The sequence below is a fragment of the Streptomyces sp. NBC_01341 genome (genome assembly GCF_035946055.1).
Lineage (GTDB): Bacteria > Actinomycetota > Actinomycetes > Streptomycetales > Streptomycetaceae > Streptomyces.
The window spans coordinates 5204590-5260911 of the sequence record NZ_CP108364.1 but is presented as its reverse complement, the minus strand read 5'-3'; the positions used below and the strand labels follow the sequence as shown (position 1 = coordinate 5260911).

Here is a 56322-nt window from a genome sequence, read left to right as displayed (position 1 = left end):
CCCTCCCGCGCCCGCGTGCGCGCCGCAGGACCGTGTTCGCCGCCGCGGGCCTCGCCTGCGCGTGCCTGACCGTCTCGGGATGCGGGGGTGACGGCGGGCCGGCGCCCGGCGCGGACCCCTCGGCGGCGCGCTCCTCCGACCCGGTCACCCCGGAGCCGTCGCCGGCCTCCGGCAAGCCCCTTCCCCGCGGGCCGCTCACCGGCCGCACCGTGGTGATCGACCCGGGCCACAACCCCGGGAACCGCGACCACACGCGGGAGATCAACAGCAGGGTGGCCATCGGCACGGGGCGCAAGGAGTGCGACACCACGGGCACGGCCACCGACGCGGGGTACGCCGAGGCGCGGTTCACCCTGGACGTCTCGCGCCGCCTGCGCACGCTGCTGGAGAAGCGGGGCGCGAAGGTGGTGCTCACCCAGGACGGCGACCGCCCCTACGGACCGTGCATCGACGAGCGGGCCCGGATCGGCAACGGGGCCGGGGCCGACGCGGTCGTGTCGGTGCACGCGGACGGTTCGGCGCACGGCAACCGCGGCTTCCACGTCATCCTGCCCGCCGCCGTGCGCGGAGGGGGCGCGGACACCTCGGGGATCGTCGTCCCGTCCCGTGAACTGGGCGAGCGGATCGCCGGGAATTTCGCACGCGTTACCGGAAGTGCCCCCTCCAATTACATCGGCGGGGATACCGGACTGGACACGCGCAAGGATCTCGGCGGCCTGAATCTGTCGACCGTGCCCAAAGTGTTCATCGAATGCGGCAATATGCGTGATCCTGACGACGCCGCTCTGCTCACCAGCGCGGACTGGCGTCAGAAGGCGGCTCTCGGCATTGCCGAGGGCGTCGGCAGCTTTCTGAAGAGGTAGTTCTGCGGTGATGGTGGCGACATTGGGGGGATAGCCGGTCCGAGGTCCGGGCAGCCTCACCACGCACCCGGGCAGACGATACATTCATCCGTACGATGGGGGCCGCCCCCGAGCTTCGCGCCGTTCCCGCGGCATCGACGACCGCCCGACGAGACGACCGACTAAGGACCTTCACGTGAATATCCGCTCCCTCTCCCGAGGCGACGGCGTGGTGATCGGAGCAGCGGTCGTGCTGTTCATCGCCTCTTTCCTCGACCTCTCCGGCTTCGACTGCCCCTCGGGCGTGGACTGTTCCGGCTACAGCGCGAACGCCTGGGACTCGCTCTCCCTGCTGATGGGCATCTTCCTGGCCGGCGTCATCGGCGCCGCGCTGCTGATCGTCAGCCGCGCCGTGCCGGGCCGCAAGGTCGCCGGTTTCGAACTCGGCCAGTTCGGCGCCGCGTTCACCGTCTTCTCCTTGTGGACGGCGTTCTGGACGATCATCGACGTCCCCGACGCGGGCGCCGGCCTGATCCTCGGGCTGCTCGCCACCCTCGTGCTGGCCGGCGCCGCTGTCGCCACCCCGTTGGTCCCCGCCCTCAAGGGGCCGCTCATGGGCGCTCCCCGTCCGGCGGCGCAGGGCGTCCAGCCGACCTACGGCCAGCAGCCGGCCCAGGGGTACGGATACCCGGGCCAGCAGCAGTTCGGCGGCCAGCCCGGCCAGCCGCAGCCGTACGGCGCGCAGCAGGCGCAGCCCGGGCAGCCGGAGCAGCAGCACGCGGCTCCGCAGGCCCCCCAGGGCGGTGGGGCACCGGCCGCCGACTTCACGCCGTTCTGGTTCGCGGTGCCGGTCGCACGTCCGCTGTACGGCGAGGACGGCTCCCCCAACCCGATCGCGGAACTCGCCCCCGGCACCTGGTACCTCGCGGTCGAGCAGCGCGGTCCCGGGCTCATCGCCCAGACGCAGGACGGCCGTCGTGGCCTGCTGCAGGACACCACGGGCATCCAGCGCGGCTGATCCGTCGCGAGCAGAGTGGCCCCCGCCGTCCGGCGGGGGCCACTGCCGTTCCCGGACCGGTGGCGGCCCCCGGGGATGCGGCGTCCTCAGCCGAAGGACGACCTCTCCAGCCAGAAGTCCAGCAGGCCCCGGTCGCCCAGCACCTCCAGCCCGCCCTCGTCCGGCTTCCGCCTGCGGTTGAACGCGAGCATCAGCCCGGTCAGCGGGCCCCGGAGGGCCACCGTCGCCTTCGCGTGGGCGTGCCGCCAGGTGAACCCGTCCTCGCCGAACTCGATCAGCCACTCCGCGTCCGGAGCGTCCGTCGCGTGCAGGTGCAAGGACCGCCCGCCGCCCCGGAGTTCGGCCGCTTCGGGGTCTCCCCCGGCCTGGGCGAACGCGACGATCTCCAGCCATTCGGTGATCGTGTCGGCGGCCAGGTCCGGCGCCACCTCGAAGTCCCGGCCCACGGCCGCCGCGGCGTCCGCCCGGTGGACGGTGGTCTCGTGGGCCATGCGGCGGGCCCAGAAAGCGGTGCGGCGTTCCCACGCCCAGGTCCACACCTCCGTGTCCGGGCCGGCCTCCCGCAGGGCATCGACGGTCGCGGCGGCGCCCTCGGCGAGCCAGGCGTCCAGTGCGGCCGCACCTTCGGTCGCCGGGCCCTCGCTGCCGGGGACCGCGTCGTCCGGGATCTCCGCGGCAGCACGGGTGCGCACGATCTCACCGGCCCAGCGGTGCGCGCCGCCGACGTGGACGACCAGCTCGCGCAGGTTCCAGTCGGGGCAGGTGGGGACCCGCGAGGTCAGGTCCGCGTCCTTGACGAGATCCCTCAACAGGTCGGTCTGGGCCAGGATCTCGTCGCAGTAGCGCGCATGCGCAAGAGGGGTCATGCCCGCACCCTAAGGGCTGCCCCGAGCAGCTTCAGCCGGTTTTCCGGCCGGTCGTCATCCGGTCAGCTGGGAGGTGGACGGCACCTTGTCCGTCACCTCGGCGCCCGCGCTCTTCCCGGCGTCCTTGACGCTGTTGATGACGTCCTCGACGGCGCCGACGTCACCGGCGCCCGCCTCCCCCTTGCCGAACTTGGCGGCCAGGCCTTCCAGGGACGCGATGCCCGCGGTGAGCGGCGCGACGGCCTTGGACAGGAGCGGGTCGCCCTTGGCGTTGCCCGCGGCGGCCTTGAGCCGGTTGAACGCGAAGGCGCTCGCGAGGCCCGCCTTGACCAACGCGAACTTCCTTCCGTGCGCGCCCTTCTTGAACGTGCCCGCCCGGTAGGGCTTGACGATCCACTGGTACGCCGCTCCGGCCGCGAGCCCGGCGTTGGCGACGAACTTCGTCTTCGCGTACTTCTGTGCCTGCGCCGACGTCGTGGGGCTCGCACCCGTGGAGTTGCCGGCGCTCGCGCTGCTGCTACTGCTGCCGGAGTCGTCCCCGCCGCAGGCGGTGGTCGCCGCGAGCACGGTGCAGCAGAGCAGCACCGAGACGACGAGGCTGCGGAGAGGGGCGGTACGGGGCACGGTGAGCCTCCCTGGCCGGCGCTTCACGGTGAGTGACGCGTCTCGGCACTCACGGCCAGGCTCACCCGTGCGCGAACGGCCCGCCACCCGGTGCCCGCCGTACGGGTTTCACCCACGGTGGAGCGGCAATCAGGAGTTCATGTCAACTAGACGAGGCTCAGGAAGCAGCACCGCCGCGCGGGTCATAGCCATCATCGCGGACATCATGGCGTTCATCCTCATCCTGTGGATCCTGATGTACCTGCTCGACGCCAACCGGGGCAACGAGCTGGTGCAGTTCGTCCACGACTCGGCCAACTGGCTGGCCGGCTGGTCGTACGACCTGTTCACCTTCGACAAGGCCTGGGCGCGTGTCGTCGCCGGTTACGGTCTGGCCGCCGTCGTCTACCTCTTCATCGGGCACGCCGTGGCGGGCCGGGTCCGCCGCTGACCCGCGGTCGACGGCCCTGGCTTCTTGTCCGGACCGAGCACCGCTCGGTCCGGACAAGAAGCCAGGGCTCGTGCCGCCAATGGGACAGCCCTCAGCGACAGCAGTCCGGCTCGAGTCCCGAGGGCAGGCGTTCGCCGCCGAAGACGGCGGTGGTCGCCTCGTCGCCACCGAGCGCGGCGACCGCGAGCAGCAGCGAACCGGCCGTCCAAGTGGTGAGCTCCTCCGGCCAGACGGCCTTCTCGCCCTCGAAGACGTATCCGGTCCAGTACAGCCCGCCCTCGGCGCGCAGATGCTGGACGGACTGCAGGATCTCCAGCGCCCGGTCGGACTCCCCCGTCACCCAGAGGGCCAGCGCGAGTTCGCAGCTCTCCCCGCCGGTCACCCAGGGGTTGGGCAGCACGCAGCGCACTCCGAGTCCGGGGACGACGAAGCGGTCCCAGCCCTCCTGGATCCTCCGCGTCGCCTCGGTACCGGTGACCGCGCCGCCGAGGACCGGGTAGTACCAGTCCATCGAGTAGCGGCTCTTGTCCAGGAAGCGCTCGGGGTGGTTGCGGATCGCGTGGCCGAGTGCCCCGGCCGCCAACTCCCAGTCGGGCTGCGGTTCCTCACGCTGCTCGGCCAGGGCCAGCGCGCAGCGCAGCGCCTGGTGGACGGAGGAGGAACCGGTGAGCAGGGCGTCGGTGACGGGGGTGCCGTCCGCCTCGCGCTTCCAGCCGATCTGTCCGCCGGGCTGCTGGAGCCCCAGCACGAACTCGGTCGCCGCGTAGACCGTCGGCCACATCCGGTCGGCGAAGGCGTCGTCGCCGGTGGCCAGGTAGTGGTGCCAGACGCCGACGGCCACGTAGGCGCAGAAGTTGCTCTCGCGCCCGAGGTCGGTGGGCCGCTCCGGATCGCCGTCCTGGTACGCGGCGTACCAGGAGCCGTCCTCGTTCTGGTTGCGGGCCAGCCACTCGTAGGCCCGGGCGGCGGCCTCGTGCTCGCCCGCCGCGTCGAGGGCCATGGCGGCCTCGGTGTGGTCCCAGGGGTCGAGGTGGTGGCCGCGGAACCAGGGCAGCGCCCCGTCCTCCCGTTGCACGGCGAGCAGCGCGGTCACCGTCTCGGCGGCCTGTGCGGCGGTGAGGACGCCCGGCAGGACCAGGTGTTCGGTCTGCTCGGGTGTGCTCACGCCTCGGCCCTGGGAAGGTGCGGCTTGGTCGCGTAGGCCACGAAGCTCTTCCCGACGACCGGGTTGAGCAGCTGCTCGGCGACCCGGGTGGCCAGGGGCTTCTTCATGATGTCCCACACCAGGAGCTTGTGATAGGCGCGCACCGGCAGCGCCTTCTCGTTGTCCACGCCGAACGCGCACTTCAGCCACCAGTAGGGGCTGTGCAGGGCGTGGGCGTGGTGGGTGCCGTAGGGCTTGAGTCCGGCCTCGCGGATGCGGCCGAGCAGCTGGTCGGCCTTGTAGATCCGGATGTGGCCGCCCTCGACCTCGTGGTACGCGTCGGAGAGCGCCCAGCAGACCTTCTCGGGGCCGTAACGGGGCACGGTGACGGCGATCCTGCCGCCGGGCTTCAGCACGCGGACCATCTCGGCCAGCACGCCCTTGTCGTCGGGGATGTGCTCCATGACCTCGGAGATGATCACCACGTCGAAGGACTCGTCGGGGAAGGGCAGGTTGAGCGCGTCGCCCTCCATCGCGGTCGCGGTCGCGCCCTCGGGCGCCTCCCCGGCCTCCTTCATCGCGGCGAACCACTTCGCGACCTCGCGGATCTCCTCGGCGTTCCGGTCGAGGGCCACCACCTGGGCTCCGCGCCGGTAGCACTCGAAGGCGTGCCGGCCGGCGCCGCAGCCCAGATCGAGCACCCGGTCGCCGGCGGCGAGTGGGAAGCGGGTGAAGTCGACGGTCAGCACGGGGGCCTGCCTTCGATGTCGGAGGTACGGGTTCCGGGAGCAGCGGGGGCGATCACCTGCGGGCTCCCCGGGCGGCGATCGACTGACGGTACAGGTCGACGGTGCCGAGAGCGGCGCGGGCCCAGGTGAAGCGGGCCAGCACCCGGGCGCGGCCCGCCTGGCCGAGGCGGGCGCGGAGTTCGCGGTCGCCGAGGAGCCGGCCGAGCGCCGCGGCGAGGGCGCCGGCGTCGCCGGGCGGCACGGCGAGGCAGGTCTCCCCGTCGGGTCCCGTGACCTCGGGGATCGCACCGCCGGTGGTGGCCACCAGCGGGGTGCCGGTGGCCATGGCCTCGGCCGCGGGAAGGGAGAAGCCCTCGTACAGCGAGGGGACGCAGGCGACCTCGGCGCTGCGGACGAGGTCGACGAGTTCGGCGTCGCTGATGCCCTTGACGAACTCCACGGCGTCCCTCAGCCCGTAGCGCTCGATGGCCTGGGCGACGGGGCCGTCCTCGGCCCGCTTGCCGACGACCACGAGGTGCGCCGCGGGGTTCTCGGTGCGGAGCTTGGCGAGTGCCTCGACGAGGTGCACGAGGCCCTTCAGCGGGACGTCGGCGCTGGAGGTGGTGACGATCCGTCCGGGGATCTCGGCGACCGAGGGGTCGGGGGACCAGAGGTCGGTGTCGGCCCCGATGTGCACGACGTGGACGCGGTCCCGGCGCACTCCGAGGTGCTCGACGATCTCCTGCTGGGAGGAGCCGGAGACGGTGAGGACGGACGGCAGGCGGCGGGCGACGCGCTTCTGCATGCGCGTGAAGGCGTACCAGCGGCGCACGGAGACGCGCCGTCGCCTGGATCCGGCGGCGTCCAGGTCGAGTTGCCGGTCCACGGTGATGGGGTGGTGGATCGTGGTGACGAGGGGGGCGCCGAGGTCGCCCAGCAGGCCGTAGCCGAGCGTCTGGTTGTCGTGCACGACGTCGAAGTCGCCTCGTCTGGCGAGGAGATGGCGGCGCGCCCGCAGGCTGAAGGTCAGGGGCTCCGGGAAGCCGCCGGTCCACATGGTGGCGACCTCGGCGGCGTCGATCCAGTCCCGGTACTCGCCGCGTCCGGGGGTGCGGAACGGGTCGGGCTGGCGGTAGAGGTCCAGGCTCGGCAGTTCGGTGAGCGGGACGCCCTCGTCGAGTACGGGGTAGGGCTGGGCACCGATCACTTCGACGCTGTGGCCGAGCCGGGCGAGTTCGCGGCCGAGGTGGCGGACGTAGACGCCCTGGCCGCCGCAGAAGGGGTTGCCCTTGTAGGTCAGGAGTGCGATGCGCAACGGCCGGTCACCGTCGGTACCCGATACGCCACCGCCCGCGAAGGGGCCTGTCTCTATGGCCTCAGCGGTCACACTCGGCCCCCTTCTCACTGCGTTTTCGCCGGAGCGTAACCGGTCGCGCTAATCTAGAACAAGTTTCAGACTCGTTCGTTCAACACCCACCGAATCTACCGGCAGGTAGCGTCTGCGTGACGGCCGGATCAGGTGATTCACGCCACGACGGACGCCCTGGCCGGCCCCGTGCGCCCGGAGACCGGCGGCCGGCCGGACAGGTAACCGGTTCTCCCTTCTTGGACGGGGCAGATGACAGCGGAAGCCAGGCCTGCAGCGAGTCCCCTGACGGCACGCCAGGAGGCCCGCCGCCGCCGCATCCTCCAGGCCGGCGCCCAGCTGGCCGGGCGGGGCGGCTTCGAGGCGGTGCAGATGCGCGAGGTCGCCGACGCCGCCGGGGTCGCCCTCGGCACGCTCTACCGCTACTTCCCCTCCAAGGTCCATCTTCTGGTCGCGGTGATGCACGACCAGCTCCAGCAGTTGCAGATCACCCTGCGCAGGCGCCCGCCGGCGGGCGACGACGCCGGCCGGCGGGTCGCCGAGACCCTGATGCGCGCCTTCCGCGCGCTCCAGCGCGATCCGCACCTGGCCGACGCCATGGTGCGGGCGCTCACCTTCGCCGACCGCGGGGTGAGCCCCGAGGTGGACGCGGTGTCCCGGCTCACCACGGCGATCGTGCTGGATGCCATGGGGATCGACGACCCGACGCAGGAGCAGTTGTCCGTGGTCCGCGTCATCGGGCACACCTGGCATTCGGCACTGATCACCTGGCTCTCGGGGCGTGAGTCGATCGCCCAGGTGAGGCGGGACATCGAGACGGTGTGCGGGCTGATCGGCCGGACGGCCGACGCCCGCTGAGGCGTGCCCATGTGCGGCACGCACACCGGCACCCGCCGAGGTGAGGTGCCCTGCACCATATCGACGGCGCCCCGGTGTTCGTACGGTTCGGCCGACATCACCCGAACCACGCCGAGGAGCCGGTCACCATGCGTCGCAGAGCCGTAGGCACCGTCCAGAGAAGCACCCTGACCACGGCCGCGCTCTGCGCCGCGGGTCTGCTGATGGTGGGCTGCACCGCCGCCGGGCAGGCGGGCAGCGGGTCCGAGTCCGGCAAGGACGGCGACGGCAGTGTGAAGGTGGGCCTCGTCTACTCCCGCACGGGACTGCTCGCCGCGTACGGGAAGCAGTACCGCGCCGGCTTCATGGCGGGCCTCGACTACGCCACGAAGGGCACCGGCAAGGCGGGCGGCCACACGATCGAGGTCACCGAGCAGGACGACGCGGGAGACCCCGGCAAGGCGGTGTCCGCCGCGAAGAACCTGATCGGCAAGGGCTACAAGGTGCTGGCGGGCACCACCGACTCCGGTGTGGCCCTCCAGATGGCCCCGCTCGCCGCCCAGAACAAGGTGCTCTACGTCAACGGCCCCGCCGCCACGGACGCCCTGACCGGGGTCAACGACTACACCTTCCGCTCGGGCCGGCAGTCCTACCAGGACATCCTCACCGCGGGCACCATGCTCGGGGACCCCAAGGGCAAGAAGGTCACCGTCCTCGCGCAGGACTCCACCTTCGGACAGGCCAACGTCGCAGCCGTCAAGGCGGTCCTCGGCGCCCGGGGGGCGACGGTCGGGTCGGTCCTGGCCCCGCCCAGCGCCACCGACCTGACCCCCTTCGCCCGGCAGGTCAAGGCCGGCGGGCCCGACCTGGTCTTCGTCGCCTGGGCCGGTGCGACCGCGCCCGCCCTGTGGACGGCGCTCGACCAGCAGGGCGTGCTGACGGCCGGCAAGGTCGTCACGGGCCTGGCGGGCACGGCCTCCTACCCCGTGTTCGGGAAGGCGGGCGCGAAGGTCTCCTTCCTGGCGCACTACTTCCCGGGTGCGGGCGGTGGCAACGCCGTGGAGAAGGCGATGCTCGACCGCGTCGAGAAGGCGGGCGGCACCCCCGACCTGTTCACCCCCGACGGCTTCACCGCGGCGCAGATGGTGGTGCGCGCGGTCGAGGAGGGCGGTGCCACCGACACCGCCGCCATGGTGAAGGCCCTGGAGGGCTGGAGCTTCGACGGGGTGAAGGGCAAGGAACGGATCCGGGCCGAGGACCACGCGCTGGTGCAGCCGATGTTCGTGGCGCGGCTGAAGGGCACCGGCGCCGCCGCACTGCCCGAACTGGTCAGCACGCAGCCGGCCGACGCCGTGGCGCCGCCCGCCAAGCCCTCGGCGGGCTGACCCGTGACGGCGACCGGCACCGCCACGGAGCGGGACGACGGGACGCGCACGGGCGCCCCGGTGCTTCGGCTGGACGGCCTGGGCTGGCGCGTCGGCGGGGCGACCATCGTCGAGGACGTCACCCTCGACGTCCGGGAGGGCGAGTTCCTCGCCTTCATCGGTCCCAACGGGGCGGGCAAGACCTCCCTGTTCAACCTGATCAGCGGGATCGTCCGGCCCACCGCGGGCACCCTCTCGCTGGACGGCGCTGACCTGACGCGAGCACCCGTCCACACCCGGGCCCGGCGCGGGATCGGCCGGACGTTCCAGACGTCCAGCCTCTGGCCGGGGATGACGGTGGCCGAGCACGTGCGGCTGGCCGCACAGGCCGCGCACGGCGGATCGCACCGGCTGTGGCGGCGGGCCTCGCCGTACCCGGCCGAGGTGGCCGGCGTCCTGGAGCGCACCGGGCTCGGGCACCGCGCCGGGGTCACGGCCGCCGAGCTGTCGCACGGTGAGAAGCGGAAGCTCGAACTCGCGGTGCTGCTGGTGGGCGAGCCCCGGCTGATGCTGCTCGACGAGCCCATGGCCGGGGTGAGCGCCGAGGAGGTGCCGGCCCTCACCGAGCTGATCCGCACCCTGCACCGCGAGGAGGGCCGCACCGTGCTCATGGTCGAGCACCACATGGACGTCCTGCTGGGCCTCGCGGACCGGCTCGCCGTGATGCACCACGGCAGCCTGCTGGCTCTGGACACGCCCGCGGCGGTGACGGCGGACCCGGTCGTCCAGCAGGCCTACCTCGGGGAGGGACTGTGACGACACCCGAACCCGCCCTGCTCACCGTGCGGGACCTGCGGGTCCTCATAGGCGGCCGGCACATTCTGCACGGCGTGGACCTGGAGGTCGCCCGCCACGGCGTGACCGCTCTGCTCGGCCGCAACGGGGCGGGCAAGACCACGACCGTGCGCGGCATCCTCGGTCTCGTGCCCCGCGCCGGAAGCGTGCGCCTCGACGGCGAGGAGACCGTGGGGATGGCCACCCACACCCTGGTCCGCCGCGGCATCGGTTACGCCCCCGAGGACCGGGGGATCTTCGCGGGCCTCACGGTCGCCGAGAACCTGCGCCTGGCGGAGCGCCGCGGCGCGGAGGGCCCGGCGTACGGACTGGTCCATGAACTCTTCCCCGAACTGAAGCGCCGGGAGACGCAGTTGGCCGGCACCCTGTCCGGCGGCCAGCAGCAGATGGTGGCCATCGGGCGGACCCTGCTCAACGGCAACCGGCTGATCATCGCCGACGAGCCCACCAAGGGCCTGGCACCCAAGGTGGTCACCGAGGTGACCCGGGTCCTGGAGCGTGCCGCCGAGGCCGTCCCCGTGCTCCTGGTCGAGCAGAACCTCGCCGTCGTACGCCGGCTCGCCCTGCGGTGCGTGGTCCTCGCCGACGGCCGGACGGCCCACCGGGGCGACGCGGCCGCACTGCTGGGCGACGCACGCGCCACGCGCGAACTGCTCGGCGTGGGCCGCGGCCCGCTCGCCACACACACCGCGGAGGCGGATTCCTGATGTCCACCATCGTGCTGCTCACCATGACCGGACTCGGTCTGGGTGCGCTCTACTTCCTCATCGCGTCGGGCCTCTCCCTGATCTTCGGCCTGATGGACGTGCTCAACTTCGCCCACGGGGCGCTGCTCTCGATCGGCGCGTACGGGACCTGGTGGGCCGCGTCCGGCAACCTGCCCGGCGCGGGGCCCGGCGGATGGGGGTTCGCCCTGGCCGTCCTGTTCGGGACGGCGGTGGGCACGCTGGCCGCCGCGGTCCTGGAACTGGCCGTCGTACGCCCGCTCTACACCCGGCCGCGTGAGCAGGTGCTCGCGACGGTCGGGGTGGGGCTCGCCGTGCCCGCCCTGCTGTCCGGCATCTGGGGTTCGGACGCCCGGACCTTCCCCGGGCCCGAGGCCCTGTCCGGCACCTTCGGGCTGCTGGGCGCCGAAGTGCCCGTCAACCGGCTGGTGCTGATCGCGGCGGCGGTCCTCGTCCTCCTCGCGCTGCGGGTGTTCCTCGGCCGCACCCGGCACGGCCTCGTCGTGCGCGCCGGGGTCGAGGACCGCGCGATGGTGACGGCGCTGGGCATCGACGTCCGCAAGGCGTTCACCCTGGTCTTCGCGATCGGCGGCTGCGTGGCCGCGCTCGGCGGGGCTCTCGGCGGGCTGTACTTCGGCTCGGTCGACCCCCGGCAGGGCACCTCGCTCCTGATCTTCGCGTTCGTCGTCGTGGTCACCGGTGGCATGGGTTCGGTGACCGGCGCCGCAGTGGCGGCCGTCGTCATCGGCCTGGTCCAGCAGTTCGCCAACTACTACACCGCAGCGGGCCTCGGCGACCTGGCGGTCGTCGTCCTGCTCGCCGCGCTGCTGCTGTTCCGGCCGCGCGGACTGACCGGGAGGCTCGCGTGAGCACCGCCACCACACCCGCACCCGCACCCGCCGCGGTCACCACCGCGCCGGAGCCGCCCCGGACCCGGCTGCTGCGCTGGTGGCCGGCCGGTGTCCTCGTGCTGCTGGCCGTCGCCCCCTACAGCGCGCTCCCCGTGCCCGGTCTGCTGGACGGCCCGGTCGGAAGCCCCGGCTCCCTGCAACTCCTCGCCACCTGCCTGTTGTTCGGCGCCCTCGCCACGGGGTACGACCTGCTTCTCGGCCGGACGGGTCTGCTCTCCTTCGGGCACGCCCTGTACTTCGCGGCGGGCAGCTACGCCACGAACGTGCTGCTGCTGGAGGCCGGGCTGCCGTTCGCGCTCGCGGCCGTGCTGGGGCTGTGCTTCGGCGTCGCGCTCGCCCTGGTCCTGGGGTCGGTGAGCCTGCGGGTCACCGGCATCGGCTTCTCGATGGTGACGCTCGCCTTCGCCCAGGCCGGCTCGATCCTCGTCTCCCGCAACCCGGGCGGTCTCACCGGCGGCGAGGAGGGGCGGGCGGCCCCGGCGGAGCTCCTGCCTTCCTGGCTGGTCGGCATCGGCAATACCGCGAACCTCTACTGGATCGCCCTCGCCTACCTCGTCCTCACCCTGGCCGTGGTCCGGTGGGCGGTGCGCTCCCCCACCGGCCGGGTCTGGGAGGGCATCAAGGAGAACGAACGCAGGGTCGAGGTGCTGGGCCTGAAACCGTACGGCTTCAAGCTGACGGCCTTCGTGCTGGCCGGGGCGCTGGCGGCGGTCGGCGGGCTCGTCCACCTGCTGCTCACCGGTGGCTCCACCCCCCAGACCACGACCTCGGACTTCACCCTGTCGCTGCTCGTGATGGTGGTGCTCGGCGGATCGGGCACCCGCTGGGGTCCGATGGTCGGCGGCATCCTCTACACCTGGGCCGACCACAGGCTCGGCGACCTGGCGGGGTCGGGTGCCGTGGCCGACCTGCCCGCGGTCCTGCGCGTGCCGCTCTCCCAGCCGCTGTTCCTGCTCGGGGTGCTGTTCGTGGCCGTGGTACACCTGCTGCCGGGCGGCCTGGCCCGCCTGCCGTCCCGTCTGCGCCGGTCCCGTGAGGAGAAACGATGATCCCGTACGAGGAGATACGCGTCCCTGTGGCGGGAGGCGAGATGGCCGCGCTGCGCTGGCCCGCCCGTGACCCGGGAGCCGCTCCCGTGATCGTGGCTCTGCACGGCATCACGGCCAACGCGCTCTCGTGGGCCGCGGTCGCCCGTCACCTGGACGGCCGGGCCACCCTGATCGCCCCGGACCTGCGCGGCCGGGCCGCCAGTGCGGGGCTGCCCGGCCCGTACGGCATCGCCGCGCACGCGGAGGACACCGCCGCCCTCGCCGCATGGCTGGGGCTCGACGGGGTGGTGCTGGCCGGCCATTCGATGGGCGCCTTCGTGGCGGCGCTCGCCTCCGTGCGCCATCCGGAACACTTCGGTGAACTGGTGCTCGTCGACGGCGGGTTCGGCTTCCCGGCACCGACCCACCTCTCGGCCGACGAGCTGATGACGGCGGTGATAGGCCCGGCCATGGACCGACTGTCGATGACGTTCACCGACCGGGACGCCTACCGGTCGTTCTGGCGGGCCCACCCCGCGTTCGGCGGCGACGCGTGGTCGCCGGAGGTGGACGCCTACATCCAGCGGGACCTGACGGGCGAGGAGCCCGTGATGCGCTCCAGCTGCCTCCTGGAGGCCGTGCGCACGGACGGAGTGGGCCTGTTCCAGGACGAGGTGCTCAAGGCCGCACACGAACTCCCGCACCCGGCGGTGCTGGTGTGGGCGGAGCGCGGCCTGATGAACGAGGAGCAGGGGCTGTACGACGAGTCCCGGCTCGCGAAGGCGGGGCAGCCCGGCACGGGCGTCCGGGCGGTACGCGTCGACGGGGTCAACCACTACACCGTGCTGACGGGCGACAGGGGGGCCGACGAGGTCGCCCGGTCGCTGCTGGAGGCGGCACGCTGACCGCGTGGGGGCAGTACCCGTCCGGGCCGGGCGGGTACTGCCTCAGCCGTCCCGGCCGCCGGACAGCAGATGCAGCCTCAGGGCGAGCTGCAGTTCCAGGGCCCGGTCGGGCTCGTTCCAGTCGCGGCCGAGCAGCACCTGGATGCGGTCGAGGCGCTGCACCACCGTGTTGACGTGCACGTGCAGTTCGTCCTTGGCCCGGATGAGGCTGCCGCCGGCGCCGAAGTACGCCCGCAGCGTACGTACGAGGTGGGTGCCGCGCCGCTCGTCGTAGCGGAGCAGCGGACCCAGCACGGCGGTCACGAAACCGTCCACGTCCTTGGCGTTGCCCAGCACGACACCCAGGAAGCCGAGTTCGTCGACGCAGGCGCCCTCACCCTCCCGCCCGAGTACGCGCATGGCGCGCAGGCAGCGGGCGGCCTCCGCGTAAGCGGCGGCGAGTGCGCGGGCCCCTTGGGCGGGGCCCGTCCCGGCGACGGTCACGGGGGCCTGGACGAGGTGTCCGAGCTGTGCGGCCGCCGCGCGCGCGGCTTCCCCGGCATCTGCGGCGGAGCGGCCTTCGCAGTCGATCAGCAGGACGACCGTGCCCGCGTGTTCGGCGCTCACCCCGTGGATGTCGCCGCCGAAGAGATAGCGCATGGCCGCTCCGCCGAGCTTCTCGCGCGCGGATGCCTCGGCCACCAGCAGCAGGTGCGGCCGGTCGAGGTCGATGCCCAGTCGCCGGCCGCGTTCCGCCAGGCCGGCGGGGTCGCGTTCCGGGTCCCCGAGCAGGTCGCTGATCAGCTCGCCCCGTATCCGGTTCTCGGTCTCGGCGACGGTACGCCGCAACAGCAGGAGGAGGCCCGTGACGACGGCGGCACGTTCGAAGAGCCGCCGGTCGGAGTCGTCGAGCCGGTCCGGCCGGTGCAGCACGAGGCTGGCGAGCATCTCCTGGCCCGCCAGCACGGCGCAGACCCACCGGCCGTCGCGGTGCACCGCCCGCGCCCCGTGGCGGGACTCGTCGGCGACGGCGTCGAGCCAGCCGGCGTCCATGCTGTCGGCGGCGAACGCCGAGCCGTCGGGGCGCACCGCGGCCAGCGGGCGCCCGCCCGGGTCGTGGATGGTCAGGGGCCACTCCAGCAGTCCGGCCACCGACACGGCGACGTCCGTCACGTCTCCGCCGCGCAGCACCAGGTCGGTGAGCCGGTCGTGGGCCTCCTCGGCCCGCTGCATGGCCTCCGAGTGCGCGCGTACGGCGGCGTTGGCCCCGGCCAGTTCGGCGTTCGCCCCGGCGAGTTCCGCCAGAGCGGTCCTGGTGTCGTCCAGCGCCCGGGCGGTGTCGATGGCGATCGCGGCGTGCGCGGCGAGCGAACAGAGCAGGGCCACCTCGTCGGGGCTGAAGACCCGCGCCGCGCGGTCGGCCGCGAAGAGCACGCCGATGACCTTGCCCGTACCGCCCCGGCTGGAGCCGAGGAGCAGGGGCACGCCGAGGATCGCGACGAGCCCTTCGTCCAGTACACCGGCGTTGATGTTGCGGGTGTGGCGGAAGCGTTCGTCGGTGCGGTAGTCGGGGGTCGCGTACGGGCTGGCGGTCTGCGCCACGAGTCCGCCGAGGCCTTCGCCCAGTTCGAGCCGGAGCCGCTGGAACAGCACGGACACCGAACCGTCGGTCACCCTCATGTAGGTGTCCCCGGCCTCCTCGTCGGGGAGCGTGAGGTAGGCCGTGTCGGTGCCCAGCAGCATCCTGGCCCGCCGCACGATCGCCTTGAGGACGTCGTCCAGATCCCTGGAGGCGGCCAGGTCGCCCGCCGTGTCGAAGAGCGCGGTCAGCTGGAGTTCCCTGCGCCGGTGCTGGCGCAGGGCGCTCCTGATCCGCAGGGCGGTGGCCGCCGCCCGCTCCACCTCGGCCAGTTCGGCGGCGGGTACGCCGGCGGCCCGCGCCCGGGAGGTGACGGCGCCCAGTTCCTCGGCCGGGGCGTCGTCGGCCAGCAGGTCGAGGAGGCGGGCCATCAGGTGCGCGGCGGAGGGGGAGGGTTCAGACATGGGCGGACATCGTTCTTCCGGCTCGCGGGGCGGTGGGCGTTGTCAGTTGGCGGTCCAGCCGCCGTCCATGGCCAGCGAGCTTCCGGTGACGTGGGCCGTTCCCGGGCCGCACAGCCACAGGACCGCCCCTGCCACGTCGTCCGGCTCGATCAGGGACTTGAGGGCGCTGCGCTCCAGGAGCACCTTGCCGACCACCTCCTGCTCGGAGATGCCGTGGCTGCGGGCCTGGTCCGCGATCTGGTTCTCGACCAGGGGCGTGCGGACGTAACCGGGATTGACGCAGTTGCTCGTCACGCCGTGCGGCGCCGCTTCGAGTGCGACCACTTTGCTGAGCCCCTCCAGTGCGTGCTTGGCCGAGACGTAGGCCGCCTTGTAGGGGCTGGCGCGCAGCCCGTGTACGGACGAGATGTTGACCACACGGCCCCAGCCGCGTTCGTACATCCCCGGGAGCGTACGGCGCAAGATGCGGAACGGTGCTTCCACCATGACGCGGTGGATCAGCGCGAAGCGGTCCGGCGGGAACTCGTGCACGGGGGCCACGTGCTGGAGCCCCGCGTTGTTGACGACGATGTCGGCGTCGGCGGGCAGCGCGTCCACCGCCTCGGCCACCGAGAGGTCGGCCACCCAGGCCGTCCCCCCGATCCGTTCGGCCAGGCTCCTGGCGGCCTCCCCCTGCTTGTCCACCACGTGCACGTGCGCGCCGGCGGCGGCGAGCGCCTGCGCGCAGGCCAGTCCGATGCCGCTCGCGGCCCCGGTGACCAGGGCGGTGCGCCCGGCGAGGGAGGCGAGGGCGGGAGGTTCGTGCTGCGGGGTCCGGGAAGTCTGCATGGGCGTCACCGTAAGGACGTCACCGCCGCCATCACACGGGGCCGGTGCACACACCCACGGGCGGCGGCATGGTGGCGGCGTACATGGTGCGGGTGTGCGGGCCGGGAGGGGCGGCCGGGGTGCTCCGGAGCGCGGCGGTGGCGCCGGGACCGGCGCAAGGGCAGCGCCGCACACAGCGGTGCGCGGCGGGTGGCCGCCTGCCACATGGGCGGGTCCTCGCCCGGCTCATAGGTTCCGGCAGCATCCGCACGTCCGACCAGGGAGGCCTCACCGTGCGTCCACCGAACCCCCGCCCGCCGATCCTGCGACGCCTGCTCCGCCGCGTCGCCCCCCTCGCCGTCCTGGCACTGCTCGCCGTGAACCCGGCGCACGCGGCCGCCGCTCCCCCCGCAACCGCCGCCGCCGGCCTTCAGCAGGTGACGGGCTTCGGCTCGAACCCCGGCAACCTGCAGATGTTCGCGTACACGCCCGACAACGTGCCCGCGGGGCGGCCGCTGGTCGTCGCCCTGCACGGCTGCACCCAGACGGCGAACGCGTACTACACCAACTCGGGCTGGCCGAAGTACGCCGATCTGTGGGGCTTCGACGTGGTCTTCCCGCAGACCACCTCGGCGAACAACCCGCTGTCGTGCTTCGGCTGGTTCGATCCCGCCGACAGCACCCGGGGCAGGGGCGAGGCGGCGTCCGTCGTGCAGATGGTCGAGTACGCGAAGCAGACGTACGGCTCCGACGGCCGCCGTGTGTACGTCACCGGACTGTCGGCCGGCGGCGGGATGACCGCCGACCTGCTGGCCGCCTACCCGGACGTGTTCGCGGGCGGGTCCGTGGCCTCGGGGCTGCCCGCCCAGTGCGCCACCAGCCAGGCCGCCGCGTCCGGCTGTCAGACCGGGCCGCAGAAGCTGACGCCCGCGCAGTGGGGCGACAAGGTCCGCGGCTCCTACCCGGGCTGGACCGGCCCGTGGCCCAGGGTCGCCGTCTGGCAGGGCACCTCCGACTACACGGTCTACCCCGCCAACGCGACGGCGCTGCGCGACCAGTGGACGAACGTCTGGGGGATCGGCCAGACCCCGTCCAGCACCCAGAGCCTGCCGGGGAACACCACCAGGAGCGTCTACAACGACGCGTCCGGGCAGCCGGCGGTGGAGACCTTCTCGGTGTCCGGCATGGGGCACGGCCTGCCGGTCGGCCCTGGATCGGGCACCGAGCAGTGCGGGTCGACGGCCGCGTACTTCCTGAACACCATCTGTTCGACGTACCACACCGGCGTGTTCTGGGGGCTGGACAAGGATGCCCCGGGCGGCGGGAACGGTCTGCCCGCCCCCACCGGGCTGAAGGTCGCCGGGGTCACTGACAGCAGCGCCTCGCTGGCGTGGAACACGGTCGGCTCCGCGGCTTCCTACCTCGTGTACCGCGACGGCGCGAAGGTGGCCACGACCGCCTCCGCGTCGTACACGGACACGGGGCTGCGGGCGGGCACCTCCTACCGCTACACCGTGGCCGCCGCCGACTCGGGGGGCACCGCGGGGACGGCGTCCGCCGCCGTGACCGCGACGACGTCGGGTGGCACGGCGCCCGCCCGGTGCTTCACCGCCACGAACTACGCGCACGTCACGGCGGGCCGCGCGCACACATCGGGCGGTTATGTCTATGCGAACGGTTCGGAGCAGAACATGGGGCTCTACAACGTGTTTGTCACCCACACGCTCCGGGAGTCGCCCACCGGTTACTTCGTGATCGCGGACTCGGGCTGCCAGGCCTGACCGGACCGGGGGCTCTCAGGCCGGGTCCTCGTAGTCACCCCTGATCTGCCGGGGCAGCTCGCAGCCGTCCTCGACGGCGGTGAGGGACACGATCTGGTCGGGGCCGAAGCCCTTCATCGTGTAGTGCCTGGCGAAGAGCTTCCAGCCCCGCTTGGCGAGGGTGCGGTAGGTGACGTCCTTCTCGGCGTGGCTGGAGAGGATCTCCCAGTCGTGCTGCCGCAACCGCATCACCGTCGCCTCGAACGCGCCGGCGGCCCCGGCCGCCGGCGCTTCGCCCAGCCAGGGCGCCATGCACTTCTGCCAGTCGCCCTTCGGCAGCCCGGCCGCGGAGGTGTCCCCGTCCGGGAGCCCCCCGGCCCGGGCGAGGGACGCTATCTCCATCGCCGCCGACTCCTTGGTGTAGGGGACGACCGGCACCGGGGAGGCCGTCGGCGCGGTCTCGCCGTCCCCGACGAGGCCGCAGCCCGTCATCGTCATGAATCCGGCCACAGCGGCGGCCGCGGCCGCCGTACCTCTTCTGCGCACTGGTGCTTCCCACCCGGTCGTTCCTGCCCACGGGCGGGCGCCCATGTGACCCCGCCGGAGTCTGGCACGGGCCCTGACCTGCTGGGAAGCCCTCACGACCGGGGGATCCGGGCGTCCGCGCGGAGGGCGTGCGGACCGCCCCGGTAGAGTGAGTGATTCGTCATCCTGCCCGTACAGGGGGAAGCCGGTGCGAATCCGGCGCCGGCACTTCCCCGCGCGCCCGGTTCCGCCCGGCAGGGGAAACCCGTTCGAGAGGCCCAGTCCGTCATGTCCGTACGCCGCCGCGCGGCAGCGCTCGCGATCACCGCCGTGCTCTGTGGAGCGGCCGCCCCGGCGGCGCTCGCCGCGCCGAGTCCTACCCCCTCCCCCGCGGCGCCCGCCCTCCCGGCCGGCCTGTACGGGACGAAGGACCCGACGTACGACGGGGTGTGGCGCCAGTCGATGGCCTTCCTCGCCCAGCGGATCGAGCTGGTGACCCCGGCCGTGAAGTCGGTGGACTGGCTCGTGGGCCAGCAGTGCGCGAGCGGGGCCTTCGCCTCGTACCGCGACGCCTCGAAGCCCTGCGACGCGAAGACGGTCGCGGACACCAACGCCACGGCGGCGGCGGTCCAGGCCATGGTCGAGCTGGCCGCGCACCGCGAGGTCGTGGACAACGGCGTCAGCTGGCTGAAGTCCGTCCAGAACGAGGACGGCGGCTGGGGCTACAACCCGGGCAGCCCGAGCGACGCCAACTCCACCGCCGTGGTGACGGGCGCCCTGGCCAGGGCGGGCGTGCCGCTGGCCGACCTCACCAAGGACGGCGGGAGGACGCCGTACACCGCGCTGCAGTCCTTCGCGCTGCCCTGCGGCGGGAAGGACGGCGGGGCGTTCGCCTACCAGCCCGACAAGAACGGCGGGCTCACGGCCAACGCGGACGCCACAGCGGCCGCGGTGATCGGCGCGATGGGCAAGGGCATGGCCGCGGGCAACTCCAACGCCGTGAAGGCTCCCGTCTGCACCGAGGGCACCGGCCTGACGCCGGAGCAGTCCGCGCAGAACGGCGCCCACTACCTCGCCGGTGCCCTCGCCGCCTCCGGTCATCTGGACCTGCCGCCCATGCCGGGCGCCGAGGACGCCGCGCCGCAGCCGGACTTCGGCAACACGGCGGACGCGGTCGTGGCACTCGCGGCCTCCGGCCACAAGGACAAGGCCGCCAGGGCGGTCGCCTACCTGGAGAAGAACTCCCGGAGCTGGGCCCGGGAGGGAGGCCCCGCAGCCTCCGCCCAGCTGGTGCTGGCCGCCCACGCGACCGGCACCGACGCGCGGGACTTCGGCGGCGTCGACCTCGTGAAGCAGCTCAACGCGACGGGGCCCGCCCCGGCCGCCACCGCCGTGCCCTCCCCGACGGCCACCTCGCCCGAGCGGCCCGCGGAGACGAACAGCGACGACGGGGGCCTCGGCCTCTGGTGGATCATCGGCATCGGTCTCGCCTTCGGCGCGGGCATCGGTTTCCTGCTGAGCGGCCGCCGGAAGAACCAGCAGCTGTGAGGCGCCCGCTGGGTACGGCGGTGCTGCTCCTGCTCGTCGGCGCCGTGCTCGCCGTACTCGGCGCGGGCGGCGCCCAGGCCGCCGGCTACCGCTACTGGTCCTTCTGGGAGGGGGACGGCGGCAAGGGCTGGACCTACGCCACGCAGGGGCCGTCCCTGGTCCGCCCGGACGACGGCGCCGTGCAGGGCTTCCGCTTCTCGGTGAGCGAGGACTCCCAGGACTCGGCTCAGCCGCGCCGCGCCCCGGACTTCGGGACGGTCTGCGCGGACACCCCGGCGAAGGACGGCCGCAAGAGGGTCGCCGTGGTCATCGACCCGGGTACCCCGGCGGACGCTCCGGACGGTGAGAAGCCGCCCGCCCTGCGCGCCGCGTGCGCCCTGGTGGCATTGGACGCGAGCACCGCGGAGGCGCTGGCCTCGGTGGCGAAGCCGCTGCGGTACGACAGCGCGGCGATGCTCTGCGCGATATCCGGCTATCCGCGGTCGGGCTGCGGTGAGCAGGTCGCTGACGGCGGCTCGGACGAGGCGACGGGTGCGGCCGAGCCGTCCGCCGCCCCGGGCGAGGACACGGGCGCCGCCGGTTCCGGTGACGGCGGCGGCCCGTCGGCGGGAGTGCTCGCCGGCGTGGGCGCGGTGCTCGTCCTGGGTCTCGCCGCAGTGCTCCGGGCCCGCCGCCGCCGATGACCCGCTCCACCGGCCCCGCCCGGCTCCGCCATGCCCTGAGCGCCCCGGGCGCCACCCGTGGCAACGCGACACCGGCGGGAGCCTGGTGGCTGTGGGCGCTGGGCCTGGCGACCGCCGCGTCCCGCACATCCAATCCGCTGCTGCTGGGTCTGCTGGTGGGCGTGGCGGGCTATGTCGTGGCCGCGCGCCGCACGGACGCGCCGTGGGCCCGCTCCTACGGGGCGTTCATCCGGCTCGGGCTGTTCGTGGTCGCGGTGCGGCTGGTCTTCTCCGTCGTCCTCGGCTCCCCGGTGCCCGGCGCGCACCCGCTGTTCACGCTGCCGGAGGTGCCGCTGCCCGGCTGGGCGCAGGGGGTCAGGCTCGGCGGGCGGGTCACCGCGGAACAGCTGGTCTTCGCGCTGTACGACGGGGCGAAGCTGGCCACCCTGCTGATCTGCGTCGGCGCGGCGAACGCGCTGGCCAATCCCGCACGGCTGCTGAAGTCGCTGCCGGGCGCGCTGTACGAGGTGGGGGTCGCCGTCGTCGTGGCCATGACGTTCGCGCCGAACATGGTGGCCGACGTGGCACGGCTGCGGACGGCCCGCCGGCTGCGCGGCCGTCCCACGGGCGGCATCGGGGCGGTGCTCCAGATCGGACTTCCGGTGCTGGAGGGCGCGCTGGAGCGGTCGGTGGCCGTGGCGGCGTCGATGGACGCGCGGGGGTACGGCCGCACCGCCCAGGTGCCGCCCGCCGTGCGGCGCACCACTCATGTGCTCACCCTCGGCGGGCTGCTGGGGGTGTGCGCGGGGACTTACGGACTGCTGGCCGCGCAGGGCGCGGTGTACGGGCTGCCGCTGCTGCTGGCCGGGCTGGCCGCGGCGATGGCCGGGCTCAGGCTCGGCGGGCGCCGCTCGGTCCGCACCCGCTACCGGCCCGACCGCTGGGACGTACGCGCCTGGCTCGTCGCGGGGTCGGGCGTCGCCGTGGCCGCCGCGATGATCTGGGCGGGCGCCGCGGCGCCGGGCGCCCTGCACCCCGGTGTCGTACCGCTGACGGCCCCCGTGCTTCCGCTGTGGCCCGCCGCCGCCGTCCTGGTCGGGCTGCTGCCCGCCGTCGTGGCGCCGTCGCCCCCTTCCCCCTCGGATTCCAAGGAGAGCGCGTGATCCGGTTCGAGCAGGTCTCGGTGCGGTACGAGGGCTCCGCGCACCCCACCCTGTCCGGGGTCGACCTCACGGTGCCCGAGGGCGAACTCGTGTTGGTCGTCGGCCCGTCCGGGGTCGGGAAGTCGACCCTGCTGGGCGCGGTGTCCGGTCTCGTGCCGCACTTCACGGGCGGGGTGCTGACCGGACGGGTCACGGTCGGCGGCCGTGACACCCGCACCCACAAGCCACGCGAGCTCGCCGATCTCGTCGGCACGGTGGGCCAGGACCCGCTGGCCCACTTCGTCACCGACACCGTCGAGGACGAACTGGCGTACGGCATGGAGTCGCTCGGCCTCGCCCCGGACGTCATGCGGCGGCGGGTCGAGGAGACCCTGGACCTGCTGGGCCTCGCCGAGCTGCGCGACCGGCCGATCGCCACGCTCTCCGGGGGCCAGCGGCAGCGCGTCGCGATCGGCTCGGTCCTCACCCCGCACCCCCGCGTGCTGGTCCTCGACGAGCCGACGTCCGCCCTCGACCCGGCGGCCGCCGAGGACGTCCTCGCGGTGCTCCAGCGGCTGGTGCACGACCTGGGCACGACGGTGCTGATGGCCGAACACCGGCTGGAGCGTGTCGTGCAGTACGCCGACCAGGTCCTCCTGCTGCCGTCGCCGGGTGCCGCCCCGGTGATGGGACCCCCGGCGGATGTCATGGCGCTCTCGCCCGTCCGGCCACCGGTGGTGGACCTGGGCCGGCTGGTGGGCTGGGACCCGCTGCCGCTGTCGGTACGCGACGCGCGGCGCAGGGCGGCGGACCTGCGTGAGCGGCTGTCCGGCGTCGAACCGCCGTCGCCCGCCGGGCCGGTGACCTCCGCCGTCGTCCCGCTGCCCGCCCCTGCCCCCGCCCGCCCCGGACTCCTGGACCGTCTGCTCGGCCGTCGCCCGCCCGGCGCCGCGGCGGGCCCACCCCCCGGCGATCCGGTCACCCGGGCCGAGGGGCTCGGGGTCCGGCGCGGGCGGGTCCAAGCGCTGCGCGGGGTGACGCTCTCCTTCGCGCCCGGCGAGACGGTGGCCCTGATGGGCCGCAACGGCGCGGGCAAGTCCACTCTGCTGACCACCCTCGTCGGGACGACCGAGCCCACGACGGGATCGGTGCTCGTCGGCGGTGTGCGCCCGTCGCGTACGCCACCCCGCGACATGGTGCGCCGGGTCGGACTCGTCCCGCAGGAACCACGCGATCTGCTGTACGCGGACACGGTGGCGGCCGAGTGCGCGGCGGCTGACTCCGACGCGGGCGCGCCCCGGGGCACCTGCCGCGCGCTGGTCTCGGAGCTGCTGCCCGGAGTGCCGGACGACGTCCACCCCCGTGATCTGTCCGAGGGGCAGCGGCTGGCGCTGGCCCTCGCCCTGGTGCTGACCGCCCGGCCTCCGCTGCTCCTGCTGGACGAGCCGACGCGCGGCCTCGACTACGCGGCAAAGGCCAGGCTGGTGGGAGTGCTGCGCCGGCTGGCCGCCGGCGGCCATGCCATCGTGCTGGCCACCCACGACGTGGAGCTGGCCGCCGATCTGGCGCACCGGGTGGTGATCCTCGCCGACGGGGATGTCGTCGCGGACGGCCCGACCCGGCAGGTCGTCGTCTCCTCCCCGGCCTTCGCCCCGCAGACCGCGAAGATCCTGGCGCCGCAGGCGTGGCTGACCGTGGCACAGGTGCGTGCCGCGCTGGACGGTCCGTCGTGAGCGCCCGGTCGGCGCGCGTGGTGCGGCTCGGCCCCCGGGCGGTCGCCGCGCTCGTCCTGATCAGCGCGGTAGGCCTGGTCGCGTTCGGCTGGCCGCTGCTGGCGGGTTCGGATTCAGGTCTGGCCCACGCCGAGGACGCGCCGTGGCTGTTCGCCGTGCTCCTCGTGCTGCTGGTCGGTGTGGTCGTCGCGACGATCGCCGACTCCGGTCTGGACGCCAAGGCCGTCGCGATGCTGGGAGTTCTGGCCGCCGTGGGCGCGGCGCTGCGTCCGCTGGGCGCGGGGACCGCCGGCCTGGAGCCGATGTTCTTCCTGATGGTGCTGAGCGGGCGGGTACTGGGCCCCGGTTTCGGCTTCGTGCTCGGCTCGGTGACGATGTTCGCCTCGGCGCTGCTGACCGGCGGGGTCGGGCCGTGGATGCCGTTCCAGATGCTGTCGATGGGCTGGTTCACGATGGGCGCGGGCCTCCTGCCCGGCCCGGACCGGCTGCGGGGCAGGAGTGAGCTGCTGATGCTCGCCGCGTACGGTTTCGTCGCGGCGTTCGCCTACGGCGCGGTGATGAACCTGTACGGCTGGACGATCGTGCCGGGGCTCGGCTCCGGCATCTCCTTCGTCGCGGGCGACCCGCTGCACGAGAACCTGGTCCGCTTCCTCGCGTACTGCACCGCGACCTCCCTCGGCTGGGACCTGGGCAGGGCCGTGCTCACCGTGGCGCTCACCCTCGCCGTCGGCCCCACTCTCCTGCGGGCCCTTCGCCGGGCGACCCGCCGCGCGGCCTTCGACGCGCGGCCCGCCTTCGAGCAGCCGCCGGCCGAAGTGGCGGCAGGCGACGTGCGGGAAGCCGGGGGCTGAAGCGATCGGCCCCCGGCTCACGAGCGCCGGGGTGGCTACACCTTGCTGACGGCGGTCTCGGCGCGCTCGGGGGCCGGTGGTCCGGCGGCGTCCGCGGGCTCACGGCCCGAGGACCCCTCCACACCGGATCGCAGCCGCCGCGGTCCGCACAGGACGTAGGTCAGGCCGAATCCGGCGGCCACCACGGTCGCACCGCCGACCGCGTCCAGCACCCAGTGGTTTCCCGTGGCCACGATCGTGGAGACCGTGAACAGCGGGTGCAGCATGCCCAGGACCTTCATCCACACCTTGGGAGCGAGGAGCAGGATCACCACACCGCACCAGAGCGACCAGCCGAAGTGCAGGGAGGGCATGGCCGCGTACTGGTTGGTCACCGTGGTCAGCGCCCCGAAGTCGGGGCTGTCGAGGTCCTGCACGCCGTGGACCGTGTCGATGAAGCCGAGCCCCGGCATCAGGCGCGGAGGGGCCAGCGGATAGAGCCAGAAGCCGAACAGCGCCAGGATCGTCGCGAAGCCGATGGAGCTGCGGACCCAGCGGTAGTCCGAGGGCCGCCGTACGTACAGCACCCCGAGGATCGTGAGCGGCACGATGAAGTGGAACGTCGAGTAGTAGTAGTCGAAGAAGTCACGCAGCCACGGGACGCCGACGACCGTGTGGTTGGCCCAGTGCTCGATGTCGATGTGCAGCCACCGCTCCGCGGCGTGGATCTGCCGTCCGTGCTCCTCCGCGGTGGGCCGCCCGGCGGTCGCCGCCAGCCGGACCTTCGCGTACGCCGAGTAGACGACCCTGATGAGCAGGAGTTCCAGCAGCAGGTTGGGGCGGCTGAGCACACGGCGCCAGAACGGGAGCAGGGGCACCCACGCGAAGCGCGGCTCCACCGGCCGGGCGTGGTCCGTCGGAACCGGGCGCGCCCAGTGCGGGGAGCTCCGGGACAGGAAGGGCGCCACGCAGGCCGCGCCGAGCGCCGCGACGAGCAGCACGTTGTCGCGTACGGGCAGCAGCACGCCGACGTTCGGCAGCAGCATCTTCCCGGGCAGGGTGAGCACGAGCACCACCACGGCCGGCCAGACGAGCCGGTCGGAGGCCCGCGTGCCGACGCGGCCCACGACGGCGAGCAGCACCCACAGCAGCTGGTGCTGCCAGGCGGTCGGCGACACGGCGACGGCCACGCAGCCCGTGACGGCGACGGCCAGGAGCAGTTGCCCGTCCCTGGCGTAACGCACGGCGCGCCGCAGCCCGAGGAAGGTGACCGCGGCGGCCAGGGCGAGGAACAGGGCGATCTCCAGCGGGCCCTGGAGGCCGAAGCGGAGCAGGGCGCCGTGCAGGGACTGGTTGGCCAGGCTGTCGGGCCGCTCGCCCAGCCCGGCACCCGCGAGGTGGTGCACCCAGTACGACCACGAGTCCTGCGGCATCACCGCCCAGGCCAGTGCCGTACAGGCGGCGAAGGTGGCACCCCCGGTGGCAGCGGCCCTGCGTCTCCCGGTCAGCCAGAACAGTGCGGCGAAGAGCAGGACGGCGGGCTGGAAGGCCGCCGCGATCCCGGTCAGCACGCCCGGAAGCCGCTCGCCCCGTGCGACGAAGCAGGCGAGGAGCACCAGCAGGACGGGCAGGATGCTGGTCTGACCGAGGAACAGGGTGTTGCGGACGGGCAGCGACACCATGAGCAGCGTGATCGCGAAGGGGGCCGCCAGGAACGCGGTGCGCCGGCTCACCGGGGCGGGCAGCGCTCGGACGGCCACGAATCCCAGGGCTACGACGAGCAGCAGCGACCCGAAGGTCCAGACGACACCGAGGGCGTCCTCGGCTGAGGCCGTCAGCGGCTTCAGCACCAGCCCGGCGAAGGGGGTCCCGGTGAACCGGCCGGGGTCGTAGAGGGAACCGGCCATGTGCAGGACTCCGGTCGCACCGGTCCAGGTCTCGAAGTCGGTGAGACGCTCGCCGGGCGGTCTGCGCAGCACCACCGCGACCTGCCGTACCGCCAGGACCGCGACCAGTACCCAGAGGACGACCCTGGCCGCCGCGGCCCTCGTCCCGGGATCCGCGGCCGCGTCCCCCCGCACACTGTGTTCAGCATTCGTCACGCTGCGCCGGTCCTCCCAGTTCGTGCACGGTCCCCTCGACCCGGGTATGTGCGGATGAAGCCTTGCATTGCCCTATGAGGTAGACACAATCAACCCCCTCTTCGCCTGACTGTCACTACGAATGTGCCGGAAGAATGCGGGGACACGGCCTGCCGGACTCCTCGCGCCCCACCCGTGCGGGTGAGCGACCAGCACCTCTGTGCGCAGGGTGACGCCGGACGGCTGCCGCACCGTTCACGTCCTCCGCCGGCGGTGCCCGCACCCGTGTCAATTGGTTCGTCATCCCGTCGCGCCACACCGAGAATGGCCCCATGACCTGGACCGTGACCCCCGAACACTTCGCCGGTCCCGAAGCGCTCCTGCTGCGCCGGGACTACTACGACGAGGTGGCGAGCCGCTACTGGGGCCGCCCGGCCACCGGCGCGGAGATCGACGAGGGCCTGACGGACGACGGCGTCGAGCTGCTCGCCCCGCCCACCGGGGAGTTCCTGGTGGGCCGGTACGACGGCAGGCCGGCGAGCTGCGCGGGTCTGCGCGTGGCCGGTGAGGGAATCGCGGAGCTGACCCGGGTGTACGTCCGCCCCGGGTTCCGCTCCACGGGCGGCGGCGGGCTGCTGCTCGCGGGCATCGAGAGCGCGGCGCGGGCGCTCGGGGTGCGGCGTATCAGGCTCGACACGCGCAACGACCTGGTCGAGGCCCGCGGGCTGTACGCGAAGCACGGATACCGCGAGGTCCCGGCGTTCAACCGGGAGCCGTACGCGGAACACTGGTTCGCCAAGGAGCTGTGAGGGCCGGGGTCCGCAGTCCGCCGGGCCCGTAGGAGTTCCGTGGGACGGCCGGCCCCTGCGCCCCGAAGGGGCGGGGAGGTCAGCCGGCCCAGTGGTCGCGACGCGGCTCCGGCATGTGCGGCCGTTCCTTGCTCGACCCGCTCACCTCGGCCGTCAGCTCCGTCACCAGGTGGACCAGGTCCGTGGGCCGGTCGGGACCCCACCAGTCGCCCAGCAGTTCGGCCAGCGACTCCTCGCGGGCGTGCGACAGCCGCACCACCGCCTCGGCGCCCGGCTCGGTGAGGACCAGTTGCATGCCTTCCCGCCGGGCCAGACCGCGCTCCTCGATCTGCCGGGCGGCGGAGGTGATGACCCGTAGCGGCACGGGGGCGATGTCCGCGAGCAGGGCGGGCTCGACGGTGCCGTGCCGCTTGATGCGCAGCAGGAGCCAGCTCGCGGCGGGCTGGAGGTCGTATCCGGCCTTGGCGGTGATCTTCTCGTAGATCTCCCGGCGGCCCTCACGGGTGGCGAGCACCGACAGGGCGCGGGCGCACTCGTCGTAGGAGGAACGCTCCACCGGGTTCGTGGCCAGGGTCTCGCTCACGTCGGGCGCGGTCACCGAACCGCGCAGCGGTTCCTCCTTGAGGAACCAGGCGAGGACGAACGCGACCAGGACGACGGGCGCGGCGTAGAGGAAGACGTCGGTGATCGAGGTCGAGTACGCGCCGAGGACGGACGGGCGCAGGTCCGCGGGGAGCCGGTCGATGGCCCGCGGGTCGGCGGAGAGCGACTCGACGTCGACACCGGCCGGGAGAGAGCGTCCGCTGAGGGCTTTCTCGAGCTGGCCGGTCAGCCCGTTGGCGAAGATGGTGCCGAAGATGGCCACGCCGAACGATCCGCCGATCGACCGGAAGAACGTCGCCCCGGAGGTGGCGACACCGAGGTCCTCGTACGTGACAGCGTTCTGCACGGTCACCACCAGCACCTGGATGACCATGCCGAGCCCTGCTCCGAAGACGAAGAAGCACAGGCTGGTCGTCCATGTGGAGCTGGTCTCGGACAGCCGGCCGAGCAGCAGCAGGCCGACCGCGGCGACGGCGGTCCCGGCGATCGGGAAGACCTTCCACCGGCCCGTACGGCTGACGATCTGGCCGGAGACGGTCGAGGTGAGCAGCAGGCCGAGGACCATCGGCAGCAGGTGGACACCGGACAGGGTCGGGCTGATGCCGTGCACGATCTGGAGGAACGTCGGCAGATAGGCGAGCGCGCCGAACATGGCGAAACCGACGACCAGACTGATCGCGGCGACGAGCGTGAAGGTCCTGATCCGGAACAGCTTGAGCGGCAGGACGGGTTCTGCCGCCCGGCGCTCCGCCGCGACGAACGCGACGATCAGCACGACGGAGAGGACCGCGAGGCCGATGATCTGCGCGGATCCCCAGGCCCACGTGGTGCCGCCGAGTGAGGCGGCGAGGACCAGTGAGGTGGCGGCCGAGGCGATCAGCAGCGTGCCCAGGTAGTCGATGGTGTGCTTGGTGCGCCGGACGGGGATGTGCAGGACCGCCGCGATGACCACGAGTGCGACGACACCGATCGGCAGGTTGATGTAGAAGACCCAGCGCCAGCTGAGGTGCTCGGTGAAGAAGCCGCCGAGGAGGGGGCCGAGCACGCTGGTCACACCGAACACCGCGCCGAAGAGACCCTGGTACTTGCCTCGTTCGCGCGGTGCGACGATGTCGCCGACGATCGCCGTCGACAGCACGATCAGCCCGCCGCCGCCGAGTCCCTGCACCGCGCGGAAGCCGATCAGCTGCGGCAGGTTCCGGGCCACCCCGCAGAGGGCGGAACCGATGAGGAAGATGACGATGGCCGTGAGAAAGAGCTTCTTGCGTCCGTACTGGTCGCCGAGCTTGCCCCAGAGCGGTGTCGCGGCCGTCGCCGCCAGGATGTACGCGGTGACGACCCAGGAGAGGTGCTCCAGGCCGCCCAGCTCGCTGACGATCGTCGGCAGGGCGGTGGAGACGATGGTCTGATCGAGTGCGGCAAGCAGCAGACCGAGGAGCAGGGCACCGATGGCCACCAGGACACTCCGCCGTGACCGCCCCTCACCCGGTGCAAGGGGCGGCGGGTTCAGCTGCTGGGCCATGGACATCTCCTCGGGTCCGCTTCACCCCATCCTGGCCGCAACATGCCGTTATGGCCTGCCGAGCAGCGGTACGGCCGTCGGGCCGCTCCGTGGCGGCCTGCATAATCGCAGGCAGTTCACAGGGGAGGGGAACCCACGATGACCGGACACATATGCCCGGAGTGCGGCGGCAAGCAGGGTACGAGACCCGGGGCGGAGTGCGCCTGCGGCGACCGCACGGCGTCCGGGGAGGCCCGGCGGGCCGCCCGCTCGGCGGAGACGGCGGCGGCCGAGGACTTCGACCCGCTGCGGATCCGGCCGTACGTGACGCTGCACAGCGACGACGCGCAGGACCACGACACCCCCGCCGGCGGGACGACGATGCCGCTGTTCCCCGACGGGGCCCCGGCCGCGACGCCGCACGCCTTGCCCGGCCCGCTGCCCGACGCCGTGGCCGTGGACGAGAGCCGCCGGCGCAGTGCGGCCGCCTACGCGGGCGAAGGTCCCGATCCCGTGCAGCCGCGCCGTCGACGGCCGTTCGCCGTGGTAGCGGTCGGTGCGGCCGTGGCCGCCGTGGTGGGCACGGCCGCCTTCGCGGGTGGCCTGTTCGACGACCGCGGCGGTGACGACGCGGCCCTGCCCGAGGTCACGGCGGAGGTCCAGGACGCCTCGGAGGCACCGGCGAATTCCGTGTCGGAGTCCCCGTCCGCCTCGCCCTCGGCCACGGCGTCCCGCTCGGCGTCCGCGTCACCCTCGGCGTCCCCGGCCCCGTCCAAGAGCGCGTCCGCGTCCCGGTCCGCCGCCGCGCCGACGACGCTCCCGCCGCCCTCCGCGTCCGCGTCCGCGACGTCGGTACCCACGACGCTCGCGGCGGCGCCCCCGGCCCAGGCGCCGGACGGCACACTGCGGCGCGGCGACAGTGGTGCGGAGGTCGCGGAACTCCAGCGACGCCTGCAGGAGATCTGGGTCTACCGGGGACCGGACGACGGCCAGTACTCGGACCGCGTGGAGCAGGCCGTCGCGGAGTTCCAGCGGTGGATGTCGGTCCGGAGCGACCCCTCGGGGGTCTACGGTCCGGAGACCCGCCAGGCCCTGGAGTCGCGGACGACCGGCGAGGGACGCCACTGACGGCACACGGAGGCGGTACGCCTTTCCACGGCACCCCGGGGCACCGGATTGGCGTTTCGGGCGCCGTTTTTGTATCGTGGAGGAACAAAGTAGCCTCCGCCCGTTTCCCCTGACCGGCGGGCGGGGCTACTTGTTTTCTTCACCCACAGCCGTGAGCTGTTCCCCCGCCCCCTGGAGCACGCCGATGCCCGCCACCGTCCTCGAAGCCCGCGCCCTCCTGCTGGACATGGACGGCACCCTCGTGAATTCCGACGCGGTGGTCGAGCGCTGCTGGCGCCGTTGGGCCCTCGCGCAGGGGCTCGACCCCGTGGCGGCCCTCAAGGTGGTGCACGGCCGCCAGGGCTACGCCACGATGGCCGCCCTCCTGCCGGACCGGCCGATGGAGCAGAACTACGCCGAGAACCGGATCATGCTCGCCGAGGAGACCGCCGACACCGAGGGCGTGGTGCCCGTCGCCGGGGCCCCGGCCTTCATGGCGTCCATCGCCACCCTGCCGCACGCGCTGGTGACCTCGGCCGACGAGGCGCTCGCACAGGCCAGGATGACGGCCGCCGCCCTGCCGATGCCCGCGACCCGCGTCACCGCGGAGCTGGTCGGCGCCAGCAAGCCGGACCCCGAGGGCTTCCTGAAGGGCGCGGCCGAACTGGGCTTCGCCCCGGCGGACTGCGTCGTCTTCGAGGACTCCGAGGCGGGCATCATCGCGGGCCGGGCGGCCGGCATGCGCGTCGTGGGCATCGGCCCCCGCGCGGCGGCCCTCTCCCCCGACGCCCACGTGGACGACCTGACGCACCTCCGGGTGGAGGCGGGCGCGGACGGGACGATCCTGCTGCACATCGACGCCCGCTGACCCTGGGCGGCCCCGCCCGCACGACGTTGCCGCGCCGGTCACCGGTGACCGCCCGCCACCGGGCGCGGTCACCGGTGATTCGCCGTTCCGCCGTCCGCACGGCGACGGCGAACACCAGTGCCAGGAAACACCGCGAGGGCTCCGGGAGTGAACCACCCGGCCGATGAGCAGGAATACGCCGCCGAGCCGCGGATCGGCCCGCTGTCCCGCCGTTGAACTGTCCATCCGTCAGTCCTTTTGTCCGAACAGACTTCGGACGGGACGTCAGAACGATCGTCCCGCCTCTTGATGTGACGTGCGCATGTCGCCACTCTGTTACCTGGCGACCACCCCACCGAAACCCGGCGCCGCCACGATGGCCTGGCTCCACAGGTCGCCCGCCAAGGTTCCCCCACATCAAGGGAGTTCGCATGTCCGGTATCTACGCGCGTCGCAGCTACGGCCGCCGCATAGCCGTCGTCGTCGCCTCGGCCGCGCTCGCCGCCTCCTCCGGGCTCCTCACCGCCCCGGCCGCACAGGCCGCGATGCCCACCCCGGTCAGCGCCTCGACCGCCCGCACCTACCTGAGCCAGCTCACGGTCTCCACCGAGGGCTCCTCCTCCGGCTACAGCCGCGACAAGTTCCCGCACTGGATCACCCAGTCCGGAGCCTGCGACACCCGTGAAGTCGTGCTCAAGCGGGACGGCACCGGCGTGGTCCAGAGCTCCACCTGCGCCGCGACGAGCGGCAGTTGGTACTCGGAGTACGACGGCGCCACCTGGACCGCCGCCTCCGACCTGGACATCGACCACATGGTCCCGCTCGCCGAGGCCTGGCGGTCCGGGGCCAGCGGCTGGACCACCGCCCAGCGCCAGTCCTTCGCCAATGACCTGACCCGCCCTCAGCTCATCGCCGTCACCGACAACGTCAACCAGTCCAAGAGCGACCAGGACCCCGGCGAGTGGCTCCCGTCGCGCACGGCGTACCGCTGCACCTACGCGCGCGCCTGGGTGCACGTGAAGCACTACTACGGCCTGAGTGTCGACTCCACCGAGAAGAGCGCCCTGCAGTCCGTACTGAACGGCTGCTGACCCTCCCCGCCCCCCGTCCGGGGCGGCCGGGTCCCGCCCTCCTCCGTCGTTCCGTACCCTTCGGAACCATCGGCCACGGCGACGCGAGGAGGGCACACATGAGCGGGCTGCGCCTGGGACCACTGCTGCGGTACGTCGACTGGGAGACGGGCTCACGGGCGACGGTCTGGGTGGAGACCACCAGGCCCTGCACGGCGGAGGTCCGCTGCACGGACGGGGCGGGAGGCACCGCCGCCACGTTCGCCGTACAGGGACACCACTACGCCCTGGTCGTGGTGGACGGCCTGACGCCCGGCTCGACGACGGCCTACGAGGTGCTGCTCGACGGCCGCCGCGTATGGCCGCCCGAGGACTCCGGCTTTCCGCCGAGCACCATCAGCACTCCCGCCGTGCCGCAGCCGGAGGAGGCGGGGCCGGTGCGGGTCACCTTCGGCTCCTGCCGCTGGGCCGCCCCTCCCGCCGACGGCCACGACCCGGTCGGCGCCGACGCGCTGGACACGCTGGCCGCCCGTCTCGCCGCCGACCCCGGGGCGACCCGTCCCGACGTGCTCCTGCTGCTCGGCGACCAGGTGTACGCGGACGAGACGTCACAGGCCATCCGGCGTCGCATCGCCGCCCGCCGCGACCTGAGGGAGGCGCCGGGCGCGGAGGTCGCGGACTACGAGGAGTACACCCACCTCTACGACGAGTCCTGGCGCGACCCGGACGTGCGGTGGCTGCTCTCCACGGTCCCCAGCTGCATGATCTTCGACGATCACGACGTCGTGGACGACTGGAACACCAGCGCCGCCTGGGTGCGGGACATGCGCGCCACCCCGTGGTGGCACGAGCGGATCGTCAGCGGACTCATGTCGTACTGGGTCTATCAGCACCTCGGCAACCTCTCCCCCGAGGCACTGGAGGCCGACCCGGTCTACGCGGCCGTGCGCGCGGTTCCCGACGGCACCGAGACGCTGCGCGAGCACGCGGCGGCGTCCGACGCCGACCCCGCCCGGGCCCGATGGAGCTACCGGCGCGTCTTCGGCCGAGTGCGACTGATCATGGTGGACACGCGAGCGGCCCGGGTCCTCGACGAACAGGACCGGTCGATGCTCCGCGACGAGGAGGCCCGCTGGCTGCGCGCGGAGATGCTCGACCGCCCGGACTCCTACGACCATCTCCTGATCGGCACCTCACTGCCGTGGCTGCTGCCGCCCCTGATCCACGACGCGGAGACCTGGAACGCGGCGCTGTGCCGGGGCGAGCGGGGCGGACGCTGGGCGCGCCTCGGGGAGAAGGTGCGCCGCGCATGCGACCTGGAGCATTGGGCGGCCTTCCCGGAGTCCTTCCGCCGGCTGTCGGAGCTGCTGCGGGAAGCGGGGACGGGATCCGCGGCTCCCGCGACGGTCTGTGTGCTCTCGGGCGATGTGCACCACGCTTACATCGCGGAGCCGCGGTGGCCCGCCTCCACCCCGGGCGGCACCCCCGCCGCGCACGTCCTGCAGCTGACCTGCTCCCCCGTCCACAACTCCGTCCCGGCGTCGATCCGTCTCGGCTTCCGCTTCGGCTGGAGCAGGGCGGGCCGGTGGCTCGGGCGGGCGCTCGCGGCCCACGGACGCACGGGGCCCCCGCCGATGCCCTGGCGCAGGACCGGCGGCCCCTGGTTCGGCAATCAGCTGATGACCCTTAGCCTGCGTGGCCGGAAAGCGACTCTGACATTGGTACAGGCCACATCCGGCCCCGCCGGAGCCCAGCTGGAGACTGTCTTGGAGCGCTCTCTCACCCCGGAAGAGTGACGGCTACTTTCAGCCAAACGACTGAATGTTGAACTTGTAAGCACTACTGAGGCATTCCTAACCTGATGGGCCCCGCTCGGTTCACGTCCCCAAACCGAAGGAGCCCGTCACCATGTCCGTACGCCTGAACCAGGCCCAGCCCTACGCACTCGGTCTCTTCCGCGCAGTCATCGGATTCCTCTTCGCCTGCCACGGCGCGGCGGCCCTCTTCGGAATCCTCGGCGGAGCCATGGGCGGCGGCACCGTCCCCGTCGGCACCTGGCCGGGCTGGTACGCCGCCGTCATACAGCTCGTCGGCGGCACGCTGGTCGCACTCGGCCTCGGTACCCGTGCCGCCGCGCTCATCGCCTCCGGATCGATGGCGTACGCCTACTTCAAGGTCCACCAGCCCGAGTCGCTGTTCCCCCTGCAGAACGGCGGCGAGGCCTCGGCGGTCTTCTGCTGGGCCTTCCTGCTGATCGCCTTCACCGGCCCCGGCGCGGTCGCCCTGGACCGGCTGTTCTCCTCGCGGGCCGGCGCCGTCCGGCTCAGCGGATCCCGGACCGAGCCGGCCAGGCCCGTCTCGGTCTGAGCTCTCGCGCCGTGTGTGCCCCGGCCCCCCGGTCCTGGCGGGGGGCCGGGGCACACACGGCCTGGACGGCGGCGCACCGCTGCCCGCCGGGAACCACGTGACCTGCACAACATCATCCGCACATCGGCGAATGCCTGGTGACCGCAGGCGTACGCTGTACAGCTGAGCCTGCCGCTCCTGCCGCTCCCCTGCGACGCCGCGGCGTTGACGCGAAGAACCGGGAACGGGGAGTAGAAGTGCTGGAGAGTGTGGGCGCGCTGACAGGCAGCCCATGGATCTACGTGGTGGTCGCCCTCTCGGTGCTCCTGGACGTCTTCCTGCCCGTCCTCCCCAGTGGCGTGCTCGTGATCAGCGCCGCCACGGCCGCCGCCGCGAGCACGACGACGGTCACCGCGGCCGCGGGCGAAGCCACCCGGCACGTTCCGTCGCTGCTGGTCCTCACCCTCTGCGCGGCCACCGCCTCGGTGCTCGGCGACCTCGTCGCCTACCGCCTGGCCTGGCGCGGCGGAGACCGCCTCGAACGTGCCATCGCCCGCTCCCGCCGCCTCACGTCCGCGCAGCAGCGCCTCGGCACCGCCCTGAGCCGTGGCGGAGGGGCCCTCGTCGTCGTCGCGCGCTTCGCGCCGGCCGGCCGTTCCGTCGTCTCCCTGGGCGCGGGCGCGGCCCATCGCAGGGCGAAGGATTTCCTGCCCTGGTCCGCCGTGGCGGGCGTCGCCTGGGCGGTCTACAGCGTCGGCCTCGGCTACTTCGGCGGCCAGTGGCTGGGCGCGGGCTGGCTCGGCACGGCCGTCTCCGTGCTCGCCCTGTTCGTCGCGGGAGCGCTCGCGGCCCTCGTGATCCGTCGCCCCCGGGACACCGCGGCGATCCCCTCGGCGCGAGCCGCGGCCGGGACCTGAGAGCGAAGGCGCCCGCGGTCAGACCCGCGCGGCGCCCCTCACCTCCAGTCCGTCCAGCAGCCGCCGGGTCGCGTCGGCGATCTCCTCGACGGCACGGTCGAAGACCTCCTGGTTGTGCGCTGCGGGCGCACGGAAGCCCGACACCTTGCGCACGTACTGCAGGGCGGCGGCTCTCATCTCCTCCTCCGTGGCCTCTTCAGGGATGGCGGGCGGTCGAAGCGTCTTGATACTGCGGCACATGACTCCAGTGTGCGGCGCGCCACTGACAACGTGCTCCTCGGCGTACGCGCGACGCCCGCGGGACGGCCGGGCACTACGTCCCGGGCCCGTCCCTCAGCCGCTCGACCGGCGGAATGACGTAACTCCCGTCGAGAACGTCCCGCTCGGGAAGGTACAGACGCATCACCGGACGGAACGCGCCGGGCGGCACGGGAAGCCAGTTCGCCGCCCCGGCCGCCTCCACGGGCCGCTGCGCGGACAGGTGCAGGGTCAGCGCGCCGTCCTCGCCGTACACGAGCCCTGGGGTCCGGCTCCCCACCGCGTGGCGTTCCTCGGGATTCGGGGCCAGGTGGCCACCGGGACCGTCGTACACCGTCACCGACCAGAACGCCCGGACGGGCGGCGGCTTCACGAGGCGGAGCGCGTAGCTGTGCGCCCCGTCGAAGGGCCGCCCCCGGGAGTCGTGCGGCGTGTGGGCGTCCACGGCCTCGTAACCGTGGGACGGCTGTCCGGGCCACCGCGCCGCCACCGCCCTGAGCAGGTACGAAGCCTCACGGTCGGGCACCTGCCACTCGGGCGGACCGATCGTGCCGACGCCGAAGTGGTCCAGGTTGTAGTCACGCAGGTGCGGTTCCGTGTGCCAGGAGCCCTGCGGGCCGCCCGCCTCCGCCGACCGCAGGGCCCCCTCCACCCGCGACCGGCCGAGCGCGAGTCCCCGCGTCAGCGCGCGCACGAGCCAGGGCGGGGCCGAGACATAGGGCGAGATGCCCTCCTCCAGAAGGCCGAGCGGCTGGAAGCGGTCCTGGTAGGCGCGATCGGCCGCGGCGGGCGGGAAGTCCGCCATCCACACCCTGAGCTCCTCGAAGAAACGCAGCTCGTCGGGCACCCGGGACTCCGCCGAGGGAAGCCCGGTCCGGTGGGCGCGGTCTCCCAGATGCGTGAGGGTGAGCTCCTGTTGGAGCGACCGGATCCGCGCCGTGTCGTCGGGGCCGTCGCAGGCGAGACCGCCGACGAGGGACACGACGGACGTGGGGGCGTCGATCACCCCGGACAGTCCCTCGGGCACGGTGCCCGCCCATCCGGGCGGCACGACCAGCCAGTCACCCTCCCCGGCGCCCGTGGCCCGGGTGCCCAGGTAGGCGAAGACGTTGCTCCAGGCGTCCACGAACCGCAGGACGAAGTACGCGCCACCGGTGTCCGGCACATGGAGCCGTACCGGCCCGCCGGACAGATCGAGCTGTGCGAGCGCGTCGACGAGGTCGGCGGCCGCGAAGGGCACGTGGGTACCGGGTGTGGCCGGCCCGTCCGCGTGGGCGAAGGCGTTGAAGGGCGTGGGTTCGGGCGCCCCGCGGCTCCCCTGGAGACAGGCCCGGACCTTCCACAGCCGGTGGACCAGTGGTGCCCCGTAGACATACGCGTCCGCGGCCAGGGCCGTCATGCCCCCCGTCGTCGCGGACGTCTCACGGATCACGTCAGTAGGCCTCCTTCGGGCGGTCCGGGTGGTCCGTGCACAGGGCCCAGATCACGAACGCGTCGATCGCGATCGAGACGATCGCCCACACGGGCTGGTAGGGCAGCCAGATGAAGTTGGCGATGATGTTCAGCGCGGCGAGACCGACGCCCGCGCCACGGGCCCAGGCGGCGCCCTTCAGGATGCCCAGGCCGACGATCACGAGGATCACGCCGAGGACCAGGTGGATCCATCCCCACGACGTCACGTTGAAGGCGAACGTGTAGTTGTTGACGACCGCGTAGACGTCGTCCGTGGCGATGCCCGCGATGCCCTTGAAGACGGACAGGAGACCGTCGACGAGCAGCAGGACTCCGGCGAACATCGTCCCGCCGGCCGCCCACGCGCCTCCGTGTCCGGTGCCGGTGGGCCGGGAGTTTCCGGGGGCGGGAGCTGACTGAGCCATGAATCCTCCACTCGGCAGGCGAACGGCCCGACGGGGCGACGGGCAGGACCGACCCTGTGCGAAGGGCGCCCCGGCGACGAGCCGGAGGCCCCCGTTCGGGTGACGCGGTCCGCTCACCCACCGGCGGCGGAGCTACGTCCAGGTGTCGAGGTCGCCGCCCCGCCACTCGATCAACTCCGGCTGGTCGAGGTCGATGTCGCTGTCGCCCGCGGCGAACCCTGCCGCCCGCAGCAGGGAGGCGACCTCCCCACGTCCGTGCGCCAGCCCGACGATCCGGCCGTGGACCGTGACGCGCCGCCCTCCCGTCGACGAGGGCGGATAGACGATCACGGGCGGGTGTCCGGACATGCCTCCACGGTCCCTCGCGCCCCGCCCGCGCGCATCCCGGAGCCGCCGGCACCGGAGACGGGCGGTGAACCGGAGGAGTCGGCTGTCCGGCCGCGACCGCGGACCGCCCGGAGGGAAGGGCCGGCGAGGCGAGGTGAAGGGAACGGGGTGGCCGGCACGGTGCGGTAAATCCGTTGCGGCCGGGCCGGGGGTCGGCTTCGATCACGGAGATGACCGATGGCGCGACCTTCGATGCCGCCGACGACGAGATCGTCACTCATCGGGTGCTGCCCGGAATCACGGTGATCCGGGAGCACTTGCGGTGCTCGCTCCACGAGGCGCTGGTGGTCTTCGCCGACCGTTACACGGTGCTGCGCGCCGAACGCCCCGGCGACTTCACATGCGGTCATGAGGCGTACTGGGAGGGTTTCCACTCGTGAGACCGCCTCACCGGCCGGCCGTGGAAGGCGAGGGCGACCGCGGACAGCCGCTCCGGACTCGGGACCCCTCTGCTGTACTGCTCACGCGTCGGTACGGACGGAGCGAGGGTGGCGAGGCATGAGGACGGGCAGTCGTGGCGTGCTGGCGGTCGTGGGTGCGGCGGCCGACGGCGTCGAGATGCTGCGCACCGGCCTGGTCGAACCGGCCACGGCCCTCGGCTGGACCGTGGCCGTGACCCTGACCCCGAACGCCGGGCGGTGGCTCCGGGCGAACGGTGAGGTGGACCGCCTGGAGCGGCTGACCGGCCTGCCGGTGCGCGACACGCCGCGCCTACCGGCCGAGCCCCGCCCCCACCCGGTCGCCGACTGCTTCGCCGTCGCCCCCGCCAGCGCCAACTTCGTCGCCAAGCTCGCGACGGGCATCGCGGACAACCAGGCCCTGACGCAGGTGGGCGAGGCGCTGGGCACGGTCGGCGTACCCGTCGTGATCTTTCCCCGGGTGAACGCCGCACACGTACGGCACCCCGCCTGGGACGGACATCTCGCGGCGCTGCGGACGGCGGGCGTCGAGATCGTCCAGGGCGCCGGTGTCTGGACACTCCACGAGCCGCGCGAGGGGCCGGCGGTGCGCGAGCTCCCGTGGGCCGCGGTGCTGGACGCCGTCACGCGGCTGACGGCGGGCTCCGCCCAGGACCCGCGCGAGCCACGCGCTGCCGGGACCCCGGCGCCCGGTCCCGGGCACGAGTCCGGGCCCTGAGGGCTGTCCCGTAGGCTCGCACGTATGGGTACCGCCATAGCCACCATGGTCACTGCCGTCGTCGGGGTGCTGGGCACACTCTCGGCCCCTCTGGTGACCACCTGGGTGACGAGGCGTCAGAGGATGGCGGACAGTCAGGCCGAGGAGAGCAGGCGGCACTTCGAGGACCGGCGCGGCGCGTACACCGCCATGAACCGGGCGTCCCGCAACTTCCACACCGTGCTGAAGGACGCCCTTCACCGCCTGCGCGACGGCGTCTACACCGACGACGAACGCACCCGGGTCGAGGAGGCCCGGCGGGACTACCGGGACCGTTACGCCGAGTCGCAGATGATCGTGCCCGAAGCCGTGCTCGCGGCGTCCCGTGAGGTGAACGTCGTACTGGCCGCCGTCGACGCCACCGCCAAGCGCATCGACCGCGGCCTGGCCGGGGACGGCGAGAGCGCGGAGCAGGCACTCCTCGATCTGAAGGCCGCGGAGCCCGCGCTCACGGCGATGCGCCGGATCATGCGCGAGGACCTGGGGGTCGCCGACTGACCACGCGCAGGACCGCGCTCAGGGGCAGCGCGCGGTGCGGCCCCCGGACCGTCGTACTCGGGTGGAACTGAGTACGTGCGCCCTGTTCCGCAGTGGAACGAGCCGGAACGCTGTGGCCATGTCCACAGGAACCCCGAAAACGACTTTCCAGCCGCTGTCGGCCTTCGCGCTCGCCGTAATCGCCGCGGCCTCATGGGCCGGCTGGCTGGGCTGGGACCAGCACCGCGATGTCCACCCGGACGGCTCGACGACGGGCCCGTACGAGGCGTGGCAGGTGATCGGACTGGTGCTGACCTTGCTGGTGGCGGTGTACTGGGCGGCCTCCCGGGGCCGCGTCACAGCTGCCGTGACCGGGATCAGCGTCGGGCTGACGGCTGCCGCCGGCTACGACTGGTCGGACGACTCCAGCGGCCTCTTCGCCGTAGGAGTGACCCTGATCCTGATCGGGAGCCTCTTCGTGACCACCGCCGTCTCCCTCGCGGTCGCCGCCCTGCACGGGCACCTGGGCGACCGGAATCGCGGCGGCGGACGGACGGGGGCCTGAGAGTACGCTCCGCCGCCGCCCTTCTCCGCCACGCGCAGGGCCCGGGTCCCGGCAGCCGGCCGGCGGCCCGCCCCTGTGCGTGGAACCGGCACGTGCGGCCCCGCAACGGGCTTGGTTGGGCCCGGATTTGGGCCCACGGGCCCATCTGGCAATCGCCCGGGTGATCTAGCCTCGGCGCGGGGGGGTGGGACGGTTATGTCCTTCTACGTTGGTGCCACCGGTACGGGCGGAGCGGTACGCCGCACCATGCCACAGCAACTCGCGGTCGCACGCCTGCTCGTGTTCGTCCTGTTCGGGGCCACGCTCGTGGGCGGCGTCGGGCTGCTGCTCTCCGCGGCCCAGGTGGACGCGCTGGGCGGCCTGGTGCTCGGCACCCTGCTGTACGCGGCGGCGCCCGGGGTCACCGGGTGGATGCTCGCGCGCCGGGCGTGGACGGGCGGCAAGGGGGTCCGCCGAGGGCTGGTCGCCGTACAGGTATGGCTCGTCCTCGGGGCGCTCGCCAACGTACGGGACGGCTCGCCGCAGGGCTTCACCCAGCTCCTGCTGCCCGTGGTGATCCTGGTCTTCCTGTGCACGAAGGACACGCGGGAGTGGTTCCGCTCGGCGCCGTCCGAACGCGAGGAGCAACCGCCGTTCTCGCTCCCCCACATGCTCACCTGGCGTCGCGACCGGGGTCAGTCGGCGGTGGAGTACACCGGCCTGGTCGTCGTGGTCGCCGCCGTCATCGCCGCCCTGGTGCTCAGCGGCGTCGGCGCACAGATCTCCGGCAGGCTGCAGGAGGCGATCTGCTCCCTGGTCGGTCAGTCCTGCCCGGCGGGCGGCAGCACGACCCAGGCGGGCGGGGACACCGAGGAGAACCCGGCCGGCTCCACGGACCAGGGCACCGACGGGGGCACCACCGGCGGGGGCACCCAGGACGGGCCCGGTGGCGGCCCGCCCGGCTCCGAGGACGACGAGTCAGGTGACCCGACCGACCCGTACGAGCCCATCGGCGACGGCGGCAAGAAGGACAACGAGGGCGATGACGGCGACGACGACAAGAAGGAGGAGTGCTCCGGGTTCTGGGGTTGCACGGCCGACCAGCTGGGTCAGGTCGGCGAGGGCCTCTTCGTCGACGGCGTATGGGGTGACCTCACGGACACCTGGGACACGATCATCCACCCGATCGACAGCGTCACGGGTTTCGCGGACTACGGCAAAGTGCTCGGCGACACGTGGACCGAGGGCACCGGTGACGCCGGCGACAAGTGGGACAAGGGCGATTACTGGGACGCGCTGACCGACTGGGGCGGGAGCGGCGTCGACGTCGTCGTGAAGCCGCTGGACGACATGTTCCTCGGCGACGACGTACGGGAGACCTGGAACAGGGGCGAGGAGACCCAGGCCGTCAGCAACGTCGTCTGGAACGTCGGCTCGCTGTTCATCCCCGGCTACGGCGAGGCGAAGGCCGCCGCCAAGCTCGGCAAACTCGGCCGCCTGGGCAAGATCGCGGGGGCGGTCACCGAGGCCGTCGACAAGGCGAAGGACGTGACGAAGCGCGCCCGCAAGGCCGCGGACGCGGGTGACGTCAAGGGTGCGCGGGACGCGGCCGACGAGGCCCAGGACATCGCCGACGACGCGAAGAAGAAGGTCGAGGAGGCGGGGGAATGCAGGCTCGCCGCCCTCGACGGCGCACGTCTCGTACCGTACGGCGGCGGGATCCCCCGGCCGCTGGGCGGCCCGGGCGGCGGCACCCTCGTCCTCGCGGCAGCGCCGGGGGCTGTTCGGGTGGGCTTCGTCGCCGAGGACGGGCCGGAGCCGTGCAAGGGCGCCGAGGCGGATGACGCCCGCGAGGCACAGAAGGAGGCGGACGACGCGGACAGGGCGGCCGACGCCGCCGAACTCGGCGACGTGGCCGCACGGCTCAAGCAGACGATCATGGATGCCCGCGACAAGCAGAAGACACCCAAGTCGGACCGCCTGACGCTCAACGAGAAGGGCATCGACAACCTGGTCGCCAAGGCCAAGGACGATCCCGACTACAGCAAGGGCGAGTACAGCAAGCAGGAGCTGGCAGCCGCGCTGAAGGACCTCGACGCCATGCTCAACAACAAGGCGATCGACACCCAGACGCGGGGATCGCTGGCCTCCGAGGTGCTCAAGGCCGGCGACCGGCACAAGCTGGCCGAATCGATGGCCGAGGTACGCGCCGCACAGCGGGCGGTCTCCGAGGCCGCCGACGGCACCAAGGTGTACGGAGCGGTCGGGGCCAAGAAGGGCCGGCAGTCGGTCGACATGGGCGACGGCACGACGGTCGACGTCAGCGGGGTGGACGACGTGGACGTCCTCTACAAGGGGAAGGACGGCAGCGTCCACGCCGTGGAGGTGAAGAACACCGCCAACGCGGCGACCAAGTACACCGTTCCCGCCCAGGCTGAGCGGCTGGCCGAATGGGCCAGGCAGGAGGGCAGCACGCCGCCCCGGGCCGCGCGCTACGAGATCGAGCAGCAGAAGGACTGGCACAAGATCTTCGACGGTTACCAGACGGACAAGAAGAACAACGTCACCCCGGGGGGCACGCCGGCGCAGACCTTCGCGGAGAACGGCCTCGGCGTACGCATCGCCGGGCAGGACTTCACACCGCAGCAGATCAAGGCGATGGACGACGCGTGGAACGCGAAGAGCGACGCGGACAAGCAGGCGGCCCTGGGCTCCGGCAAGATGAACGACCCCAAGAGCGCGATGGAATACCTGGGAGTCAAGTGACCACCGAAGCCGACGGGACGCCGCTGCTGCCGCACGTGCTGCAGGCCTACCCGTACCCCTGGGACAACGCCTTCATCTGGACCTCGGAGAAGGAGGACGAGGAGACCCTCGCCTACGCACGGGCGGTGCTGGAAGCCTGCCTGCCGCAGCGACCGCTGCCCGAGCCCGAGCCGCCGGAGGAGGTGGCGGTGCACGACTCCTCCGAGTGCGGCTATCCGGAGTGGACCGAGATCCGTGCCGTGCTGCGGGAGCGCATGCCGTACGCACGACACGTGACGGCCGAGCGCATGGCCGACGCCGAGGCCGAGTGCGCCCGCCGCGGGCTCACCACGGCGGACTTCGAGGAGGTCTGGACCCGGCGCATCACGGCCTGGATCGCCGAGCAGACGCTGTACTGGTGCGGCCTCATGGTCGATGACGAGGCCGCCCTGACACCGTGGCTGATGAACCTCGCGGAGCAGTACGTCGAGCGCGGTATGGCGGCCGCGAAGGCGGTGGGGGCGCTCACCTGCACCAGGTCGGTCCCGGAGAGCCGTGCGGCGCTGGCGAGGCTCGCCGCGCACGAGGGGCTGCCGGACGAGATCGGCGAGTTGATCCGGGACGGGCGGAACTGAGACCCCGTACCGTCGGGCCCGGGCACCGCCAGGGCACCTGCCGCGTTACTGGACGCTGAACCTGTGCGGGTGCCCGGGATCGGTGGGACACGCGAAGACGTTCAGGAGGCCGTCCCGGCCGACCGCGAACTTCGTCGGACAGGGGTCGCGCAGGTCCTCCGCCGTGTCCCCCTCCTCGACGGGCATCCAGCTGCCGTCGCGGCCGTCCCACTCGCGGCTGCTGACGGTGATCAGCAGGATCGTGGGGGCCGCGCAGGCTTCGCAGTTCATGGGAGAGGGATCGGTCGTGTACCACGAAGGGAACCCGCCCACCCGGCAGCCCTGGGGCATGGACAGGTCGTGGTGGTAGGTGACCCACTCGTCGTCCAGTTCCTCCTTCCCGGCCCTCCGCTCCTGGACTCCCTCCCAGGCCATCGATCCTGGCCTCGAGCCGGGAGGGCAGGGAGCCGGCGTACGGGAAAGTGACGACCTGCTCCGGGTGCAGCCCGCACGGCTCGGCGACCGAGCCCTCGAAACCGACGAAAACCGGCTCGGGGTGCGCGCCCAACGCCTCGACGACATCATCGGAACGGCGCCAGCGCACGTGGGGAGCGCTCACGTAAAGCGTCGCCCCGTCGATCCGATGCCCGCAGACCATCATGACGCCGAGCAGACGACCGTCGCGGGTCACGGAGATGCACGCGAAGGCATCGATGGGCACGCTGCAACCCGAGGTCGCGGCGGCCAGGGCGACGCAGACCACGAGGACACTGTTGTGGTCCTGTGGCCGGTCGATCGGCTGCATCGGCGTGGACTGTGCCGTCGCGCTCGACGCGGGCCGGCCGCTGACAGCGTCGCCGGCTGTCGGTGCTGCATGGCACTGTGCCGTCATGACGACATCGACAGAGCTCACGCTCTTCGCCGACTACTTCCAGATACATGTAGCCGATGCGGATTCAGACGGTGACCTGAGCGACGCATGGACGGACCAGGCGGTTGCTGATCACCTCGCGGTCGCACCGGACGCGCTCGGCATCGGCACGTCTGTCAACGTCGACGTATCTGTCACGGTCGATGTCCTGGCTCAGGAACCGAGTGATGACAGCGCGGAATTCGATCACGTGGTTGAGGCCGGCCTCATCGTGTCGGCGGGCCGGCTGAGGATTCTTGGCTGCACGGACTACGGCCCGGAGGCCGCGACGTTCGAAGTCCCGCCTGGGGGCAATCGGGTCCGCGTGTCCCGGAGAAATCTGGCCCGGGCAACTCAGGCCGACGTCGACTCCCACAAGACCCCCGAGACGACCGAGAAGGTCCGTATCCAGGTGTGGTCGAACCCCGAGCTGACGGCAAGGATCATCAAACGATGGTCTCGGAGCCTGTAGGCAATACGCCCGTAAGACCACAACTGCCGTGGTTGTCAGGGCGGATGAAGGAACAGCGTTGCTACTTCGCGGAGTAGTCGAACTGCTCGTCGGAGGGGGCCTGATAGTGGTGGCCTGCGACTACCGCAACGTTGCCCTTTGGATCTGGGATTGGGCGGACGTGGTGGTGACGAGGAGGTCCCGATGGGGAACGCCGTGGAAGAGCCCTGACCACATGCGAATCGGGTTCGGTATCGCGGGAGCCGCGTTTGTGGTGCTGGGCCTGGTGACCGCAGCCGGCTGACAGCGCGGCCACCCGATCTGCATCTGCGGCCCGCATCCTTGCCAGATCGATCCAGTAGGTTCGTCGGCCCAGCTCAGGCGGCTTGCTGCCTTGGCCTCGGGGCCAGTGAAGTCGCCCTATGGCCGATGCCGTTCGGGGCGGTCGGAGTCAGCCGCTGATCTCACTTCGTGGTCGCAGACCCACTGTCAGATCCACTTGGTAGCTTGCTCGTCATAGGCCGGTCGGAGAACCCATGAGGTCCGCGGCTAAGGGGGGTGGGCACAAAGGTCCCCGGGTCCACCTCGGGACTGTGAGCCTAAGGCCGTGGCATCCACCCCCCTCTCCCCCCCCCCTTTTTGCACCAGCCACAGCCCCACCACTCACCCCAGCCGCCTTCGACCCACACACCATGGAGCGGACGTGGTTCAGGACGCCACGCTGGAGCGCGCCACTGTAAGAACGGCCTCGACGCCCCGGGCCCGCGGAGTCTGCGCGCCCCGACCGGAGGCATCGTCTTGAAGCCGCGGGCGTGGTCTCATGCTCTACGGGCCTCTGCGGGCGCGCGTAGACGGTGGCATCGCCGAACGGGCCGAAGGCGGGAGCGCGGGCGCAGCCAGCACTGGGAGCGCGCCCGGCGGAGAGGAGTGCAGCCGGGTGCCTTGACCGAATACCGAAGCCGCAGCGTCCCGATCGTGGGTGACCGCGCCCGTTGGTGTCAGAAGTAGATGTCAGAGGCCCCCAACCATGATCGGTTGGGGGCCTCTGCACTGGTGGGCGCGGACGGTTTCGAACCGCCGACATCTGCTTTGTAAGAGCAGCGCTCTACCCCTGAGCTACGCACCCGTGGATGAGCCAACAGGTTACATGGCCCGGGCCCCTCGGCGGCAATCCGGTTCCTCGCCCCGCCCGCCGGCGGAGCCCACCCTCCGTACGGGCGCTGCACGGGTGCTGCACGAGCGCGCACCGGGCGGCCGGGGTACGGGGGCTAACCCCACCCCGGAGACGGTAGGCGTCCGGATCGTTCCGGGGGCGGTGCTTTCATACGGTGGAGCCACATCGGCAGCGCTCTCAGGGGGACTCGATCATGACCATCCGTACACGGCGTACCAAGGCTCTCGTGGCCGTCGGCGGGGCCGCACTTCTTGTCACCGCGCTCAGCGGCTGCGGCAGTACGGACGCGGAGGGTGCGCCGGCCGAGCACAAGTCCTTCGCCTTCGACGGGAAGAATCTCACCATCGACGCCTCCAACTCGACCCTGGAGCTCGTGCCCGCCGATGTGGACCGGATCGAGGTGACCCGCCGCGTCGACGGGTGGGTCTTCCTGGGCAGCGGTCCCGACCCCGTGTGGAAGCTCGAGGGGGACAGGCTGACGCTCCGCGTGAAGTGCAGCGCGATGATCAGCAACTGCGAGGCGCGGCACGAGGTCAAGGTGCCGCGCGGGGTGTCCCTCTCCGTCGAGGGCGACAACGGTGAGGTCACGGCGGCCGGCTTCACGACCCGGCTGAAGATCTCCGCCGACAACGGTGGTATCGACGTGCGCGACGCCTCCGGGCCGCTGGAGCTGCAGAGCGACAACGGGTCCGTGGTGGCCGAGCGGGTCTCGGGGGGCTCTGTGGTCGCACACGCGGACAACGGGTCGATCCAGCTCGGGTTCTCCTCCGTGCCGGATCTCGTGGACACCGTCAGTGACAACGGGAGCATCGACATCGACCTCCCCGGAGGGACGGAGGCGTACGCGGTGTCCGCCCGTGCCGACAACGGTGCCGTCTCCGTGAAGGTGCCCCGCAGCGACAGCAGCCGGCATGTGGTGAAGGCGCGCAGCGACAACGGTGAAGTCACCGTCCGAAGCGCGAACTAACCGGCCCGTGTGTTCGTCCTTACTGGTGCGAGAATGAACCGGGCGGGGCGAATCGGCACGGGAGAGGGATGTGACGGCGACACACACGCGGCCGCAGGCGAATGCGAGTGTTGGTCCCGCCGTGAGGGACGTCCTGACGCTGGTGCTTCTGCCGGTGCCGCTGATCGCCTCGGCCCTGCTGGGAGCTTTCGCCGGCGGGGGGACCCGGCGCTGGTTCGGGGGCCGCGGGGAGAATCAGCGGGCCGACGCCCAGGCGGCGAAGGACGCGGCGGCCTCCGCGTTCTACGAGCTCGACACCGCCCAGCGGGATCTGCAGATCTCGATCGAGACGATCACCGCCGTCGACAGTTCGCCCCGCGCCCGCAAGGTGGCGGAGGATTTCGCGGCCCTGGGGCGCCGGATCGACGAGGTCAGCCACATCTACATCACCGCTGTGGACGCGCACGACCTCGACCGGGACGATCTGGAGCCCTCGGCCGCAGCCGGGGCCAGGACCCAGCTGGCCCGGGCCAAGGACGAGCTGGTGCGGGTGAAGGGCGAGCTCGACCGGTTCGCCGAAGGGCTCGGGACGCTGCTCAACAGCGCGGAGACCCAGCTGGCGCGTCTGGCTCCGGCGGTGGAGCGGGCCCGGCAGGCGTTGCTCGCCGCGAGTAACGCTCTGGATGCCGTGCGCGCCTCAGGACTGCGTGCGGATGATCTTGCCGCCCGCTTGGCGGCCCTCGCCCCGGAGCTGACCAAGCTCAATCAGGGTGCCGGGCGGCACGGCGTCGCCGAAACGCTTCAGCGCGCGGACCGGGTGCTGCGCGATGCCGAGGCGGTGCGCGCGGAAGCCGACCGCCTCCCGGAGCACGCCGCGGAGATCGACCGCAGACTCGTGTCTCTGCGCACCCGCGCCCAGGCGTTGACGACCCGCTCCGGGCAGGTCGAGCCGGTGCTCAGCGAGCTCCGGAGGCGCTTCTCCGCAGCCTGCTGGCAGGACCTGCAGCCGGTTCCCGAGCAGGCGGCGGTCAACGTCCGGCAGGCGGAGGCGAAGCTGGCCGAGGCCGCCGAGGCACGTTCCGAGCAGCGTTGGGCGGATGCGACGTCCCGGCTCAGCACGGTCCGGGCGTTGCTCAACACGACGGACGAGGCCGTGTCCGCCGCGGGTGACCGGTTGCGGCGGCTCGACGCGGTGGCGAAGAATCCCCAGGCCGAGATCGACCGCACCCGGTTCGCCCTGCGGGACGCCCAGCGCCTGGCCATGACCGGGCGCAACACGCCGGATCCGCGCCATGCCCGTCCGCTGGACGATGCCGTGGCCCGGCTGGAGCGGGCGACCACCGGTCTGGAGGGGCGTCATCCCGACTACTGGCACTTCCTGACCGAGACCGAGTCGGTACGGCAGACGGCGGCCAGGGTGGTCTCCGCGATCCGCGAGGAGCTGGGCGGCGGCGCCTGACCGCGCCTCCTCCGGGACCGTTTCTTCGAGCCGACGACGCCTTTCCCGTGCCTGCGCTCGGCACCGCTCGCGACCGTCCGATTTGTCCCCGGCGGCGGGTGGGCCGACCCTGGAAGTACGCAGCGGCTCCCGCTGAACGCGTTCCGGTGGCCGCACGCGGCCTGAAGGAGGCCGTCATGGCCGCACACGTCCTGCACTCCGCCGGCCGGCGCCGCAAGGCCATCCGGCTGGACGAGCACCTGCCCGTCGATCATCGGCTCAGCCGGTTCTACCGGGTGGGTGCCGGGCTCATGGGCCTTGTGCTCGTCGTCTTCGGCATCCTGGGTCTCATCGACCGTATCGGCTACTTCGACACCGGCGGGGACACGGTGGCCGGGCTCAACACGAACGGCACACTGAGCATCCTGTCCATCTGTATCGGGCTGCTGCTCTTCTTCGGGATGGTCATCGGCGGGAACTTCGCCTCGACCCTCAACATGGTCGTGGGCATCGCCTTCGTCCTGAGCGGTTTCGTGAATCTGGCGCTGCTGGACACGGATGCGAACTTCCTGGCCTTCGAGATGCAGAACGTGATCTTCAGCTTCATCGTCGGGCTGCTGCTGATGACGTTCGGCATGTACGGAAGAGTCACTGGCGGGCTGCCCCACGACAATCCGTACTGGCGGGCCCGGCACCCCGAGCAGGCCACGATGGAGCAGCGTCGCCGCCGCACTCCGATGCCTGAGGTGACGAACGGCCCGAGGCTCTAATCTGGGGCCATGCCTCGTTACGAGTACCGCTGCCGCCCCTGCGGCGACACGTTCGAAGTCAGCCGTCCGATGGCCGAATCCTCCGCTCCGGCCTCCTGCCCCGCCGGGCACGACGACACCGTGAAGCTGCTCTCCGCCGTCGCCGTGGGGGGCTCCACCGCTTCCGGTGCTCCCGCCCCGTCGGGCGGAGGCGGTGGAGGCGGCGGGTGCTGCGGCGGCGGCTGTTGCGGCTGACCCACCGGGGATCGCGGGGCACGGGCGCGTGTCCTCCGGTCGCGACGACCTGCCCCGCTCGGCTCAACCGGTCCCGAAGATCACGTCGTTGTCCCGGACCACTTCATCGGGGCCGCCTGCCGAGAACGGTCGACAGGTCCACGCCCACGTTCAGATCGCAGAATCCGGTCTTCGTCCCGCTGCCCTGTGGTGACCCTGCCTCCAACAGTGCGCGGGCAGCCGGGCCTGTCAGCTGGCCGTGGTGGTCGATGTCGATCGAGGCGAACAGGCCATCAGCGGGCTGGGGAACCGGCAGCGGTCCGAAGTCGTGGGTGAACCACTGGACAGTGCCTCCCAGGTTGATCGCCCACACCGGACCGTCCGCGCTCGTACCGAACACCAGTGACCGCGACCCCATCCCCTTCAGGATGCCCGCCAGCGCCTCGACCTCGACGTCGACCGGCCGGTCCCAGGTGCGCACCGCGAGACGGACATCCTCGTTCAAGCTCGCGAGCAGGTCTCCCACGTCCTCCGCGAGGGACGAGGCACGCGCGACCTCCTCCACGGCGGGCGGATCCGCTTCGGGTTCCGGATGGACGACAGGCGCGGACAGTTCGTGCACCGGCTCGGGCACACCGGCGACCGCCTCCTGCCGACCATCCACATCCGTCGGCGTCGGCCGGGACTCCGTCCCGGAGGACGGCTCAGCAGCGGCCGTGCCGCCCCCGACTCGCACCCCCGGGCCGGCCACCTGACCGTCCAGCGAGGGAGGAGCGTCCAGGAACGCCTTCAGCGTCGGTCCGTCATTCGGCGCGGACACCGCGGAGACGGCCTCCTCGACGGCCAGGGCCTCCACGCCCCGGGTTTCCTCGGCCGCGATTGCCTCCGCATCCACGATGCGTGGAGTGCTGATGCGGACCTCTACCGCCGGTGCGTCCGGCACCGTAGGAGCGGCATCCCTCCCGGCCGATGCCCCCTCGGGTACGAGCGGGAGGCGAACGGCCGGGCCGGTGGCTCCGCCGAGCGGAAGAACATGGATGGCCCGGCCGTCGGTGAGGACGGAATGCGTGGCTTCGGTACCGGTGCCGCCCAGGCTGTCCGTGAGGGCGTCCCAGTTGTCCACCCGCCCGATCCATCCGCTGTCGCCCCGCAGGACCACGCCGTCAGCGAGATGGAGGAAGTCGTCGCCGTAGGCCATCCAGTCGTTCGCTGACAAATGAACTGTCCCGTCGCCGTCGCCGAACCGGATGTCGCCGGCGTCGCTCACGTCATAGCCGAACAGGGCATGGAGCCGGTGCGGATCCGAGACGTGGAAGCGCGTCCACGAAAGGGGCTGGGACAGAGCTTGTTTCCCGTCCTTCGTGGAGAGCGCGCCCTGCCCTGCCGTATGGTCGGCCCCCACCACAGCAGCCGGATCTGCCAGGATCACGCCCGCGCTGCCCGTACGCGGCAGCCCTACGGTCACGCGGGCGCCCAGCGGCACTCGCACCGATTCCTGTTGTCCGGAACCGGACGACTGATCGCCGATGCCCGCCGGACGGGTGCCGCCGGGCAGGCGTGTCACCCTGCCGAACTGCAGAATGTCCACGATGTCACGCGCCGCCCGACGTGGATCGGGCGAACGCAACTCGGACGGAATCCGTGCGTAGGCGCCTGCTATGACGCGTTCCGAGATGGCCGTCGACGCACCGCGCTCACGCAGTACGTCCAGCACGTGGGCACGGATGCCGGAGGCGTACAGGATCGGACGCGGCTCGTCAGCGGGCGGCTGCGTGACAGGTGCGGTCTCAGCGGATGCCGAGGGGCCGGGCACAGCCTCTGCCTGAGTCCGGCTGAGGACACCCCAGCTCTCCAGATACCTTCTCGTCCGCGGGTCGATGTTCACGCGCTTCACACGAACCGCGTTCACCCAGGAACCCAGCTTCGTGCCCAGATCCTCTCCGCGGTACTCGCGGATCTCCGTCCGCGTGATGGCCGTACCGCCGGTACTCACATACTCCGCGGCAGCCAGGGCCCGCAGCCGCTCGCTCGGCTTCACCCCCTCCAGCGCCTCCGGCCCCAGGGGCTCCCCGCGGGGCGGCTCCGGGCGGACCGGCACGGCCTGCTCATCCACCTCCGCGCCTGCGATGACCCCGAGGCCCCGCAGGAATGCTCTCGTGCGGGCATCAATGGAGTACCCCGCACGGATGTTCTTGATCCAGGTACCGAGCTCCGCGGTCCACCCCCGCCCTTCGATGTTCCGCCGAACCTTCGAGCCGGTGATCCCCCGGACCTTGCCCGTGCTCTCGACGTACTCCTTTGCGGCCAGTGCCAGCAACCGCTCGCTCAGGTTCACCCCTTCGAGTGTCTCCGCCGACGGCGGCTGCGGCAGATCCGGGCGTGCCTTCGTTCCGCCGTCGGGCTTCACGACGCCCAGACTCTCCAAGAACTCCCTGGTCCCTGCAGCGACCGGCGGGCGCCCCCGGCGGACCATCTCGACCCATGAGCCGAGGGCCCTCCCCAGGTCTCGTCCGTCGGCGAGCCGGGTCATCTTCGACTGGGTGATGCCCTTGACACTGCCGTTGTTGTTCCGGACGTACTCGGCGGCAGCCAGGGCGCGCACGGCTTCGAGGGCAGGCACCCCGTCGAGCAGTCCCACACGCGGCTGCGACGCCTGCGGCTGGGGCAGCTGAGGCTGAGGCACTTGCGGCTGCGGCTGCGGCTGCGGTGGCCGGTGCGCCTGCACCTGCAGCTGGTCGTGATAGCGCTGGCGAAGACGGAGCAGGTCCATCGCGTCCAGCACGATGCCGCCGTACATCGCCTGAATACGCCGGAGGACGCCGCCCACCGTCTCGTCGACACCGCGGGCGAGGTTGGCGCCGCGTTCCGCCCGCAGCACGGCGAACAGGTGCGCCTCCTGCTCCGGCTGCAGATTCTGGGTCCCTGAGCGCCTGAAGTCGTAGGGAATGCGCTCCGACTCCCCGTGCCACGGGTGCCGGGCCCGGTCACCCAGCTTCCACAAGCTCTCCTGAAGACGGTCGTCCACATCGATCACGGTGTGCTCACGCACGGGTCGGCGCGGCTGGGTCCGGGGCGTGAGGGCCCGCTCCGCCGCCTGCGCCGCGTCGACCGTCATCCGATCGTCCTGGTCGAAATCGAACGCAGGCCCCGCATGATCGATCTGCATGCCGCCGCCGTAGGCCGTACTCGCGCGGGACACATCGCTGAACAGACTGCCCGCACGCTCGTACCCCCCGGCCGCGGGGGCTGACCGGGATGTGGACCGTGAGGCCCGGCCGGTGTACGACCCGGCCGACGATTGCCCGCGCTCCCGGCCCGGCGCCGTCGTCTCCCTGAGCACCGGAGCGTCCCCGGGCACGGCCGCCGCCCAGTGCTGCCAGCCCTCCCCGGGGTTGAACCGGACCAGCGACACTCTGCGCCGGCCCGCCCCGTACTCCTCCCAGTCCTCCGCGTCACGGCCCGTCTCGAACGGGAAGTACTCCAGGGTGACGTCGTGCGCCCACGTCAGCAGATACGGGAAGGCGTCCCCGTGATCGCTGTCCCAGTGCCCAGGAGTCCGCACGGCGCGGACCAGCTCGAAACGCGCGCCCAGCGTCTGCATCCCCAGATCGGCCCATATGTCCAGCGGCTGGTGGATGACCCCTTCCAGTCGACTGGCAAGGTGCTGCCGCAGCCAGCCGGACGTCCTCAACCGTCCGTATTCGTCCCGCAGTTCAGCCGCGACGACGAACGCGCTGAACAGACAGTCGCCGTCCCCCTCGACGTTGACCAGCCGCTGGCCCACCGTGGCGACGCTGTGGGCCGCCTCCGCCATGCCCGGCGACACCGCGTCGACCGACACGCCCTGGCCGTGCCCCGGAGCCCACACCCAGCCGGGCGCCTGAACCACCGGCGCGCCCCCACGCCCCGGGTACCGGGTCCCGCCCAGCACCTGGCTGGACAGCAACGCCGCCTGGTCCACCACCGAGCGCACCCGGTCCGCGGGGGTGAGCACGGCGTAGGCCCTCTTGACCGCCTCGTCCATGTCACCGAGCTCACGGGGAATTCGCCGCCGGGTGGCATCCAGCACCGCACCCGCGATCTCTCCGTCGCGCTCCTCGAACGCCTCCCACGCCGCGATCACCGACTCGGCGCCATCGACCGGCACCGGCGCGGCGGGGGCGGCCTTCCGGGCCTGTTCCAGCAGCTCGTCGAGGAGATCCCGGTAGACCGTCTTGAATTCCTCGCGGGCCGCCTGGACCAGCGCCTCCTTCTCCGGGCCGTGAACCCCCGCCCCGAGCAGCCGCTGCGAGAGCCAGTCGTCGACCGGGAGACAGGTCTCTTGATAACCGAAGGCAGGGGTGGTCACGTCATTCCCGTCTCACGAGCTACGAAGTACACCACCAGGCTATTCGATGCTTGCGTCGTCAACTTCTCCTGTTCGCCGGGGAAGGCCGGCCCCAGGTCCGCTCAGCGACCCGCCCGCACCGGGTCGGAGGCGCGCAGGAAACGGCGCAGGATCTCCTCCCCCGCGGCGGCACCCCGCTCCCTGAGCACTTCGGTGTTGGGCGCGCCCCAGCCGCTGTCGGCGAGTTCGCCGTGGCCCGGGCGCCAGGCCTGGTCGGCCGCGAGCAGCAGGTCGGCGTCCAGGAGCGAGTCACCGGCGGCGAGGGTCTTCACGGCGCCGCAGCGGCGTGCCACCTCGCGCATCGCGGCGCTCTTGGTGAGCGGCTTCGGTACGGCGTAGATCTTGCGGCCCTGGAGGGAGACGGTCCAGCCCTTGGGGTCGGCCCAGTCCGCCAGCTCCTTGACCCAGCCCTCGGGCAGCGCGCCGCGGTCGACGACGAGGTAGGCGAAGAGGTCTTCGGCGACGCGCTCCTTGAGCAGCCAGGAGGGGTCGCTCGTGGCCTGGAGGTGGGCGCGGACCTCGGCGAGTGAGGCGCATTCGTCGGTGAGCCGCCGGGTGACCCGCCCCTGCCATCCGGGGTCGGAGACGCCGTCGACCAGGAGGTGGCCGCCGTTGGCGCAGATGGCGTACCGGGGGGCGGGGCCGGGCAGGTGGATACGGGCGTACTGCTCCCGGGTCCGGGTGGTGGTCGGCACGAACACGGTGGTGCGGGCCAGTTCGCCGATCAGGGCGGCGGCCGTCTCCGTCATGTAGGAGAGGGGCGCCCGGCCGTAGACCTCCACGCAGAGGAGGCGCGGTGCGCGCTCGTCCGGCATGTCGAGCTGGAGCGCCGCCGCCGAGTAGATGAGTGTGCGGTCGAGGTCACTGGCGACGAGCGTGACGGGCGTGTCCGGGATGTCGGTCACTTCGCCGTCACCGCCGTGCCATCGGCGCCGGTCGCGCCGCGGGTGTACTTGGGGTGGATCAACCCGACGCAGGTGTAGGGGAGTTCGCCGACCTCCTCGACGGGGACACCGCGCTGTTCGGCGAGCAGGCGCACGTGGTCGAGGTCGGCGCCGGCGCCTCGCTTGGCGAGGATCTTCCACGGGACGCGGCGCAGCAGCACCCGGGTCGTCTCGCCGACGCCGGGCTTGACCAGGTTCACGTCGTGGATGCCGTACTCCTCGCTGATCCGCTCGACGGCGGCCCAGCCGTCCCAGGTGGGGGCGCGGTCCGCGCCGAGCATCTCCTTGGCCTCGGCGTCCACCGCGTCGGCGACCTCGTCGAAGCGGGCGACGACCTTGTCGACGAACAGGCCGGACACGTCGGAGTCCGCGAGTTCGCGGTAGAACTTCGCGCCGTGGAAGTCGTGCGGGCCGACCAGGTCGGAGCGCAGGACCGTGCGGGAGACGAGCCCGGAGACCGTGGAGTTCAGGCAGGCCGACGGGATGAGGAAGTCCTCGCGCGTGCCGTAGGTCCGGACGCAGCCGCCCGGGTCGGCCAGTACGGCGATGTCCGGGTTGAAGCCGCCGAACTCCTCCAGCGCTGCGGCGAGTTCACGGGTGATGGCGCCCTTGCCCGTCCAGCCGTCGACGAAGACGACGTCTGCCGGGTCGTGGTGGGCGGCCAGCCAGCGCAGGGCGTTGGCGTCGATGCCGCGGCCCCGGACGATGGAGACGGCGTAGTGCGGCAGGTCGAGTCCGTGCCGGTGGAGGGCCCATCGGCGCATCAGGACGCCGACGGGGGTGCCGGCCCGGGCGAGGGAGACGAGGACGGGGGTCCTGTCGCCCGAACCGGGCCGGGAGGAGGGGGATTCCGCGAGGACGGTCTCCGTGACCGTGCCGACGGCGCGGGCGATACGGGCCGCCGAGGCGTCCAGGGCGGCCTTGAACAGCTCCTGGTACTGCCGGGTGGGCTGGTACTCGACGGGCAGCGACTCGGCGTAGTGCGCGCCACCGCTCTGGATCGCCTCCTCGCGCTCCTCGGTCGGGGCCTCCAGAGCGGTGTCCGAGAGGTCCTGGAG

51 protein-coding genes, 1 tRNA gene and 1 pseudogene (2 of these 53 cut by a window edge) are annotated in these 56322 nt (G+C 72.4%); 34 read left to right on the top strand and 19 right to left on the bottom strand.

What is annotated here, in order from left to right:
* Together OG206_RS23110 and OG206_RS23105 are read left to right on the top strand one after the other, a co-directional pair.
* Window positions 1-863: the 3' portion of an N-acetylmuramoyl-L-alanine amidase gene (locus OG206_RS23110; protein WP_442805884.1), read on the top strand. 25 nt of this gene lie to the left of the window's left edge; the window shows 863 of its 888 coding nt (coding positions 26-888); the start codon falls outside the window, past its left edge; its stop codon occupies window positions 861-863.
* Window positions 864-1038: 175 nt separating this feature from the next.
* Window positions 1039-1860 (top strand): DUF5336 domain-containing protein, encoded by an 822-nt coding sequence (locus OG206_RS23105; RefSeq protein ID WP_327119104.1) that lies wholly within the window; start codon window positions 1039-1041, stop codon window positions 1858-1860.
* A gap of 86 nt (window positions 1861-1946) precedes the next feature.
* On the opposite strand, the gene OG206_RS23100 is transcribed toward OG206_RS23105, so the two are convergent.
* Together OG206_RS23100 and OG206_RS23095 are read right to left on the bottom strand one after the other, a co-directional pair.
* Complete coding sequence (locus tag OG206_RS23100; RefSeq protein WP_327119102.1) at window positions 1947-2726, bottom strand: maleylpyruvate isomerase family mycothiol-dependent enzyme; 780 nt, start codon at window positions 2724-2726, stop codon at window positions 1947-1949.
* A 54-nt stretch (window positions 2727-2780) separates the two neighbouring features.
* Window positions 2781-3350 (bottom strand): hypothetical protein, encoded by a 570-nt coding sequence (locus OG206_RS23095; protein ID WP_327119100.1) that lies wholly within the window; start codon window positions 3348-3350, stop codon window positions 2781-2783.
* A 139-nt stretch (window positions 3351-3489) separates the two neighbouring features.
* Between OG206_RS23095 and OG206_RS23090 the strand changes: the two genes are divergently transcribed.
* Complete coding sequence (locus OG206_RS23090) at window positions 3490-3780, top strand: hypothetical protein (protein ID WP_327119098.1); 291 nt, start codon at window positions 3490-3492, stop codon at window positions 3778-3780.
* A gap of 91 nt (window positions 3781-3871) precedes the next feature.
* On the opposite strand, the gene OG206_RS23085 is transcribed toward OG206_RS23090, so the two are convergent.
* The 3 genes and pseudogenes from OG206_RS23085 to OG206_RS23075 form a co-directional block, all read right to left on the bottom strand.
* Window positions 3872-4945 carry a prenyltransferase gene (locus tag OG206_RS23085; protein WP_327119096.1) on the bottom strand — a complete coding sequence of 358 codons (1074 nt, stop codon included), beginning with the start codon at window positions 4943-4945 and terminating at the stop codon, window positions 3872-3874.
* Window positions 4942-5688 (bottom strand): annotated as a pseudogene (locus OG206_RS23080) (class I SAM-dependent methyltransferase); the annotation flags it as partial. The pseudogene OG206_RS23080 and the gene OG206_RS23085, both read right to left, overlap by 4 nt.
* A 37-nt stretch (window positions 5689-5725) precedes the next feature.
* Window positions 5726-7039, bottom strand: a complete 1314-nt coding sequence (locus OG206_RS23075; protein WP_327119094.1) for a glycosyltransferase family 4 protein — start codon at window positions 7037-7039, stop codon at window positions 5726-5728.
* Window positions 7040-7270: 231 nt separating this feature from the next.
* Here OG206_RS23075 and OG206_RS23070 point away from each other — a divergent pair, with 231 nt between their 5' ends.
* From OG206_RS23070 to OG206_RS23040, 7 genes are all read left to right on the top strand, one after another.
* Complete coding sequence (locus tag OG206_RS23070) at window positions 7271-7876, top strand: TetR family transcriptional regulator (protein WP_327119092.1); 606 nt, start codon at window positions 7271-7273, stop codon at window positions 7874-7876.
* Between the two features lie 128 nt (window positions 7877-8004).
* A complete protein-coding gene (locus tag OG206_RS23065; RefSeq protein WP_327119090.1) occupies window positions 8005-9240 on the top strand; it encodes a substrate-binding domain-containing protein in 1236 nt (411 codons plus the stop codon).
* A gap of 3 nt (window positions 9241-9243) precedes the next feature.
* Complete coding sequence (locus OG206_RS23060; protein WP_327119089.1) at window positions 9244-10035, top strand: ABC transporter ATP-binding protein; 792 nt, start codon at window positions 9244-9246, stop codon at window positions 10033-10035.
* Window positions 10032-10781, top strand: coding sequence for an ABC transporter ATP-binding protein (locus OG206_RS23055; protein ID WP_327119087.1), 750 nt, complete (start codon window positions 10032-10034; stop codon window positions 10779-10781). The genes OG206_RS23060 and OG206_RS23055 overlap by 4 nt, the downstream gene beginning before the upstream one ends.
* Entirely contained in the window at window positions 10781-11668 is an 888-nt protein-coding gene (locus OG206_RS23050) for a branched-chain amino acid ABC transporter permease (RefSeq protein ID WP_327119085.1), read from the top strand. The genes OG206_RS23055 and OG206_RS23050 overlap by 1 nt, the downstream gene beginning before the upstream one ends.
* On the top strand, window positions 11665-12759 hold the full coding sequence (locus OG206_RS23045; RefSeq protein ID WP_327119083.1) for a branched-chain amino acid ABC transporter permease: 1095 nt from the start codon (window positions 11665-11667) through the stop codon (window positions 12757-12759). The genes OG206_RS23050 and OG206_RS23045 overlap by 4 nt, the downstream gene beginning before the upstream one ends.
* On the top strand, window positions 12756-13643 hold the full coding sequence (locus OG206_RS23040) for an alpha/beta fold hydrolase (protein ID WP_327119081.1): 888 nt from the start codon (window positions 12756-12758) through the stop codon (window positions 13641-13643). Before OG206_RS23045 ends, OG206_RS23040 begins: the two co-directional genes overlap by 4 nt.
* A gap of 42 nt (window positions 13644-13685) precedes the next feature.
* Here OG206_RS23040 and OG206_RS23035 read toward each other — a convergent pair whose 3' ends face one another.
* Together OG206_RS23035 and OG206_RS23030 are read right to left on the bottom strand one after the other, a co-directional pair.
* On the bottom strand, window positions 13686-15665 hold the full coding sequence (locus tag OG206_RS23035) for a helix-turn-helix domain-containing protein (protein WP_327119079.1): 1980 nt from the start codon (window positions 15663-15665) through the stop codon (window positions 13686-13688).
* Window positions 15666-15707: 42 nt separating this feature from the next.
* Complete coding sequence (locus OG206_RS23030) at window positions 15708-16493, bottom strand: 3-hydroxybutyrate dehydrogenase (RefSeq protein ID WP_327119077.1); 786 nt, start codon at window positions 16491-16493, stop codon at window positions 15708-15710.
* Between the two features lie 272 nt (window positions 16494-16765).
* Between OG206_RS23030 and OG206_RS23025 the strand changes: the two genes are divergently transcribed.
* Window positions 16766-18253, top strand: coding sequence for an extracellular catalytic domain type 1 short-chain-length polyhydroxyalkanoate depolymerase (locus OG206_RS23025; RefSeq protein ID WP_442805957.1), 1488 nt, complete (start codon window positions 16766-16768; stop codon window positions 18251-18253).
* Window positions 18254-18268: 15 nt separating this feature from the next.
* Here OG206_RS23025 and OG206_RS23020 read toward each other — a convergent pair whose 3' ends face one another.
* Window positions 18269-18778 carry a hypothetical protein gene (locus OG206_RS23020; RefSeq protein ID WP_327119075.1) on the bottom strand — a complete coding sequence of 170 codons (510 nt, stop codon included), beginning with the start codon at window positions 18776-18778 and terminating at the stop codon, window positions 18269-18271.
* A gap of 267 nt (window positions 18779-19045) precedes the next feature.
* Here OG206_RS23020 and OG206_RS23015 point away from each other — a divergent pair, with 267 nt between their 5' ends.
* Genes OG206_RS23015 through OG206_RS22995 form a run of 5 tightly spaced genes read left to right on the top strand, consistent with a single transcriptional unit; the run spans window position 19046 to window position 24693 of the window.
* Window positions 19046-20305, top strand: coding sequence for a prenyltransferase/squalene oxidase repeat-containing protein (locus tag OG206_RS23015; RefSeq protein ID WP_327119073.1), 1260 nt, complete (start codon window positions 19046-19048; stop codon window positions 20303-20305).
* On the top strand, window positions 20302-20988 hold the full coding sequence (locus OG206_RS23010) for an SCO2322 family protein (protein WP_327119071.1): 687 nt from the start codon (window positions 20302-20304) through the stop codon (window positions 20986-20988). The genes OG206_RS23015 and OG206_RS23010 overlap by 4 nt, the downstream gene beginning before the upstream one ends.
* The gene (locus tag OG206_RS23005; protein WP_327119069.1) at window positions 20985-22130 is read left to right on the top strand and encodes an energy-coupling factor transporter transmembrane protein EcfT; all 1146 of its coding nucleotides are present in this window, start codon (window positions 20985-20987) and stop codon (window positions 22128-22130) included. The genes OG206_RS23010 and OG206_RS23005 overlap by 4 nt, the downstream gene beginning before the upstream one ends.
* Window positions 22127-23842 carry an ABC transporter ATP-binding protein gene (locus OG206_RS23000; RefSeq protein WP_327119067.1) on the top strand — a complete coding sequence of 572 codons (1716 nt, stop codon included), beginning with the start codon at window positions 22127-22129 and terminating at the stop codon, window positions 23840-23842. Before OG206_RS23005 ends, OG206_RS23000 begins: the two co-directional genes overlap by 4 nt.
* Window positions 23839-24693 carry an ECF transporter S component gene (locus OG206_RS22995; protein ID WP_327119066.1) on the top strand — a complete coding sequence of 285 codons (855 nt, stop codon included), beginning with the start codon at window positions 23839-23841 and terminating at the stop codon, window positions 24691-24693. The genes OG206_RS23000 and OG206_RS22995 overlap by 4 nt, the downstream gene beginning before the upstream one ends.
* Window positions 24694-24728: 35 nt before the next feature.
* Here the strand turns inward: OG206_RS22995 and OG206_RS22990 are convergent, their stop codons facing one another.
* Window positions 24729-26774 carry a bifunctional glycosyltransferase 87/phosphatase PAP2 family protein gene (locus OG206_RS22990; protein WP_327119064.1) on the bottom strand — a complete coding sequence of 682 codons (2046 nt, stop codon included), beginning with the start codon at window positions 26772-26774 and terminating at the stop codon, window positions 24729-24731.
* 311 nt (window positions 26775-27085) lie between these two features.
* On the opposite strand from OG206_RS22990, the gene OG206_RS22985 reads away from it, so the two are divergent.
* Entirely contained in the window at window positions 27086-27562 is a 477-nt protein-coding gene (locus tag OG206_RS22985; RefSeq protein WP_327119062.1) for a GNAT family N-acetyltransferase, read from the top strand.
* Window positions 27563-27641: 79 nt separating this feature from the next.
* Here OG206_RS22985 and OG206_RS22980 read toward each other — a convergent pair whose 3' ends face one another.
* A complete protein-coding gene (locus tag OG206_RS22980; protein WP_327119060.1) occupies window positions 27642-29687 on the bottom strand; it encodes an MDR family MFS transporter in 2046 nt (681 codons plus the stop codon).
* 138 nt (window positions 29688-29825) lie between these two features.
* Between OG206_RS22980 and OG206_RS22975 the strand changes: the two genes are divergently transcribed.
* The 6 genes from OG206_RS22975 (at window position 29826) to OG206_RS22950 (ending at window position 35953) form a co-directional block, all read left to right on the top strand.
* A complete protein-coding gene (locus OG206_RS22975) occupies window positions 29826-30794 on the top strand; it encodes a peptidoglycan-binding domain-containing protein (protein WP_327119058.1) in 969 nt (322 codons plus the stop codon).
* A gap of 184 nt (window positions 30795-30978) precedes the next feature.
* On the top strand, window positions 30979-31641 hold the full coding sequence (locus OG206_RS22970; protein ID WP_327119056.1) for an HAD-IA family hydrolase: 663 nt from the start codon (window positions 30979-30981) through the stop codon (window positions 31639-31641).
* Between the two features lie 410 nt (window positions 31642-32051).
* On the top strand, window positions 32052-32711 hold the full coding sequence (locus tag OG206_RS22965) for an HNH endonuclease family protein (RefSeq protein WP_327119054.1): 660 nt from the start codon (window positions 32052-32054) through the stop codon (window positions 32709-32711).
* 98 nt (window positions 32712-32809) lie between these two features.
* Window positions 32810-34486: an alkaline phosphatase D family protein gene (locus OG206_RS22960; RefSeq protein WP_327119052.1), complete on the top strand. Its 1677-nt coding sequence runs from the start codon at window positions 32810-32812 to the stop codon at window positions 34484-34486.
* 112 nt (window positions 34487-34598) lie between these two features.
* Window positions 34599-35057 carry a DoxX family protein gene (locus tag OG206_RS22955; RefSeq protein ID WP_327119050.1) on the top strand — a complete coding sequence of 153 codons (459 nt, stop codon included), beginning with the start codon at window positions 34599-34601 and terminating at the stop codon, window positions 35055-35057.
* Window positions 35058-35293: 236 nt separating this feature from the next.
* Window positions 35294-35953 carry a DedA family protein gene (locus tag OG206_RS22950; RefSeq protein WP_327119048.1) on the top strand — a complete coding sequence of 220 codons (660 nt, stop codon included), beginning with the start codon at window positions 35294-35296 and terminating at the stop codon, window positions 35951-35953.
* An 18-nt stretch (window positions 35954-35971) separates the two neighbouring features.
* Here the strand turns inward: OG206_RS22950 and OG206_RS22945 are convergent, their stop codons facing one another.
* The 4 genes from OG206_RS22945 to OG206_RS22930 form a co-directional block, all read right to left on the bottom strand.
* Window positions 35972-36193 carry a DUF2277 domain-containing protein gene (locus OG206_RS22945; RefSeq protein WP_327119046.1) on the bottom strand — a complete coding sequence of 74 codons (222 nt, stop codon included), beginning with the start codon at window positions 36191-36193 and terminating at the stop codon, window positions 35972-35974.
* Window positions 36194-36266: 73 nt separating this feature from the next.
* Window positions 36267-37610: a DUF1254 domain-containing protein gene (locus OG206_RS22940; RefSeq protein WP_327122368.1), complete on the bottom strand. Its 1344-nt coding sequence runs from the start codon at window positions 37608-37610 to the stop codon at window positions 36267-36269.
* A gap of 34 nt (window positions 37611-37644) precedes the next feature.
* A complete protein-coding gene (locus OG206_RS22935) occupies window positions 37645-38088 on the bottom strand; it encodes a DUF7144 family membrane protein (RefSeq protein ID WP_327119044.1) in 444 nt (147 codons plus the stop codon).
* 132 nt (window positions 38089-38220) lie between these two features.
* Window positions 38221-38436: a hypothetical protein gene (locus tag OG206_RS22930; RefSeq protein ID WP_327119042.1), complete on the bottom strand. Its 216-nt coding sequence runs from the start codon at window positions 38434-38436 to the stop codon at window positions 38221-38223.
* 209 nt (window positions 38437-38645) lie between these two features.
* Here OG206_RS22930 and OG206_RS22925 point away from each other — a divergent pair, with 209 nt between their 5' ends.
* From OG206_RS22925 to OG206_RS22900, 6 genes are all read left to right on the top strand, one after another.
* The gene (locus OG206_RS22925) at window positions 38646-38855 is read left to right on the top strand and encodes a hypothetical protein (protein ID WP_327119040.1); all 210 of its coding nucleotides are present in this window, start codon (window positions 38646-38648) and stop codon (window positions 38853-38855) included.
* 118 nt (window positions 38856-38973) lie between these two features.
* Window positions 38974-39612: a flavoprotein gene (locus tag OG206_RS22920; protein WP_327119038.1), complete on the top strand. Its 639-nt coding sequence runs from the start codon at window positions 38974-38976 to the stop codon at window positions 39610-39612.
* Window positions 39613-39636: 24 nt separating this feature from the next.
* On the top strand, window positions 39637-40149 hold the full coding sequence (locus tag OG206_RS22915) for a hypothetical protein (protein WP_327119036.1): 513 nt from the start codon (window positions 39637-39639) through the stop codon (window positions 40147-40149).
* Window positions 40150-40267: 118 nt separating this feature from the next.
* Complete coding sequence (locus OG206_RS22910; protein ID WP_327119034.1) at window positions 40268-40693, top strand: hypothetical protein; 426 nt, start codon at window positions 40268-40270, stop codon at window positions 40691-40693.
* Window positions 40694-40888: 195 nt separating this feature from the next.
* Entirely contained in the window at window positions 40889-43438 is a 2550-nt protein-coding gene (locus OG206_RS22905) for a hypothetical protein (RefSeq protein WP_327119032.1), read from the top strand.
* Window positions 43435-44052 carry a hypothetical protein gene (locus tag OG206_RS22900; protein WP_327119030.1) on the top strand — a complete coding sequence of 206 codons (618 nt, stop codon included), beginning with the start codon at window positions 43435-43437 and terminating at the stop codon, window positions 44050-44052. Before OG206_RS22905 ends, OG206_RS22900 begins: the two co-directional genes overlap by 4 nt.
* Window positions 44053-44097: 45 nt before the next feature.
* Here OG206_RS22900 and OG206_RS22895 read toward each other — a convergent pair whose 3' ends face one another.
* Complete coding sequence (locus OG206_RS22895) at window positions 44098-44466, bottom strand: hypothetical protein (RefSeq protein WP_327119028.1); 369 nt, start codon at window positions 44464-44466, stop codon at window positions 44098-44100.
* A 260-nt stretch (window positions 44467-44726) separates the two neighbouring features.
* Between OG206_RS22895 and OG206_RS22890 the strand changes: the two genes are divergently transcribed.
* Window positions 44727-45413 carry a hypothetical protein gene (locus OG206_RS22890; RefSeq protein WP_327119026.1) on the top strand — a complete coding sequence of 229 codons (687 nt, stop codon included), beginning with the start codon at window positions 44727-44729 and terminating at the stop codon, window positions 45411-45413.
* Window positions 45414-46443: 1030 nt separating this feature from the next.
* On the opposite strand, the gene OG206_RS22885 is transcribed toward OG206_RS22890, so the two are convergent.
* A tRNA-Val gene (locus OG206_RS22885) sits at window positions 46444-46518 on the bottom strand.
* Window positions 46519-46759: 241 nt separating this feature from the next.
* Between OG206_RS22885 and OG206_RS22880 the strand changes: the two genes are divergently transcribed.
* From OG206_RS22880 to OG206_RS22865, 4 genes are all read left to right on the top strand, one after another.
* Complete coding sequence (locus OG206_RS22880) at window positions 46760-47533, top strand: DUF4097 family beta strand repeat-containing protein (protein ID WP_327119024.1); 774 nt, start codon at window positions 46760-46762, stop codon at window positions 47531-47533.
* 70 nt (window positions 47534-47603) lie between these two features.
* Window positions 47604-48971 (top strand): hypothetical protein, encoded by a 1368-nt coding sequence (locus tag OG206_RS22875; RefSeq protein WP_327119022.1) that lies wholly within the window; start codon window positions 47604-47606, stop codon window positions 48969-48971.
* Window positions 48972-49147: 176 nt separating this feature from the next.
* Window positions 49148-49720: a DUF4383 domain-containing protein gene (locus OG206_RS22870; protein ID WP_327119020.1), complete on the top strand. Its 573-nt coding sequence runs from the start codon at window positions 49148-49150 to the stop codon at window positions 49718-49720.
* Between the two features lie 9 nt (window positions 49721-49729).
* On the top strand, window positions 49730-49954 hold the full coding sequence (locus OG206_RS22865) for an FmdB family zinc ribbon protein (protein WP_327119018.1): 225 nt from the start codon (window positions 49730-49732) through the stop codon (window positions 49952-49954).
* A gap of 103 nt (window positions 49955-50057) precedes the next feature.
* On the opposite strand, the gene OG206_RS22860 is transcribed toward OG206_RS22865, so the two are convergent.
* The 3 genes from OG206_RS22860 to OG206_RS22850 form a co-directional block, all read right to left on the bottom strand.
* A complete protein-coding gene (locus OG206_RS22860; RefSeq protein ID WP_327119016.1) occupies window positions 50058-54281 on the bottom strand; it encodes an OTU domain-containing protein in 4224 nt (1407 codons plus the stop codon).
* A 101-nt stretch (window positions 54282-54382) separates the two neighbouring features.
* Complete coding sequence (locus tag OG206_RS22855) at window positions 54383-55216, bottom strand: HAD family hydrolase (protein WP_327122367.1); 834 nt, start codon at window positions 55214-55216, stop codon at window positions 54383-54385.
* Between the two features lie 5 nt (window positions 55217-55221).
* Window positions 55222-56322: the 3' end of a phosphoribosyltransferase gene (locus tag OG206_RS22850; RefSeq protein WP_327119014.1), read on the bottom strand. It continues 1404 nt past the right edge of the window; 1101 of the gene's 2505 nt are visible here — the last part of the coding sequence; its start codon lies beyond the right edge, outside the window; the stop codon is at window positions 55222-55224.

What these genes read in the sequence shown, in the direction of transcription:
- OG206_RS23100 (WP_327119102.1), bottom strand. Translation starts at nt 2,726, where the DNA reads ATGACCCCTCTTGCGCATGCGCGCTACTGCGACGAGATCCTGGCCCAG.
- OG206_RS23090 (WP_327119098.1), top strand. Translation starts at nt 3,490, where the DNA reads ATGTCAACTAGACGAGGCTCAGGAAGCAGCACCGCCGCGCGGGTCATA.
- OG206_RS23070 (WP_327119092.1), top strand. Translation starts at nt 7,271, where the DNA reads ATGACAGCGGAAGCCAGGCCTGCAGCGAGTCCCCTGACGGCACGCCAG.
- OG206_RS23065 (WP_327119090.1), top strand. Translation starts at nt 8,005, where the DNA reads ATGCGTCGCAGAGCCGTAGGCACCGTCCAGAGAAGCACCCTGACCACG.
- OG206_RS23050 (WP_327119085.1), top strand. Translation starts at nt 10,781, where the DNA reads ATGTCCACCATCGTGCTGCTCACCATGACCGGACTCGGTCTGGGTGCG.
- OG206_RS23040 (WP_327119081.1), top strand. Translation starts at nt 12,756, where the DNA reads ATGATCCCGTACGAGGAGATACGCGTCCCTGTGGCGGGAGGCGAGATG.
- OG206_RS23035 (WP_327119079.1), bottom strand. Translation starts at nt 15,665, where the DNA reads ATGTCTGAACCCTCCCCCTCCGCCGCGCACCTGATGGCCCGCCTCCTC.
- OG206_RS23030 (WP_327119077.1), bottom strand. Translation starts at nt 16,493, where the DNA reads ATGCAGACTTCCCGGACCCCGCAGCACGAACCTCCCGCCCTCGCCTCC.
- OG206_RS23015 (WP_327119073.1), top strand. Translation starts at nt 19,046, where the DNA reads ATGTCCGTACGCCGCCGCGCGGCAGCGCTCGCGATCACCGCCGTGCTC.
- OG206_RS23005 (WP_327119069.1), top strand. Translation starts at nt 20,985, where the DNA reads ATGACCCGCTCCACCGGCCCCGCCCGGCTCCGCCATGCCCTGAGCGCC.
- OG206_RS22985 (WP_327119062.1), top strand. Translation starts at nt 27,086, where the DNA reads ATGACCTGGACCGTGACCCCCGAACACTTCGCCGGTCCCGAAGCGCTC.
- OG206_RS22980 (WP_327119060.1), bottom strand. Translation starts at nt 29,687, where the DNA reads ATGGCCCAGCAGCTGAACCCGCCGCCCCTTGCACCGGGTGAGGGGCGG.
- OG206_RS22975 (WP_327119058.1), top strand. Translation starts at nt 29,826, where the DNA reads ATGACCGGACACATATGCCCGGAGTGCGGCGGCAAGCAGGGTACGAGA.
- OG206_RS22970 (WP_327119056.1), top strand. Translation starts at nt 30,979, where the DNA reads ATGCCCGCCACCGTCCTCGAAGCCCGCGCCCTCCTGCTGGACATGGAC.
- OG206_RS22965 (WP_327119054.1), top strand. Translation starts at nt 32,052, where the DNA reads ATGTCCGGTATCTACGCGCGTCGCAGCTACGGCCGCCGCATAGCCGTC.
- OG206_RS22960 (WP_327119052.1), top strand. Translation starts at nt 32,810, where the DNA reads ATGAGCGGGCTGCGCCTGGGACCACTGCTGCGGTACGTCGACTGGGAG.
- OG206_RS22955 (WP_327119050.1), top strand. Translation starts at nt 34,599, where the DNA reads ATGTCCGTACGCCTGAACCAGGCCCAGCCCTACGCACTCGGTCTCTTC.
- OG206_RS22945 (WP_327119046.1), bottom strand. Translation starts at nt 36,193, where the DNA reads ATGTGCCGCAGTATCAAGACGCTTCGACCGCCCGCCATCCCTGAAGAG.
- OG206_RS22940 (WP_327122368.1), bottom strand. Translation starts at nt 37,610, where the DNA reads ATGACGGCCCTGGCCGCGGACGCGTATGTCTACGGGGCACCACTGGTC.
- OG206_RS22935 (WP_327119044.1), bottom strand. Translation starts at nt 38,088, where the DNA reads ATGGCTCAGTCAGCTCCCGCCCCCGGAAACTCCCGGCCCACCGGCACC.
- OG206_RS22930 (WP_327119042.1), bottom strand. Translation starts at nt 38,436, where the DNA reads ATGTCCGGACACCCGCCCGTGATCGTCTATCCGCCCTCGTCGACGGGA.
- OG206_RS22925 (WP_327119040.1), top strand. Translation starts at nt 38,646, where the DNA reads ATGACCGATGGCGCGACCTTCGATGCCGCCGACGACGAGATCGTCACT.
- OG206_RS22920 (WP_327119038.1), top strand. Translation starts at nt 38,974, where the DNA reads ATGAGGACGGGCAGTCGTGGCGTGCTGGCGGTCGTGGGTGCGGCGGCC.
- OG206_RS22915 (WP_327119036.1), top strand. Translation starts at nt 39,637, where the DNA reads ATGGGTACCGCCATAGCCACCATGGTCACTGCCGTCGTCGGGGTGCTG.
- OG206_RS22910 (WP_327119034.1), top strand. Translation starts at nt 40,268, where the DNA reads ATGTCCACAGGAACCCCGAAAACGACTTTCCAGCCGCTGTCGGCCTTC.
- OG206_RS22905 (WP_327119032.1), top strand. Translation starts at nt 40,889, where the DNA reads ATGTCCTTCTACGTTGGTGCCACCGGTACGGGCGGAGCGGTACGCCGC.
- OG206_RS22895 (WP_327119028.1), bottom strand. Translation starts at nt 44,466, where the DNA reads ATGGCCTGGGAGGGAGTCCAGGAGCGGAGGGCCGGGAAGGAGGAACTG.
- OG206_RS22890 (WP_327119026.1), top strand. Translation starts at nt 44,727, where the DNA reads ATGCACGCGAAGGCATCGATGGGCACGCTGCAACCCGAGGTCGCGGCG.
- OG206_RS22880 (WP_327119024.1), top strand. Translation starts at nt 46,760, where the DNA reads ATGACCATCCGTACACGGCGTACCAAGGCTCTCGTGGCCGTCGGCGGG.
- OG206_RS22870 (WP_327119020.1), top strand. Translation starts at nt 49,148, where the DNA reads ATGGCCGCACACGTCCTGCACTCCGCCGGCCGGCGCCGCAAGGCCATC.
- OG206_RS22865 (WP_327119018.1), top strand. Translation starts at nt 49,730, where the DNA reads ATGCCTCGTTACGAGTACCGCTGCCGCCCCTGCGGCGACACGTTCGAA.